This is a genomic window from Flammeovirga aprica JL-4 (genome assembly GCF_012844305.1).
In the GTDB taxonomy this organism is placed as follows: domain Bacteria; phylum Bacteroidota; class Bacteroidia; order Cytophagales; family Flammeovirgaceae; genus Flammeovirga; species Flammeovirga aprica.
This window is the reverse complement of sequence record NZ_JABANE010000053.1, coordinates 1-57,671: the sequence shown is the minus strand read 5'-3', so window position 1 is coordinate 57,671 and position 57,671 is coordinate 1. Positions and strand designations below refer to the sequence as shown.

Genomic DNA, 57,671 nt, shown 5'->3' with positions numbered 1-57,671 from the left:
CACAAAGTCCTTGTTCGGAAAAGAACTGACCGACTTCAAAATGTAGAACAAATTGTGGGCGATTTAACCCATCAACAGAGTATTCAACAGTTTGTGAATAAGGTGGATACAGTTATTCACAGTGCGGCGGTGGTTTATCCCAGGTATGGGGAGAACCAAGATGTATATAATGTGAACTACCTTTGCTCCAAAAACTTATTCGAACAGGCAAAAAAAGCAGGTGTAAATCACTTTATTTTCATCAGTTCTATTCATAGTATGGAGGTGCCCGCATCTGGAATTTTTGATGAGACGGCTGCGTTAGTCATGGATGAAAACAGAAGTTACGACTATTCCAAAGCCCAAATGGAACGTTTTTTAAGTCAGCAGAACGGTATGAAAATTACGATTCTGAATCCCACTTCAATCATAGGTGGAGGTGATTTTTATTTCAATGGTTTTAATCAGCTTTTCCGTTTGATCCATTCTTACAGACTTCCAATGTTAACCCAAGGAGGCTTTGATGTTGTGGATGTTAAGGATGTGGCAAAAAGTTGTATTTTTGCGGTGCGAAACGAAGTGGAGGGAAAATTTATTCTGGGAAATACTTATTATTCAATCCCTGAAATTGCAAAAATGTATGGGAATATTTCACAAAAGTTAATAACTCCTATTAAGTTATCAACATCCATCATGAAAATGTTGGCAACTTTTACTGATTTTGTGGACAAGTTTTCAAAATCTCCACTTCCAATTAACTCATATTCAATTAATACACTTTTAGAGCTTAAAAATCCTATTTCTCATCAAAAAGCAGTGAATAACCTTGGTTTTAATCCGAAAGTTATTCACAATTCTTTGCAAGATATTCACAAATGGATTGAAAATGAGGAGCTTATCCTTGATTAATTTCACCTTTATTCACAATGCTGTGAGTTGTTTGGTGATTAACTTGCTCATTTTCTTTGATTTACCTTCTTTTTGTTAATGCTGTGTTCATCTAACTTTTTGAAATTGAACTATTTAATGTTTTGAATAACAAAGAGGTTTCACTTTTGACACTGCTTTGTAGTGATGACTCAATTTTCTGATACAGAGTCTGATAATTTTCTTCAAACAATTCCTGATCAAAAAGAGAGTGGTTGATCAATGCGATTTGAAAGGCTTCTACGAAGCTTCTTTTTGGTGTTGCCTTTTTCATTGTAGTAGATCGTTATTTAATCAGTAAAAGGAGCCAGATGTCTAGCCCCTTCGTCTGTTTTCCATTAGAATGTATAATTGATACCAAGATTAAATCCTACCCAAACTGCTTGAGTGTTGGTAGCGTTGAATTCTTGATGAATCATTGTCTCAGAAGGAAGTGTAAGCGTACCGAAATTGCTTGCGTCATTGGCTTTCACTTCAGAGTAGTATCCGTTGAGTGAAGGACCACCCACTACTGAAATATTTTTATTGACTTTGAAATGATAGTTGACGTCTAATTTACCGACCATATTGATGTTGTTGTTCGTTTCGTTTTTATCTGCTCCTTGATAAGGGATAAAATGATTGGAAGTGATGTCGATTGCCAATTGATGTCTACCATTTCTTGATAAATTTCTTAATGTACCGAAACCAAAACCGAAGTTGTGATTTGTTGTAGTAGAGACATAATCAGGTGTATAACCGTATTTGAAAATTGTATAGAAATCAGTCGTACCCATTTTATAGCTCACACCTGCCACGTTGATTTCACCCGAAGTTACTTCAATGGCATAGTAACCGTTTTTCACTACGTTGATGATCCCGATCGGTGTTCCTCTTTCTACATTATTGCTGAAGTTGATCACACCAAACTGTACACCTGATAACGTATCTGCGATGTTGATTACACCCACTTGTGCACCATTCACTTTTTCAAGGCCGATGTTTACAGTACCACCTTGTACACCATTTACATTTCCTTTCACATAGTTACTAGCACCTGCTATCGCCACACCTTTCTGATCACCCAAAGTAATGTTTCCGACAGCACCAAACTGCACACCTGTTACATTGTTTTTAGTGGTATTGCCCACACCTGCTATTTGCACACCTTCAGTATTACCATGAGTGGCGTTCAGTACGCCGGCAAATTGCCCACCTTTTACATCTCCTTTTGTTGCGTTGAAAACACCCGCAAATTGTCCGCCTTTGATGTCACCTTTGTTTAAAGCCCCGATACCGCTTAGTTCCGCTCCATTTACGCCAGCATTGGCACCGAAGAGTAAGTTGAATGAAGCATTATTTTCTACATTTGTTGCCGCACCATTGGATGAAATAGGGTAAACAAATGCCACACTTGCTTTCTTCTTCACTACTCCTTCTTCTTGTGCTAAAGTGATGTTGTAAATACCTAATACAGCAATAATTGATAACAGTAATTTTTTCATTTTTATTAAAATTAATTTTTGATCTTCTTTTGATTGATACTCATTTTGTGAGCTTCGGTAGTATGACCTTTCAAGTGAGATTTACCCCTATTGAAAAATGAAAAAAAGTTGATTTTTTTTTAAGAATGTCTGTTTTTATGATCAAAAAGGCTGTTTTATTAATTGTATTAAGAAAGATTTAAAATTGAAAAACTTACTTTTGATACAGTTTTCAATAAATCATTCTATCATGAGCCTTGAATTGCTTTCTGAAGATTATTTCTTAAATAAGCATTAATAAGTCAAGTGTTGGAGTGAATAATTACTCTTTTATAAGAAAACTACATTTTAGATTAGTACTTTGTAACTGTAGTAAGTGTTTTAGTACCCTACTTAACAAAACTATATTTTGGTAGAAGAAGTCATTACAAAAGATAAATTTGAAAAGTTATTCAGAGAACAGTACCCAAAGCTATGTGCTTTTGCCAATACGTTCCTGAAAGATATTCAAGCTTCAGAAGATGTGGTGCATGATATCCTTTTCAAATTATGGGAGAATAGAGAGACGTTGAAGATTGATATTTCTGTGGAAGCTTATTTATATAGAGCCGTCAGAAATAAATCTTTGAATGTGATCAGACATATTGAGGTAAAGGAACAGTATAAATCCTACAATGAAGAGGCAATCAATGAGGCGTCACAAAATGAATCAGACACGATGGAAAGCAGTGAGCTTGATCTGAAAATTCGTGAAAGCATTGACAGTATGCCGGAAAAAAGGAAAGAAATTTTTCAGCTTTCCCGTTTTGATGGATTAAAATATGCGGAAATTTCTAAGAAGCTCAATATTAGTGTGAAAACGGTGGAGAATCAGATGTCTTCTGCTTTAAAATACTTGAGAACCGAGCTGACAGGATTTTTTACAATCTTGATTCTGTTTTTTTTGAAAAATTTCTAATCTCCAATAGGGGTAATAGTAAAGTTACGTGTCATATCAGTGATTATGGAAAAGAATAATAATATAGATGAAGTATTACTTACAAAATACCTTCTCCATGAAACAACAGAAGAGGAGGGGAAAGAAGTAGAACTTTGGATCGATGATTCACCCGAAAATAAGGCGACTTTTGAATCCTTTCAGCAGGTTTGGGAAGCATCGCTTTCGGCATCCATTCCAGAAGTGAATGTAGATGTGGATAAGGCTTGGAACCGTATGAATAATGCGATCGAGGCCGAAGAAAATAAAACGAAGGTGGTACAGTTCACACCTTGGAAAAGGATTGCGTCCTCCATTGCTGCTATTGTTTTGCTGGCAGTTGGAGTCAATTTTTATATGCAGAAAGAAGAAACCAATGGTTTTGTAGCAGTGGAGGTTTACAAAGTAGATCTTCCTGAAACACAAAAATTGAATGATGGTTCTGACATTACAATCAATGGCAATTCTACACTTTCTGTAGCCTCATTTGAGGGCAACAGCAGGGAAGTGACTTTAGACGGAGAAGCTTATTTTGAAATTGCTCATGATGAGGATAAGCCTTTTATTGTGCATACTGCAAAAGGCGATATTACTGTATTGGGAACCAAGTTCAATGTGAAAGCTACTGCCAATGATGTGACGGTAACGGTAACTGAGGGTTTGGTGAAATTGGAAGCTTTAGACACAGAAGAAAATAATTTTGTGTTGCTGGAGAAAAACGCTGAAGGTTCTATTGATGCAAGCAGTAAAGTGCCTTACAAAGAAGAAAATGTTTCGATGAATAATTTATTCTGGAAGACGAAAGCACTGAATTTCCATAATGCATCTTTTGTAAAAGTGATTTCTACTTTAGAAAATGCTTATGGAGTAGATATTAATGTAAATAGAGAAAGTTTGAATAAGAAAAAACTGACGGTAGACTTTAAAGACAACAGCATTGAGGAAGTCTTTGAAATCTTACAGCTCACTCTGAATTTACAAGTTCAAAAAACAGGGGATAAAGCCTATTATATCGATTAATGAAATACCGTTTAAATTTTTTCTTTTTTCTTTTTCTATTCCTAATCAATACTGTTTCTGCCAAAGATGATGACGGAGACCTGTTGCAGCGTATTATTAGTATTGATATTAAAAAACAAACATTAGAAGTGGCCCTGGAGGAAATCAAACGACAAGGCGGCTTCTCTTTTTCGTATAATCCTGCCATTATTGATTTATATAAAGAAGTCAGTTTCAAAGGACAGAATGTTACCGTAAAAGCGGTGTTGACGGATATCATGGGGTATGACTATGAGTTCAAACAGATTGGGACACATATCATTATCCGGGAAACGCTTTCTTTGACGATCAGACCCATCGATCAACGGAAACGAAAAACACGGGAGGAGATACAGCGGCTGAAGGAAAATATTCTGCTGAAAGGTAGAGTGATTGATGCCGCTACAGGCATGGGTCTTCAGAATGTAGTTGTATATGATGAATCTCAAAAAGTATTAACCCTTACGGACAGTATGGGTTATTATGCATTAAAAGTACCGCTGGAAAGAATGCAAAAAGGTGTGTATTTCCGTAACCGAGGTTATTATGATACAATGGTGCAGTTCAACCCTGGAAAAGATGAGGACGAGGTACTTTATAATATAGGTTTGTCACCCTACAATGATAATGCAAGACCTGTTTCATCTGACCTTGCCATATCAACACAAAACCCGCATCAGCTGGATATTGTCAAGCGTTTTGTGCCGAAGAAGGTAGATGTTATTTCCAATAGTATTGAATACGTGGAGCGTAGAGGAGCACAGTTTACATTGGTGCCTTTCTTAAGCAATAACAATTTCCTTGGAGGTTCATACACCAATAGATTTTCATTTAATGTGTTGCTAGGTTATTCTGCTGGAGTTGACCGAGGGCTAGAAATTGGTGGTTTAGTCAATATTAACCGCTTTCATATGAAAGGAGCACAAATTGGCGGTATAAGTAATATTGTGGGCGGAAATGTAACTGGGGCGCAGATTGGTGGTATTGTCAATTTCAATATGGGGGAAATGAACGGCCTTCAGATTGGTGGTATTTCCAATGTTGTGGCAGATTCTGTGATAGGTGTTCAGATAGGCGGTATTTCCAACGTGGTAAGAGAAAATGTGAGAGGATTTCAGTTGGGAGGTATTACAAGCACTACAAGAACTTCAGTGAAAGGATTGCAGCTGAGTGGTATTTACAGTTATTCCAGAGAAATAAGAGGAGCACAGATCAGCGGTATTTTAAATACCAATCATAAGGATATTAAAGGATTTCAATTGGCAGGGATTACTAATCATTCCAGAAACATAACAGGATGGCAAGTTTCGGGTATTTTCAATCATGCCTCAGGAGAAATCAAGGGGCTTCAATTAGCCGGAATTTACAATTATGCAGATACGCTAAAAGGTGTGCAGATTGGTTTGGTGAATACCGCAAAAGATGGTAGAAAAGGAGTGCCAATTGGGCTGTTCAGCTACTATAACAATGGCTATCATTCTGTGAGTTATCATTTGGATGAATTCAGTATGTTGAACTTCTCGTTTCAGACAGGTACCAGAAAGTTCTATAATTATTATAAAGTGGGTGCAAGTGTTTTCGCTTCAAACTACTTAGAGGGCTATGAAGGTTATCATTTCGGAATTGGTTTTGGTGCCTATCTTTTCAAAAGATTATTGACAGAAGTTGGTGTTCATGGCAACTTCAATAATGCAACATCAAAATTTGAGCATCGCTTTGCAAAGTGGAGTTTGATGTATGAACAGCCAATCTGGAAAGGAATTTCTATCACTCTGGGACCAAGTGTAAATTATGATCCTTTCTTAAGAGATAACGAATACGTTGCTCCTCCGTCTTTCTATTCTGAGCAAACAGAGTTTGGACACTTCTGGATCAGCGGAACTGTGGGGGTGAGGTTTTCTTGGTAAATAAGCAAAATTGAGATAAGAGTTAAGACATGGTTTGTGTTGTGGTACGTAAAGATGGTTTTAGAGCAATATTACAATGATTTTCTATTGTTGTTCATCATGTATCACTTTAACTCTTCCTTCTTAATTCTTAACTTAAGAACAAACATTTTAATGCTTTATGATAGATCAAGAATTACTCGAAACCATAGGATGGGGGTGGATTGGAGTGGCAATAATAACCTTTTTAGTTTTTTTTATTTTGAAAGTTGTGGCACCATTCGGGCGTCATACCCGATCAGACTGGGGACCTGTAATTCCTAATTCGTGGGGATGGTTTTTTATGGAGGTGATTTCAATAATGGGTCTATGGACTGGTTTTCTGATGACAGGCGGAATGCAGTCTTCATGGATTGCCAAAGCAGGGATGTTATGCTGGACGTTGCATTACATCAACCGTACTTTTATTTTCCCCTTTCGCATGTCCAACAAAAAGAAAAAAATGCCGGTCGTAATTATGTTTTCCGCCATTTTCTTCAACAGCATTAATGGTACCCTCAACGGCTATTTTTTAGGGCAAGAATGGTTTTATTTTTCCTTTCCCTTATTTACCTTCGGACTGTTGTTGTTTGGTGCAGGTATGTATATCAACATCAAATCTGACAATATACTTTTGAATTTGAGAAAACCTGGAGAAACACATTATGTGATACCAGAAGGCTTTTTGTTCAAATATGTGAGTTCTCCTAATTTGTTTGGTGAAATTATAGAGTGGACAGGCTTCTTTTTAATGGTGCCGAGTGTGGCAAGTTTAAGCTTTTTAGTTTGGACGCTAGCCAATCTGATCCCTAGAGCTAGAGATCATCATGAATGGTATCTGAAAACATTTGAAAACTATCCACCACATAAAAATATTCTTTTCCCAAAAGTTTGGTGAAACCACCTAAAAATTTTGTGACTATTACATTTTAGCAAACACTTCATGAAATACTTATTTCTTTTACCGTTATTATTTGTTTACGCCGTATCATTTGCTCAGGCTCCCTACTATTCCTTTGAAGAACTGACTTTTAAGCACGAAGAAGAAAAGACAGGTTTTGAACTTTATTTAAAAGACTCCACGCAGTCATTATCGCTTCTTCAAAAAAGATTGAGAGCATTGTAGCTGAAAAAAATATATTGGTTGAGCCGTTATTAAATAGGTAACGGCTTTTTTGTGCGTTAAAAATGATAGATTAAAGAATGTTAAGAGAATATAATGGATGTTAAAAGTAGAAAGCGACATTATTGTAGTACTTAATAGAATCAGATTATTTTTTTTGATGATGGTAAATCAACCAGTGAATTACTTTTACACATCATCGTAAAAGTAAAAGAGTATGTGCCTCTAACAAGCTCCGATCGTTTTATTGGCAAAGCAATCAATGATAAACATTTCATTCCTTATAAGGGTTATGATAACGATATTTCATCTGACGGTGTAATTGTATTTTATTTAGACGGTTTTGTAAATCATAAAACCAAAAATAGTGCAATGGTGGGGCATCAAGATCTTGAAATAATCATACAAGGCTTTTATCAAGGATATAAGTAGTCATGGAAGGAGAGTTTTGATGAATATATCATGAATCATTTCGATAAAAAGCGAGTAGATGATGTTACAGCACTGTGTTTTAATATGACTTAAATACAGCTTGTTACATGTGAAAGCATGACATTATCTTCGATTAAGTACTATATGAGAATATTTTCATTTCGTTTTGTCGGTTGTTGCCAAAGTTAATCTTAGCAATATTTTTATTTGTTATGTAATATGCGGAAAATCACAATATTAGCTATTAGTGGTTATTTAATCTGAGTAGATGCGTTAGAAAATCAAAGAAAATTCATTTACATTTGTAAATAACTGTTAATATATCTAACCACAAATACTATTTTTAATTATACGTTTTAAGCATACTGTTTTGAAGTATGTAATTGTACTTTACACTTCTTTCATTATTTCGTCACAAAGTAAGAAGCAACAATTTGTATTAATGATAATTGGAAATTTTGTGTGAATATCGATCCTATTAAACTACTTAGAATATTACTTTTTAACCTATGGAGAATAAAAATAACTTTTTGAAATCAAAGTTAAATCTCATTATGCTCATGCTCGTGGTTTTTATACCTATCGACATTCCGTTGGGGCTGTATAATGAGGCAAAAACACTTGCTTTCCACTCAGTGGTTTACGGGGCATTGCTGTATATTCCCTATGATAAAGGAAAGAAGAACTACATACTACATTTTTATTCCCTTTTTATGGTTTTCTCTCTTTGCTTCGTGCAGGGAGGAGTTTCATCACCTATTATTTATTTCTTCCTGTCTCCGATTATGTCGGCTTACCTTTCTTTCGGATCAAGGGTAGGGAGGCGTTTTGCTTATGCGGTATTAGGTTGTATCACATTGCTTTTCGTGTTAGGTGCGTTTGATTTAATTCCTTTCACGAATTTAGATGACGCTACCCTCAATATTCAGATTTTCACTTATGCTATTATTGTAGGTGTGGGTATTGATGTGGTGATTACCATTGGTGATTATGATGCATTGCGTAATCAGGCAGAAACAACTTTACGGGAGAAGCAAAATGAAATTCTTCAACAGGAAGAAGAGCTAAAACAGCAGCAGGAAGAGATCATTGCCACTCAGGAACAGCTGATCATAGATGAAAAAAGAGAGAAAGAACAAGTTGAGTCTGATAAAATAAAGGCTGAAAATAGTTTAGAAGCGATCAAGACGAGTATTGAATATGCCTCAAAAATACAATTGAATACTTTGCCTAGTGATAAAGTATTGAAGGATTACTTTGCAGAGTACTATATCTATTTCAAGCCTAAGGATACTGTAGGTGGAGATTATTATTATGTAAATAGTTTTAGAGGGACAACGGTAGTGGTATTGATTGACTGTTTTAATCAAGGGATGACCGGTATGCTTTTAGGGTCGGTGATCACGTCTTATTTGGATACTTTGCAGTCGTTACCTGACCGCCCTTCTGAGTTGATTTACGAATTACACCAATATATCAGAGAGAATTTCAACTATTATAATAGTATCAATAATAAAGGAAGTAATCTATCTATTGTGTACGTAGAAGATAATCACATTGTGTATTCTGGTGCCAATGGAATCGGTTATATTGTAAAGAATGAAGAAGTGATAAGAGTTCAAAGTTCTGACAGGTCGGTTGGGGTGACGAACAATGATCCTGATTCTATTCCTTATATGGATAAAGAATACCAAGTGAACTCGGACGATGTTATTGTACTGTCAACAGATGGCTTTGTAAATCATAAAACAAAAGAGGGGCAAGTTGTAGGGCATGAAGCGTTGGAAAGCATAGTAAAAGGTTTCTATCAAGGTTATAAACATTCATGGAAAGAAAGCTTTGATGAATATATTGAAGAGCAATTTGGCAAAGAACAAGAGGATGATATCACTGTCCTTTGTTTTAATTTGACATAACCATAAGGGCGTTTTATTATAATGTTCAGTTGCTTGAAACTGCATCTTTTTATGAAAAAGGGTGCAGTTTTTTTATTTGAAACATGTTATTCAATAAGTTGGTTGTCATTGGTTTAGTTTCTTTGTTTTGATGTGGGGTAAATTTTCTTTCAATTTTTTATTGAAATGAGATGGGGTAAATGGATTCCTATTTCCCTATTAAAAATGAGAGAAAACTTTAGAATACAGAACGATGAAACACTTATTGAAAATAACAGCACTAGGATTATTAATGTTTGCAGGGATTAATGTAAAAGCACAAAAAATTAATAATCAACACGAATAGGATCAATTGACGGAGGTTGTAGTTGGCCGTTGGGGTTCAACATTATATTTACCTAATGTAGACTTCTCATTAAAAGAATTTTTCCCTTATATCACTGACGAGGCAGATGCAATGGGTTTTGAAATTCCAGGACAATGGTATCATGTTGAAAAGCCGGAAAAACATCAAAATTTTATTGAAGAACAAGAAAAATTAGCTTCTACTTTAGAGTCATTAGGCGTGAAAGTAAGAAGACCAAACCACTATGAAGGTAATCAATTAGATGCATTGACAACTTGTTATTCAAGAGACCCAATCATCACTATTGGTGATAAAATGATTGTGGCTAACCTTCGTAATGGTTCAAGAAGAGCTGAAAAAGGTTTATATCTTGAGATCCTTTTAGATTTAGCTAAAAATTACAAAGGAGAAGTAATCATGATGCCGGACAATGCTCCTGGCGATGTTGAAGGCAATGTTTACTTAGAAGGAGGTGACGTATTCGTAAACGGTAATGAAATCTATGTAGGTCACACTGGTAACGCTTCAAATGAGGCAGGTATCAAATGGCTGCAAGAGACTTTGGGTGACGATTACAAAGTTTACAAAGTAGATCTGCACCGTGATGTTTTGCACTTAGACTGTGCAATGATGTTATTAAATGATCATCAAGGTATCATCTGTAAAGGTGATTTAGTAAACCAAGAGTTGCCAGGTAAATTGAAAGATTACGAGTGGGTTGAGGTAACGAAAGAAGAGGCCAATCACATGGCAACAAATGGTGTGGTAGTGAACCCTAAAACAGCAATTATGGCTGACAAATATCCTCATATCATCAAAGAAGTTGAAGATAAATTCGGTATCAAGGTAATTGCTATTCCTTTCGACAAAGCGAATTACATGGGCGGTGACTTACGTTGCTCATACCAACCAATTCATAGAAAATAAATTCTAATTATTAAGAACATCTAGTGGTCAGGCAAAGTATGTATCAATGGCAGGGCTACTAGACTCTTCTATAGTAAAGAAGCGATGTTTTTATAAAGAATTGCACAAAAAACACCCTTTTGTAAGTAGAATGCAGAAGGGTGTTTTCGTGTATTGTGTGTAAAGTGTTCAATGCATAGGCTCTTAATCTCTATTAAGGTTGCTGGTACTATCAGCCTTTTCAAAAAGCAAATGCACCAAAGCGTGAATTTTAAAATCTATATTCTCCATATTTTGCTGTATGATTTGAAGAGATGCTTCCACATCATTCGTTTTATCGAACTCTTGCTTGAGGAGTTCTATCAAACCCAGAGACGTTGTCACTTCCCCGCGTATATCATGAGAAATCATATCCAGCGCTTTATTAAGACGTTGGTTATTGTTTTTCATATCTCTGATATAAGAGTAAGTCTCTGATTCATCATTATAGATATTCAGAATAAGGTCGCTTCCTATTTTCTTCAGCTTATTGGCCCGGTAAAGGATTTCACCGTTGGGCTTTTCATAGGCACGAAAAGGAATGCTCATTTCGATGTTGGTCTGAAAAACGTCTTCCAATTGATCAATCAATCCAAAAGAAATTAATTCAGGATACACTTCATGAAGCGTACCACCTAAATGATTTAAATTAAAATGATCCAAAGCAACACCTACCTTATTGATATAGTAGATCTTGAAATTTTTGGATGAGATTCTTTGATAGGCAGCAACACCTAACGTAAAATCATCATATAGTTTTAATAGGTCATTTTCCATAGTATAAAGGGCTCTGCTCGTTCAGTTTGTAATTATTTTGTAGACTAACTTGGTATTTATTTATGTGGGCAAAATTATGCGGTGATAAATGAATAGTACTATAATTTACAGAAATTATGCAACTAACCCTCTGTCATGTAAGTATTTAGGTGTTTTTGTAAATAAAAACTAATAAAATTAACATAGTGTACATTAATCTTACTTTTTCAGGTAATATTACGATCCGTTGCAGGTGTTTTTGTCAATATACCTAAACCTCAAGAGGTTGGTGATAAAAATTAGAAGTATAGTTTCTTTATAAAAATATTCTTTATACCTTTGCAACTCGAAAATTTTTGTACGATAAATCTTATCACAATGGATTTAATTAAAAAAGTTGAAAAGGATTTCTCATCTAACATGGAGAGACATCCCGCTTTCGGCGCAGGAGATACAATCGAAGTATACGTAAAAATTAAAGAAGGTAACAAGGAGCGTGTTCAAAAGTTCCAAGGTACTGTAATCCAACGCCGTAACAAAGGTAGTTTGGGAGAAACTTTTACTGTACGTAAAATCTCAAGTGGAATTGGTGTAGAGCGTATCTTCCCATTAAACTCTCCAAGCATCGAGAAAATCGAAGTATTGAGAAAAGGTAAAGTAAGAAGAGCAAGATTATTCTACTTACGTGGTCGTTACGGTAAGGCTGCTAAAGTTAGAGAGAAAAGATTCTAATCTTTTATCTTGGCTTTTTACCAAAGAAATACAAAAACCGACTTTCTGTAATGGAGAGTCGGTTTTTTTTATGAGAAGAATGATAAAGGATCAATTATTCTTTTCTACTTAATTCTTAACTTTGAAGCATGGGTAAAGTATATTTCGCTTCTGATTTCCATCTTGGAACACCGTCATTAGAAGAAAGTCAAAAAAGAGAAAAAAAGATATGCCGTTGGCTAGATATGGCAGCCAAAGACGCTGATCATATCTATTTAATTGGAGACCTGTTTGATTTCTGGTTTGAATACCGTTTTGCTATTCCAAAAGGCTTCTTGAGGTTTCAAGGCAAGTTGGCAGAACTAGTAGATAAAGGGGTCAAGATTTCTATTTTCACTGGAAATCATGATATGTGGATGTTTGATTACTTTGAAAAAGAATTAGGTATCAAGGTGATCAGAGAACCTATTGATGTGGAAATCTATGGAAAGAAATTTCATGTAGGTCACGGTGATGGATTGGGGCCTGGTGACTATAGTTACAAGTTTTTGAAGAAGGTGTTTGCCAATAAACTTTGTCAGTGGCTGTTTGGCTTCTTGCACCCTACTATCGGAATTGGCATCGCTTCGACTTGGTCAAGACACAGTAGAGCGTCAGGAGCAAAGAAGGAGCATGGATTTACCACTAAGGAGAAGGAGTTTATCTGGGTGTATTGTCAGGAGCAACAAGCTAAAAAGTACAGAGATTATTATATCTTTGGTCATAGACACTTGCCTCTTGAGTTGGATCTGGACCAAGGAGGGAAGTATATCAACACAGGTGAATGGCTCTCTTATGATACTTATGCAACATTTGACGGTGAAAAAGTGGAATTACTTACTTATAAAGAGTAGTGTGCTTTTTGTAGCATTCTTGCTTTCAATTACAGCCCAAGCACAGCAACTACTTTACGAAATTGAAGTAGGAGAAGTGGCTTCTGTTGATATTGACCGTAAAGGTTATGTATATGTTGCAGATGAGCAGGGCAATGTGAGTCAATGGATTGAGGGGGAGAAGAAACGCTGGTATTCTCCATCATCGCCAGCAGAAGTGCAGATAGATGCCTGGGCGATGCTCAATACAGTATTGTTTTCTGAAGACTGGCAGGGAATACGTATACTGGGGCAACAGCTCACAGAGCAGTCAGAGTATATCTTTGATCCAAGTTTAGTAGAATATGCCTCAGTGGCCACAAATGCAAGCGATGGAGGTATTTGGTTATACGATCAAGGAAGTTTCCGTTTGAAAAAGTATTTCCCTGATGTGAAAACTATTTCTATTGATGTGCCTTTGGAGCAGTTGATCAACAGTGCATCATGGGAGCCGGTATGGATGAGAGAACATCAGAACAATCTTTATGTGCTGGATCGATACAGAGGAATTTTCACTTTTGATCTTTTAGGAAATATTCTTTCAGAACCTTATGCCGTCAAAAAAGCAAAAAAGATCGGCTTGACCTCAGAAGAGGTGTATTGGCTGGAAAAAGATGAATTGCATTTTAAAGCACTTTACAGTTTAGAAACCCGCTACATCAAACTGCCCTTGAAAAAAGTAGAATATGCTTTGTATGATCACACAGCACAGAGGGTATTCTGTTTTAAGCAGAAAATGATGTACGCTTATCAATTATAAAAGAAATGGATTTGTATGCAGATTGGCAGAAAAATGCCAAATCAAAATATAAAGAAAATCAAACCTTTTTAAAACGGCTGAAGAAAGTCAAGAAAGGAAAACAGATTGATCAGATCGTTAATGATACAGACGAGAAAGCATTTCAAAAATTTGATTGCTTGACTTGTGCGAATTGCTGTAAAACGATCAGCCCTGTAGTGACGGCTACTGATGTGAAAAGAATTGCGAAGCACTTCAGAATGAAAGAAACAGAAGTGATTTCTGAATATATGCGTGTGGACAGTGATGGTGATTATGTGATGAACCGTCAGCCTTGTCCTTTCCTGGGAGCAGATAATTACTGTTCCATTTATGAAGCAAGACCAAAAGCATGCAGAGAGTATCCATTGACACAAAATCAAGGCTTTAACCAAAGACCTGCACTGCATGCTCGCAATACATTAACGTGTCCTGTGGTATTTCATGTAGTGAAAGAGCTGAAAGAAAAGCTGTAGTAAGTTGCACGACAAAAAAAAGATAAAAAAATAAAGTGAGTCCATAGGGTTTTTAGCATTCGTTTACCCTTCTAAGGTTGAAACAAAACTTTATGAAAAATGAATACAAAATCTATTATCGCTTTATTTCTAGTTGCTTTAGTCTCTTTCTTTTCTTGTTCAAAAGAAAGTAACATAGAGCCTGTTCAACCAAAAGGACATTATTATCAAAGAACCAATTTGGATGGAGATTTTAAAAGAGAAATTTATATAAAATTAGATGGAACGTTTGAGAGTCGTAACAGTAGGAATGAGTTTCAAGTGGGAAATCACTCCAAGACTACTGACCAATCTGATTATATATTAGAAATAAGACAAATCAGACAAGGATGTGAAAATGATTGGGAGAGTGAAAACATATCTGAGCTAATGGATTTTTCTTATTATGAAGAAATTGGTGGTTTTACGCTGCAGGAATGTAATTAGTACCTGCCAAAAAAACGGGATGAAAATCTGATAGACAGTTTTCATCCCGTTTTGTGTTTTTTGATGATTGATAAAGGTGGTTGTTTTGATTAAAAACCAAATACAACGTCAAAAGTGGCACCGAAGGTAGGTTCTCCAGTCTGTACATCAATACCTGGTGAAAGTGTAAATCCTGTACTCCAGTGACTGTTTAGAGAATAAGCTAAACCTGTTTGTACAATTACCGCACCTCCCCATTCTCTGTGTGTTTCCACATCAGAAGTACTGTAATCATCAGGATGTGGAGCATCATGCAATTCTACTTCCATGTAGTGATCATGATCTGACGGTACTTCATGGTCATGAAAGCCAAATGTTCCTCCAACACCTACAAAAGTACCCCATCTTGAATGTCCGATAGGGATCTCCCTTACCACTACCGAAGCAAAGTGCTGTCCTGTAAACTCAACAGTACCTTGAAACTTAGTCAGGTGAGCAAAATAGATGGACCCCGTAAATTCATAGTTTCCACTATTATTATAAGAGATTTCCAATTCATACCGATTGTGATGTTCCTCTTTATGCTCTTTCGGTTCATTGCCCGATTTCAATTCGGGTTGTGTGTGATGTTTTGAATAAGATGTAAAATCATCTTCGTTGCTTTCAGTATATTGGTAAGCTTCCGTTTCTGTTTGTGCAGAAGCGACAAAGTTAAGACCAACTATGCAAATAGCTGAGGTAACAATGCGAAATAAGATATTATTGTAAATCATATCGATAGTTGATAATATTAATGAGTCGATTAGGTTATCATTTCTACTTATGTGTAACAATGTGTAGATGTGATAATTAACGCAATATTATCAATTATGTTTGTGATTAAACAATAAATATATCTTAATTAAGAATTGTTGTCAATGCGGTTTTAACTGCCCAATAGCTTAAAAGCCAAATACTAGGTCCAGTGTCATCCCGAAGTTAGGTTTGCGGGTTACAACGTCAATGCCTGGTGAAAGCGTAAAACCGGTACTCCAGTGCTTATCTAATGAGTAAGCTAAGCCTGATTGTACAATCACATTACCACTCCAATCTTTGTGGTTGGTATTTTCTTTAGGTTGAGGTTGTTGAGGGATGTCATTATCTTCGTCATGTTCAGTTTCAAAGCCAAAAGTTGAGCCTAAACCGACGAAAGTACCCCATTTTGAATGTCCTAGAGGGATTTCACGAACAAAACAACCCGCGAAATGATGTCCAGTCAATTCAACCGTTCCCTGAAATTTGGTAAGGTGGGCAAAGTAAACAGAACTTGTGAATTCCAGATGATTACCATTGTTATATGATAATTCTAGTTCAAAATGATTTTCATGATGTTCCCCTTCCACTAGAGCTTTATCATGTTCTTCTCCTTCTTTTTGCTTTTTCTTCTTATTAGGATTTTCTTCAGCAAATAGGTCAATAGGAGAACTCATCAAACAAATAGTCGCTATTAAAACAGCGTAAAAATATTGAGTAGACACGTTGAAGTTATTTAACTTATGATAGTTTATTTTTCAAAGCATAAGTAAAAAGTATTTACTGAAAAACAAAATGATAATCGTCTCAATTAACATAAATTACAATTTATGGAATGTTTTGATTCACATCCCATAATTGTGCGCTCTTTGTTACGGTTTGACTTACGTTAATACTATTTTTTACAGAAGCATAAGGGTAGCTCTCTTTATTTTCATAAGGTTCTATAGTGCAGGTGCCTCTGTATTCAAATTCTTCTAAACTGACCTTTACAGTGTCGCTTGCTCTTGTAAAAACTCTGGTTCTTCCATAAACCGGAGGCTCAAGAGGATAGCGGTCCAATACAATGACCTTAGCGGTAAGCGCAGTTGAACTATCCCATTTAAATTCCACCGTACCTGTCTTGAGAGGGTACACTGTTACGGGCTGGCATGAATGCAACAGAAACGGGATGGAAAAGTAAACAATAAGAAACGTAAGTATTTTCATGATTAATTTTTATAAGTATCAGGGTCCAATGCTTTAGGAGTCCATCCTTTTAAGAACTGCATCACTTTTTGCTTGTCGTACCCGTTACCGCTTTCAAGGTAAGCAGAGTTTTGTGTATGTATGATTTTACCGTTTCCATCTATGATTACGAATACAGGATAACCAAAGCGTTGTGGGAAATGAAGGTATTCCATTGCTTCAGGATTCTTATTTTCTTTACTCCAGTTCACGAGGACCTTCACATAGTTATCATTCATCATTTTAGTGATATCTTCGTTATTATGTGTGAATTTTGCATAGAGTTTACACCAACTACACCAATTTCCTCCTACTTTTACAAAAACATGTTTATTTGATTTTTTAGCCACCTGAACTGCTGCTTTTATGTCTGCAATCGCATCTGCATTAGGATCGTATTTTTCCGTTTGACAAAAGGCAAAATTGGCTAATAGAGAGAGTAAAGTGATAAATAAGACTGCCGTGCTTTTTTTCATTTTAAATAAATTATTACGTTCGTAAATATGGAATTTTCACCAGAATATGTAGGTTACTTGGCCTCACTTTTATTAATGATATCTTTTGCCCTCAAAAATGTAAAACTCCTCAGAATGGTCAACACCGTTGGTTGCATAGTGTTTGTGATATACGGTATAATGTTAAGTGCTTGGCCTATTGTAATCACTAATGGTTTTATTGCCGCTATAAATATATTCTATCTCGTAAAGGATAAAAAATAATTGAGGTTGAGATGGGGTGAGTTTAATTTTTAACTATAAATATTAACCAATATTAAAAGTTTATTACAATAGAAGTCGTAGAGTAGTAGCCGTTTATATTTTTTTGAGTTAAGAGTTAAGGTGGATTGTGCTGTGGTCGTGAAGTCTACAGCACAATCCATTTTTTATGAATTCTTCATTAAGTACTAGGACAAAAGAAATGGATCAATAATTACGTGCACCATGACTGAAGTCATGGGCAGGTGATACAGACTCCACCAACACTAAAGTGTTGCTTACGTTATCAATCTTCAAGACTTTAGTCTTGATTAGATTGTTGTATCACCTGCCCATAGTTTTAACTATGGTGCACGAAACACTCGTTTTCATTTGTCCTAGTACTTATATATAATCCCTTTTCAGAGGCATAGACATACAGTGCGATCCTCCTCTTGCTCTTGAAAGTTCAGCAGAAGGAAGTAAGATCAATGTGTCTTTGATGTCTTCAGGGAAAAGTTTCTCCTGAGCAAAATCTTGAAGAAGGTCAGCGGCTTTTACCACTTTCATGCCGTGTTTTTCAAAACCTTCAGAAGTCTTGTCATTTCGGTCATAACCAATAACTACCCCCTCTTTGAGTGCAAGCACATTGCAGGAGTCGGTCCATTGTTCCCTTCTTCCATGCGGGAATTTATTGTTGCCTGAGTAAATAAATTGAGTAGGTTCGGTAGAGTGAAGGTCATTTAAACTAATGTCATTCAGCAGGTCTTCAAGGTAGTTGAAGCGTATAGGATGATCATAGTTTTCTCCTTTTACATATTGAAGAATTTCAAGTTCATTTTCACTTTTGAAATTTCCCAGTGAAGGAATGAAATCGCCCTGTTCCTTTTTAAGCCCTTCTTTAGAGAAAGAACCAAACATTACCCAAAGGTTTCTTTTCACTTGTGTGAACGTAGTGTCAATATGCATATAAGCCCTTTTAGCCGGTATTTTCACTACTGTTACTTTCTCCACAATATTTCTTTTGTGCATTTCATGAACCACCTTGCTTGCTGCATGAATTGAAGTTCTTTCACTTACACCCACTAGCAGGTGATTAGGAGCCACCATCATCACATCACCACCTTCAATGGTAACGCTCTTCTGTTCCTGTTCCTCGTCATCTAGCAAGAAGAAATCTTCAGGGTCCGTAATTTCAATGACCTTATCCGTATAATCAGCAAACATAGGGTGGTTGAAGAAGATATACTTCATAATGATAGATTCCCTAGTTCTTGCTTTTTTCTTAGGCTTGTTGAGCAAGATGTGATCATTGACGGTGATACCAAGATCTCTTGTAAAGATAAAGTTTGGAATAGGAGGGAAGATCATTCTTTTGTCAGGAAGAATGCCGGAAATCATAGTTCTAGCTAAAATAGAAGATTCTAGTTCCATCAATTCATCCTGAAGAGAGTACGAGGTGCCTTCGTGAGCGCATATCGAAGCGATCATTCGGCTTCTGATATCATTTTTCTCTAAAATATGAGAGAGCAAAGCCTGAGGCTCAATCACCTTGTCGCTATTGAAATAATCTTCTTTGTCAGGCTTGTAAAAATGTCTTTGTGATTCAGGTAAATCAATAGTGTGAATACGAGAGTGTATGTTCTGATAATCTAGAAAGTAGAGTAAGATTTTTAAATAGAGGTCATATTCTTTCTTTCTCATAGTGTCCAGGTGAATGATGTCCTCAAAAAGCCAGTCTTGTGCTTTTGTAGGAATGACCTTGCCTATGCCTTCGTCAGGGCTGTGGATCATTAATCGTCTTAAAGTTCCTACTTCAGAACTCACATGAATGTCTTGGTTAGTATGCATATCGTGCTAATAATTTTCTTTAAAGAATCAAAGATGCGTTAATCTATTAATCCAATCAAACAAATTACTTCTAAATTATTAAACGTAAAATTTACGTGTAAAATCATCTTTCATTGATGATAAATATTAGTGTATATATTCTAAAATTGAATATTTTAAAGAAAATGACTGAATTATATATTCTTTTCTTTTGTTATATTAAACGTAATATCTACATTTGAAAAATAATTCAATTATTAAGTAATGATTTGTAAGAAAATAAAAGGTATTTATTACAAATAATTTAAAGGTTTAAAATTTAACTATTTGTTAATAATCTGTTAATCAGTTTATTAAGGTCCGTAAATTAAATATCACCCTAGAATAGTAATAAAGTCTCTAAATGTTGTTGATCAAGGTCACTGTATTTTGATAATTTACATTGTAGTATAGTATAGTAATCCATTCACAAATAAAGCATTAATTCACTCATAACGGTTACTATCTAATCTTGAAAACCAACACATAAAGTACTCTTTATTTATTGTACTATTCTAATATTTAATTACAAATTAAAACTTACCAATATGACAGCAACACACAAATTAGCCAGTAAACTTTTAGCAGAGTCTAAACAAGTAAATTGCGATCTATCTGTAGCCCAATTGGTCGCTGAAGCAGTTAAAAATGGAGAAGGCGTTCTTAGCTCCACTGGTGCTATTATGTGCGATACCGGTAGATATACTGGTAGATCTCCTCAAGATCGCTTTATCGTAGAAGATGATTACACTAAAGACCGCGTGTGGTGGGGAAGCATCAACAAGCCCTTTCCACAAGACAAATTTGACGGTTTGGCAAGTAAAATGGTGGATTACCTTCTCAATAATCAGAAGTTGTATGTCAATAATGTGTATGCAGGTGCTGATCCAGCATACCGTATTAAGGTAAGGGTAGTTACTCCTCTCGCTTCTGTGTCACATTTTGTCAGCAACATGTTTATCGTTCCTAGTGACGAAGAGTTAAGATCTTTCGGAGAGCCGGATTATGTTGTTTTGCAAGCTCCTGATTTTTATGCTAATCCTCAGATTGACGGTACACGTCAAGGCAACTTCTCTATTTTGAATTTTGGAGAGAAAGCGGCGCTTGTAGCGGGTTCTCGTTACACTGGTGAAATCAAGAAAGGTATTTTCTCAGTATTGAATGCTTTGCTTATTGATGAGAATGTACTTCCTATGCACTGTTCAGCAAATGAAGGACTGAAAGGTGATTCAGCTGTTTTCTTCGGGCTGTCAGGCACCGGAAAAACAACTTTATCAGCCGATACTAACAGAAACCTCATTGGAGATGATGAGCATGGATGGTCAGATAGAGGAATTTATAATTTCGAAGGTGGATGCTATGCCAAAACCATCGATCTTACAAGAGAAAATGAACCAGAGATCTGGGATGCTATTAAATTTGGTGCAACTTTAGAAAACACCCGTTTCTTCCCTGGAACATCGGTAGTGGATTATACCAATGTAACAGTGACAGAAAATACAAGAGTATCTTATCCTATTGATCACATAGATAACGCTAAGATCCCGTCAGTATCAGAAACACACCCTAAAAATATATTTTTCCTTACTTGTGATGCGTATGGTGTTCTGCCAGCTATTTCTAAGCTGACAAAAGAACAGGCCATGTATCACTTCATGTTGGGGTATACTGCAAAGGTAGCCGGTACGGAAGCTGGCGTTACAGAACCAACTCCAACTTTCTCAGCTTGTTTCGGAGCTCCGTTTATGCCACTACATCCTTCTGTATATGCTATGAAGTTAGGCGAAAAAATGACAGCTCATAAAACAAACATCTGGCTGATCAATACAGGTTGGTCAAATGGTCCTTCTGATAAAGTGGGTCGTACTAAGCTGAAATATACAAGAGCTATGATCACAGCTGCTTTGGAGGGACAGTTGGACAATGTGGAATTTGTAGAGCACCCGATATTTGGAGTACAGGTGCCAAAAGAAGTTGAAGGAGTGCCTAGTGAAGCACTTGACGCTAAAGCCTCTTGGAAAGCAAATGGATTTAAGAATTATGATGCAATCGCTATGAAGCTGGCCGCTAAATTTGTTGAGAACTTCAAGCAGTTCGAAGAAGGATTAGAAGATCAGTCTATTCTGGAAGGAGCTCCTAATGTATCTCAAAAAGTGTAGTATCATATTATATTAATAGTAGCATAAGTTTACATTTACAGAAGGCTGTCGCGAAAGCGATGGCCTTTTTTGTGTATTTGAATATGTAAGTACAAATTCAAAATTATCTATGATTTATTTTTGACTTATTGCTTAGAACCCAAAACATTTGTTTTAACCTCACCACTACGTAATGACAGTGATTAGTATTCTGGTCTATAAAGAAAAGTTCTTTGTGAAGGTTTTGGAGACACAAGGCATTATGGGTATGCTTTTCAATTTAAGCGTTGTTACGTTGATTGTGATAGATCCTTATAAACGCAATCTCTTACGTCTCACAAACCACAACAAGTACCATCTTTTCGCTTCTATTTTATAAATGACTGATGAGATTGTTTAGCATTTCATTGAAGATATTACAACTTTTTGGGACCGGTTGAGTGAAAAAACAACCTTTATTCAATTCATTAAAGTACATTTTTCCTTACATGAGAGATTGAAACAACATATTATGTACTTAGATTTGTTATTAGATAATAAATTAATTAACGATAAATAAGATAAATTAGTAATCGTAAATTAATAGACGTTAAACCTGTAACATATTTTTTAAGCATGGATTCTTTATTAATTCCCTTTTTTTCTAGTGATATTTCATCCTATTTTATTAAAATTTTGTGTTAAAAACGATTTTTTTTAAATGATTATAAAAATGGATGTATTTGCTACACTTATTCTGTAATAATCACAATATCAGTGTTTTATGTTATTTTATTTAAATTATACATTAAAAAATATTCACTAATTTTGAATTTGCATATATATACATCAACCTAGTATGTTTGAATTGACAGAAAAACAAAAAGCGCAAGTTCAACTGTTCACTTTATAGAAAGAGTTATATAACACACACTGAAAAATTTTAACTCTTCTTTATTCTATCGCAAAACTTAATGGAATGAAAAATTTTTTACAATCTAAAAATGTTCTTTCGTTACTTGTGTGCGTGTGCTTAATGTTAACAGCATACGTTTCAAATGCACAAGACCGAATGATTACAGGACAGGTTACTGCCGCAGGAGATGGTAGTTTATTACCTGGTGTAAATGTAAAAGTAAAAGGTACTTCAACTGGTACAATCACAGATTTTGATGGTAACTACAAATTATCAGTTCCCGCAGGAGCTTCAGAGTTAATTTTCTCTTTTATTGGTTATACGCAACAATCGGTTGTGATTGGTACGCAAACTACCATCAACATCTCTTTAGCAGAAGATGTAGAACAATTAGAAGAAGTAGTAGTAGTAGGTTATCAAGTACAGAAGAAATCAGTAGTAACAGGTGCTATTGCTTCAGTAAAATCAGATGATATTACACAAACACCTGTTCAAAACGCAGCACAATCATTACAAGGTAAAACAGCAGGTGTAATTGTAACGCCGGTATCTGGTCAGCCAGGTTCAAATATTGATATCCGTGTTCGTGGTACTGGTTCAAACAGAAACAACACTCCTTTATATGTAGTTGATGGTGTACAAATGGATAACATCAACTTCTTAAACCCTAACGATATCGAATCAATTGAGGTATTAAAAGATGCGGCATCTGCAGCAATCTACGGTTCAAGAGGTGCAAACGGTGTAGTATTAGTTTCTACAAAGAAAGGTAAAGCAGGTAGAACAATCGTATCTTACGATGGTTACATTGGTATTCAGGAAGCATGGAGAAAAACACCATTGCTTGACGCTAATCAATATATGATGTTCCACAATGAAGGTTCATTAAACGCTGGCGGAGGTTTAAAGTACTCTCCGGAAGATATGGCGAACAACACTACGAATACAAACTGGCAAGATCAAATTTTCCAACAAGCACCTATTCAAAGTCATACAGTACAAATGTCAGGTGGTAGCGAAACATCTACTTTCTTAGCTTCAGTTGGTTATTTCGGTCAGCAAGGTATTGTAGCTCCTGAAAAGTCAAACTTTGACAGATACACAATTCGTTTGAACTCTTCTCACAAGATTTCAGAGTATTTCAGATCTGGTTCTAATATCACTTTCTCAAGAGAAGAAAAGAAAGGTATCAACGAGCAAAACCAATTTGGTGGCGTTTTACAAAACGCATTATTACACGATCCTTTAACAACAGTTTGGGAAGATCGTCCTGACAAAATCCAAGAGTATGATACTTACGCAGTAAAACCTGCAAACAAAAACGGTAGATACTACGGTATTTCAGAGCAAGGATTGAGAGAGATAGTTAACCCAATGGCAAGAATCAACAACACTTACAGCGAAGATGCTAGCAATAAATTCTTAGGTAATGTATTCGTTGAGGCAACTCCAGGAATCAAAGGTTTGAAATTCAGAACTGACTTTGGTGTAGATATTGGAAACTGGGGCAACAGAGGTTACAACCCTGAAGCATACTACAACAACGTAAACCAAGTTTCAGTATCAGGTGTTAATCAATCAGCAGGTTCATATGTAGTGTACCAATGGGAGAATGTATTGTCATACAACAAGAAATTCGGTGATCACTCTTTCGATGCCTTATTAGGTACTACGTTAAGAGACGGTTCAGGTGTTCAAGTAGGTTCATCAAGAAACAACTTACAGATTCCAGGATGGGATTATGCATGGGTAAACAACGGTGCTGACGATGAGACACAAAAAGGTAATGGTCAATTAGATTGGCAACATAGATTAGTATCATTCTTTGGTAAAGTTGGTTATAACTACAAAGAGAAATACTTGCTTTCAGCAACAGCACGTTACGATGGATCGTCAAACTTTGGTCCGAACAATAAATTTGGTTTCTTCCCATCAGTACAAGCAGGTTGGATCATTTCACAAGAAGAATTCTTAAAATCTAATGACGTTGTAAACTTCTTAAAGTTAAGAGCATCATGGGGTAGAGTAGGTAACGAAAACATCGGTGCATTTGGTTACTTAGAATTATTCGGCAACACACCTTCATACCCAATCGGTACGGATCAGACAATGGTTCCTGGTTATGGTATCACAAGAATGTCTAACCCTGATTTGAAATGGGAAGCGGCATCAGAAGTTGATTTAGGTATTGATGTTGGATTCTTGGATGACAAAATCTCAGCAACATTCGACTTTTACTCTAGAGAGCGTCAAGACTTATTAGGTACACTTCCAGTTCCAGGTTTCACAGGTGTTACAGGTCCTAACTACAACTTAGGTACAGTAAGAAACCAAGGTATTGAAGCTTCATTAACTTACTCGAAAAGAGACGGTGATTTCCACTTCGACATCACAGCAAACGCTTCTTACAATGACAACAAAGTATTGAAAGTAGCAAACGGTGACGGCAGAATCTACGGTCCTTCATTATTCCAGACAGAAGGTCAGTTGATGATGGAAGAAGGTCAGCCACTACCATACTTCTTCGGATTTAAAACAAACGGTATTTTCCAGAACCAAGGAGAAATCGATGCTCATAACAAAGAGGGACAATTAATTCAGCCTAATGCTCAGCCTGGTGATATCCGCTATGTAGATGTAAACGGTGATGGTAAAATTGACAACGAAGACAGAGTAAATATCGGAGCTCCAGTCCACTCATGGATGTACGGTTTGAATGTAAGAATGGATTACAAAGGATTTGATTTATCAATGTTCTGGCAAGGTCAAGCAGGTGCTAAAATGGTAAACGGTACATTGCGTCATGACTTGAGACAAGGACAAAACTACCCTACTCGCTGGTTAAACCGCTGGACAGGAGAAGGTACTACTAATGAATTCCCAAGATTCACTTACGATGACAAGAACAATAACTACACGAAGATGAATGATATGGTTCACATCGAAGATGCTTCTTACTTAAGATTGAAAAACTTACAGATCGGTTACACACTTCCTACCCACATCAGTAAGAAAGCTGGAATGAGCAAATTAAGAATCTATGTGTCAGGTAACAACTTACTAACATTCACAGAGTATTCTGGAATGGATCCGGAAGCAGCACATAGTGGTGACGACGATGCTTGGACTGGTTATGACAACGGTTCATATCCACAAGCTAGATCATACTTATTGGGATTAAATGTTACATTCTAAGAGGAAAATCAAAATGAAAATTAAAGATATATTAGTCGCAGGAGGTCTTGTTATTGGTGCAATGTCAATGACTTCATGTTCAGATTTTTTGGAACTTAAACCAACCGATTCACAAACAGCAGATACATTTTTCAGAACATCAAAAGAAGCAAGACAAGCTTTGATAGGTGTCTATGAAAAACTCCGCTCAGATTATAAAGACGGTAATCCTAATGAAGTAAGAATGTTTGATATGGCAATGGGTGATGACGCTATGACTGGCGGTGATCCTTCAGGCCAAGACATGATGTACTATCAGGAGATGAGTAAGTTCCAATCACAGACCAACAACATTGCTGGTAAAGCAGCTTGGGATAAGTGTTTTGGAGGTATTCAAAGAGCGAATACATTGTTAGCAAACTACGACAAGATCGAGTTTACTACTGCTGAAGAAACAATCAAAAGCAATTACAAAGGTGAGGCATTATTCTTAAGAGCGCACTACTACTTTGAATTGGCAAGACTGTTTGAAAATGTACCAATGTACACTGAGCCTCTAGAAGGTACTGCTTGGCAGGAAATTACACAAGCTACTCCAGAAGTGCTTTATGCTCAGATTGCAACGGACATGGTAGAGGCGATTTCTTTAATGGCTGAAACTATTCCGGAAGGAGAAGAAGGTCGTTTGACAAAATATGCAGCTGAAGCAGAATTAGTAAAAGTATTTTTGTTCTATACAGGATACTACAACAAGAGTGAATTGCCAGTAAACGGCGATGGAGCTCCTATTACAAATTCTTCAGCAATTACAATGGCTGACGATGTAATCAATAACTCAGGAGCTGTATTAGCTAGTAATTATGCTGATTTATTTAACGAAAACGGTAATTACAACAAAGAGGTAATTTTTGAAGTTCCTTTTGCCAATACAGGTTCTGGTGACTGGGGTGACTGGTCTTACGGTTCTATTTTATGTCAGATGTCAGGACCACGTGGTCATAACTCAGATGTCTTAGCACAAGGATGGGGTTTTATGGCTCCAACACGTGAATTAGAGCAATCATTTGAAGCAGGTGACTTAAGAAAGCCAGCAACAATTATTTATGCTAAAGATCTAATTGATCAGGCGGGCTCTACTTACCAGGCACATTATAATTTCACATCGATGCATACTAAAAAGTATACAACTCATGGTTGGAACAAGACAGATGTGAACACTGAATTGAACTGGGCTCAGAATTACCACTACATTCGTTTAGCAGATGTTTTATTAATGGCTGCTGAATTAAACGTAACAGCAAGTCCTGCTAAAGCTTCATCTTATGTAAACCAAGTGCGTCAGAGAGCAGGTTTAGGAGCGAAGTCTGTGGTTACTTTGGAGGATATCCAAAAGGAAAGAAGAGTAGAGTTAGCAATGGAAGGACACCGTTACTTCGATGTATTAAGAAGAGGTGTAGATGCTGCTGCTGATGAAATTAATGTATCAGGATATGTTTTAACGGCACCAACAGACGAAGGAGCACAATATGTAGATGCTAATGGAGACAACATGACAGGTGATATCGGAGTTGCTGAAACTTACAATGTAACTTTTGATAAATCGAAGAAAGGTTTCTTACCAATTCCTCAAGTTGAAGTGGATTTACATCCATTGTTAAAACAAAACGACGGTTATTAATCACATACTAAAAGATTCTAATACAATGAAACAATATATATATTCATTCTTAAGCTTTGTCATCCTTTTAGGGATGGCGGGTTGTACTTCAAGTGATCCAGACGTAGGTCCAGCACCAACAGAATCAAATTTATCTTTTACAGTAACTCCAACTGCAGATAATCCTAACATCGTTGAATTCGCCAATACAACTAACGGTTCAATTGCATTCTGGGAATTTGGAACAGGAGCTACAGCAAAAGGAGATAAAGTAACAGCAGAGTATGCTGTGGAAGGTGACTATGAAGTGACAATGACAGTGATCATGAGCGGTGGTCAGGCTTCAAAAACACAGACGATCAATATCGCTCAAACAGATTTTACTTTATTAGATCGTGACGACTACAACTTCTTGACAGGTGGCGGTTCTAACACAGAAGGTAAAAACTGGGTATTTGATAAAGCAACAGCAGGTCACATGGGTATTGGTGATCCTGCAGGAGAAGATCCTAACTGGTGGGCAGCTGAGGCTAATCAAAAAGAAGGAAGAGGTGCTTATGATGATGTGATGAACTTCAACTTAAATGGTTTTAAGTATACACTTACAAATAACGGTGACTCATATGCTAAAGACTATATGGCTGATTGGTTTACATCAAAAGGCGGTACTCTTTTAGCAGATGATGATGACCATACTTATGCAATCGAATTTAATGATCAGTCAGCTTGGACGTGGGCAATTTCTGATAAAGAAGATGGTAAATATTTAACTTTCGGCGGTGACGGTTTCCCATCATGGCACACAGGTGGTTCAGAGTATAAAATCATGAAATTAACGGAAGATGAGATGTACTTAAGAACTATTGGTGGTGACGGTAACGCTTGGTACTATGGTTTTGTTCGTGAAGGTTTTGAAAGACCAGTTGCTCCTCCAGTAGAAAAGCCATTCGAAGCAAATGATCTATATGATGATTTCGGTGGTAATACAAATACAACTTTTGTAACTGATGCTGACTTAATTGTTGAAACAGGTATTGAGAATTTTGATCAACTTGGAAATCCAATGGAATTAGTTGGTAAGTATGAAAGAACTGCAACTGCAGGTGAAGACGGATGGTGGCAGAACTACCAAACAGAATTACCTTACAGATTAGATTTGAGCACAAGAAATAAGTTCTCAATGAAAGTTTACTTCTTACGTGGTAACGATTTCACAACACCATCATCTGCTGCTGAAACTCCAGATTGGTTAGGTGAAGTGGCAATGAGCCCAACAGTAGCCTTACGTTTAGAAAACACGCTAGACGGTGGTAATGCTTGGCAAACAAGAGCTGAAGCGTTGTACACAATGGGTGAAGATGACATGGGACACTGGGTTGAAATTACTTTTGATTTCTCAGATCATAGTGAGAAAACAATTTATGACAAAGTGATCATCCAAATCGGAGGTGAAGGACATACTAGACCAGGTACTTTCTACATTTCAGATTTTAAACTTCTATAATACAACAAAAGTACTTTAGGTTACTTAATAAATAAAGGGGAGCCTACTTTGGGCTCCCTTCTACAAAATGTCTTGCTGGCTAGGGACTTAAGGGAATATTGATATTTAGCTTTTTTAATGAATTAATTAATAATTGAAAAAATCAGAGAGGAAGAAGAAGAATATTCTATCTTTGATCAGCTAAAAATTATAAATGAATATTACTTAATTCTATCACTTAAGTACTTAACTATCTAAATTTATTGATAAGAAAATGAAACATAATTGGACTAAGGGTATTGCATCTCTTGCTTTGTGTGCGGTACTGTATGGTTTTAATACCCCGGATATCTCAAATCCCGAAAAAAATACAGAGGAAATTGAGATGATTGTAAATAGTAACCTAACTATCGATGAGAAAGTAGAGAAGATACTTCACCAATTATCGCTAGAGGAGAAAGTAGGGCAAATGACACAGGTTACCCTTGATGTGATTACAAAGGGAGAAAGTCGATTTGCAAGTGATGAACCTCTTAAGCTAGACAAAAAACTACTGGAAGAAGCAATTGTTAAGTACAAAATCGGTTCTGTACTCAATACAGCTAATAATAGAGCAAGAACTACTGATAAATGGAATGAGGTAATTTCTCAGATCCAGAAAGTAGCGATGAAAGAAATTGGTGTCCCAGTATTGTATGGAGTAGATGCAATTCATGGAACCACTTATACTGCTGGAGCAACGTTTTTCCCACAACAAATCGGGATGGCGGCCACTTGGAACACAGAACTAAACCGTCAGGGTGCGTCAGTAACTGCTTACGAAACAAGAGCAAGTTCTATTCCTTGGGATTTCTCTCCAGTATTGGACATGGGACGTAATCCTGCATGGCCACGTATTTGGGAAACGTACGGTGAAGATGTTTACCTGACTTCTCAAATGGGTATTGCAGCTATAGATGGATACGAAGGTGAAAACAACGACCTGTCTGACAAAACAAAAGTAGCGTCTTGTATCAAGCACTTCCTAGGATATGGTAGTGAAAGATCAGGTAAAGATAGAACACCTTCTTACCTTCCTGAAATTGAGTTAAGAGAGCATTATTTGCCATCATATAAAGCCGCTATTGACGCTGGAGCTCATACTATTATGATCAACTCTGGTATTATTAATGGCACTCCAGTACATGCTAGTTATAAGTATTTGACGAAGTTGTTGAAAGAAGAACTAGGCTTCAAAGGACTTGTAGTAACAGACTGGGCGGATATTGAAAACCTTCACAACAGAGACAAAGTAGCGGATACGCACAAAGAGGCCGTTAAAAAATCAATCAATGCAGGTATTGATATGTCAATGGTTCCTTACAACTTTAAGTTTGCCGAAATGCTGGTAGAACTTGTGAACGAAGGTGAGGTGCCAATGTCAAGAATTGATGATGCAGTACGCAGAGTCTTGAAGGTGAAAATGGAATTAGGGTTATTCGAAACTCCTTATCCATCAAAAGGTGATTATCCTAAGTTTGGAAGTAAAGAACATGAGCAAATCGCTTATAATGCTGCTTCTGAATCAATCACTTTATTAAAGAACAACGAAAACATTCTTCCTCTTAAAAAAGGAACAAAAGTATTTGTAGCAGGTCCAAACGCAAACTCAATGCGTACACTAAACGGTGGATGGACTTACTCTTGGCAAGGTGAAAAAGTAGAAGAATTTGCACAAGATTACAATACCATCCTAGAGGCAGTACAAAATAAATTAGGGAAAGAAAATGTAGCTTTTGCTTCGGGCGTAGAATACAACCATGAAGGTTTGTATCACGAAGAGAAAAACATTGACATCGACGCGGCTGTAAAAGCTTCAGAAGGTTCAGATGTGATTCTTTTATGCTTGGGTGAAAACACTTACACTGAGACTCCTGGTAACTTGCATGATTTATACATTTCACAAAATCAAAGAAAGTTAGCAGAGGCTTTAGCTAAAACAGGCAAGCCAGTAGTGTTGATCTTGAATGAAGGTCGTCCTCGTTTGATTTCTCAGTTTGAAGAAGATATGGCAGCGGTAGTACATACTTACTTGCCAGGTAACTTCGGTGGCGATGCATTAGCAGATATTTTGGTAGGTGAAGTAAACCCTAGTGGTAAACTTCCATACTCTTACCCAATGTATCCAAATGCTTTAGGTACATATGACCACAAGCCATCAGAGGCGTCAGAAAAAATGGAAGGTATGTATGATTACAACTCTTCATTACCATTCCAGTATCCATTTGGTTTTGGTTTGAGTTATACAACTTTCGATTATTCTGATATTAAGATTTCGAGAAATGAAATTACTCCTTACCATGATTTCACGGTTTCAGTCACTGTAAAAAACACAGGAGACGTAGAAGGTAAAGAAGTAGTTCAGTTATATACAAAAGACCTTTACGCTTCAATCACACCGGACAACAAGCGTTTGAGAAGATTTGAAAAAGTCAACTTGAAGCCAGGTGAGTCTAAAGTGGTTGAGTTTACATTAAACGGAAAGGATTTAGCTTTTGTAGCAGAAAACCTTAAGTGGACAGTAGAAGCAGGTGAGTTTAAAATCATGATTGGTGATCAATCAGCTTCATTAAATGTCACAAAGACTGTTGAATTTGAGAAGATTTACTTCGAAAATTAAACAATAGATGAATAGGTAAAAGGGAGTTTGATTCGTTGAGCTCCCTTTTTATTTTTTACTTCCAGCTCTGATCAATAATAATCTTCTTATTCTGTTTTTGAATATAGTGTTTATGTGATACATAAAGTATATCAGACCTTTTGATTCAAGGGGTGAAAAGATATTAAAAATCTGTTTTTGAAATGAAAAACTTAATAATAATTCTACTGCTTTCTTCTTTATTTTCTTGTGAATCAACAAAAGAAAATCTGACAAACAAGAATGAAATTCAAGACTATCAATTGGTGTGGTCTGATGAGTTTGATTACAACGGACTTCCTGATTCTACAAAATGGGGATATGATGTAGAAGGAAATAAAGAAAAGTGGGGAAACGAAGAACTACAAGCTTACACTGCAAAGCGTAAAGAAAATGCAGTAGTCAAAGATGGTCATTTGTTCATTACAGCTCTAAAGGAAGAGTATGTAGATACTGTTCATAAAGAGATGTTTGATTACACCTCTGCACGCCTTAATTCCAAAGGAAAAGGGGAGTGGAAATACGGGAAATTTGTAATAAAAGCCAAACTCCCTTCAGGAAATGGAACATGGCCAGCATTTTGGATGCTCCCGCAAGATTGGAAATACGGTGACTGGCCCAATTCAGGTTCTATTAATATTATGGAACATGTAGGGCATGATAAAGATAATGTTTATGGTGCCGCTAATACAGAAGCTTACAATCATAACAAGGGTACCGAAAAGATGGTGGGTATTTATATTGCAAATGCAGAAGAAGCCTTCCATGAATATATGCTAGAATGGGACCCGGAAGGGTATTCTGTTTATGTAGACAACGAAAAATATTTTCATTTTAGAAATGAGAATAAAACGTATAAAGAGTGGCCTTTCGATGAGGAATTTTATTTGTTGCTCAACCTAGCTGTAGGAGGAACTTGGGGAGCACAGAAAGGAGTGGATGATGATATATGGCCACAACAACTCGTGATTGATTATGTGCGAGTGTATCAGAAACCAGAACCAAAAATGACGACAGCCGGTATGTAAAGATATAAACTACAATATAAATAGGGTCGAAGTACTGTACTTCGACCCTTGTTTTTTATAAAAGCATTTGAATGTCAGTCAGCCTATTAAAGGATAAAATAAACTAATGATAGTAGGACATATTGAAACTAAATAGTTGCCTGTTAGTAGCTTATAAGTATTTTTAATCCAGCACCTGACATTTGTGAAAAAGCACTTTCAGATAGGATTTAAACAAGCTCTTCTTCAAGCACATCAGCCCAAGTTTCCATATAAGTTATGGCGTCTTCTCTATTACCTTTTTGTAAGTACCTAAAGCCACCCGGAAGTGCGCTGAGTACTCTAGTATTGGAAAGATATTCTAGATGAGGAATATCCTGTACTTCTAAACCTGCATCAAGAAGTGTATCAATCATATCGTCTACAGGCATACCGCTTGCAGGGCAATAATCGTGAGCAAATTCGCTCCACTCATCCAATTTCTGACGTTGTGCTGTATAATAAATATCTTTAGAATCCATAGGTGTAATGGCCTGTACTAAATGCCCGCAATTACATTTTCCTACATGTCCCCAATTATAATCTTTTCCGGAAGCTATATTGGAGGCGGCTTCTCTTAATTTATTGATCAGTAGTAGGTTGGGTTTTGCCATGTTTTTTAAAGTAAATAAGATGTGAAACATAAGCACTCGAAACTCCTTCTAATCTTGAAGGTCATTTAAAGTACTTGCAATAAGAATAAAGTGTTGAATAGTATGGTTTTGATAATCTAATTTTTTTTGGGAGAATTCCTTATTATTCTCACTTTCATGTAATATTCTATAAAAAAAGGGATTGTTATAACTATAAATTATAACAATCCCTTGATGAGAGTTATTGATGATCAATTACTTATTGGGCACGTAATAAATGGTTTGAGTAGGAGTGTAAATACCAAAAGTGACACCGCTTACCAAGCCATTCACAAAACTAGTATTTGTTTTAATGACATAGTTTGTCTGACCATCAGGAATATAATCAGAGGCATTTTGACGGGCATTGTCCAATGGAACTAACCCAAATAGCAGGTGATTGGTCCATACTTTGTTCACTTCTTTCAGAGAGTCTGAAGGTTTTACGTCTCCAACAAAGAGTCTAGTGTTGTAGCATGACGACAATAATGTCATGACAATTAAGCTTGCAAAGATTTTTTTCATTTTTGAGTTATTTGATTAATTAGTCTTTTCATCTAAATCTATAGATCCTAGCTGAACGAAAAAAATATTATGTTTTTCAAGGTTCATGAAAGTTTAAAATATAATACTTTTTCTTTGTATAATTAAACATCCAGAGAGTAGCTTAAAGTAATGATAATCAGTCGATATTTGTGGCTTTTGGTCATATCATTTTATTTGGGTTATAGTAGGGTCGAAAGTTTTAGATCATAACATAGCATAGATTGCCGGTGAGTTTAGAGCATATAAATAATTACATTGCGAATAATATGAAAATGTAGAGATTTAATTTATCCAACTAAATGAAAATGAAATTAGCACAACTATTTATTATCCTGATAAGTATTTTCAGTATGAATGCAAATGCTCAAGAAAACAAGGCCCCTTTGAAAGTTGGAGTGATCGGTTTGACTCACACACATGTACACTGGATTTTTGGTAGTGAACCTAGAGGGGAGATAGAAATTGTGGGTATTGTAGAGCCCAATACAGAATTGGCAAAGCAATATGCTGAGCAGTATAAGTTTTCGCTCCAAAAAGTTTATCCTACTATGCAAGAGATGTTTGATGCTGTTAAGCCGGAAGCAGTGACAGCTTTTGGGACTATTTATGAACACCTGGAAGTTGTAGAAGCAGCAGCGCCTTTAGGGATACATGTAATGGTTGAAAAACCTCTTGCTGTAAGTAGAAAGCACGCTTTAAGAATGCAGGAGTTGGCAGAAAAACACAAAATCCATTTACTGACCAATTATGAAACCACTTGGTATCCGACTACTCACAAAGCTTACGAACTAGCAAAAGAAGAAAATACAATCGGAGGAATTCGTAAAATAATGGTGCATGATGGGCACAAAGGGCCTAAGAGGATAGGTGTAAACGAAGAGTTTTTAGAATGGCTCACAGATCCGGTTCAGAATGGTGGAGGAGCTGAGATAGATTTTGGTTGTTATGGAGTGAATATATTGACTTGGTTTATGGATGGAAAACGTCCTAATAGTGTAACGGCAATTACACAGCAGCTACAACCCGATAACAATCCAAAAGTGAACGATGAATCCATTATTCTTTTACAATATGATAGCACTGTGGCGGTGATTCAGGGTTCTTGGAATTGGCCGATAGGACGAAAGGATATGGAAATCTATGGTACTGAAGGTGTGGTTTATGCTGATAATAGAAATACGCTTCGTGTACGAATATCAAAAGGTTACGATGGATTTGATGAGCAAGTAATGAAGCTAGAGGAGAGAACTACACCATATGATGATCCCTTTGCACTTTTTGCCGCCGTTGTGAAAAATGAAGTCGTTTTGGAGGAATACGACTTAAATGCATTGGGTAATAATATGATTGTAGTAGAAATTCTGGACGCTGTCAAAAAAAGCGCAGAACAGAATAAAACTATTTTCCTAAAATAGGAAGGAAGGGATCAATATTCATTTCCTAATATAATGCAATAATGTCGCAAATAAAGAGCCAGTACCTTGCACACTCTTGAAGATTAATTTATCTTTTCGAAAAATAAGCTACCCCACTTTTAAGGGGATATTTAATCAAATAAGAATACTTTTCTACAGTTATAAATGAATAAGTCTAATAGAATTCCAGTCGTTGTGCTTAATGGGTTTCTCGGATCGGGAAAAACTACTCTTTTTAGACATTTACTTGCTCAATCCGTCAAAAAGGACATACCGGTATGTGCGATTGTCAATGATATGAGTGAATTGGATGTAGATGGAGAATTATTAGGAACAACGGATGCTGTTGAAGATAATACTAGCATATTGGAGTCTATCCATAACTGTTTAATCAGCAGTGATAAGGGAATAAAAAAACTAGATCAGGCCATCGAGAAATTACTTTCTACTCAAACTCCTGAATTGATTATTGTGGAAACTTCGGGAAGTAGTCATCCTATGCCTTTGGTAGAATATTTCAAAGATCATTCTACGGTAAAATTGATAGGTATGTTTGTACTTGTAGACAGTTTGATGTTAAGCCATGATTTTAATTATGGTGAACAGCTTATCCCAAGGTTACAAAATAATTTGAGTGAAGGAAAACGAGATACAGTGAACTTATTGGTAGAACAGATCATGTTTTGCAGTCATGTATTTCTTACGAAAAGTGATAGAATAGGGGATGATAAGTTACCGCATATCGCTTCATTTATTAAAAATATAAATCCATTTGCCTCTACACATTCTTTACGTTTTGGGAAATTAGATATTGAGGCCATTCAAGAACTGGAAGAGTACGATTATTTTAAAGTAGCACAGCTAATTGAGGAGCTAAAACCAGTTCTTGTGCAAGAAAAACAAGAAGATAGACCTTATAATTTAGCGACAAGAGTTTTAAATGATGACCGTCCATTTCACCCCCAACGTTTATGGAACGTGTGTCATGAATACTTAGATCAAAGAATCTATAGAAGTAAAGGGTTCTTTTGGCTTGCTACCAGAGATCAGCATTCTTTGTTGTGGAATCAAGCGGCAGGTGGTATTAATTTAGAAATCATTGGAACTTGGCGTGCAGGAATTTTAGAAGATGAAGAGAATGGCCTTCTTCCTGAAGAAATTGAGCATTTAGAAAAGATGATAGCAAGGGATCCAAGAAGGTTTGGTGATCGTCATTGCGACCTTACTGTAATAGGTGATGCATCTCAGGTAGATCGTTTTACAGCGGCATTAGAGGCAAGTTTTCTTACTGAAGAGGAAATTAAACTATGGAAATCAGGTTTCAAATTTGAAGATCCATGGCCAAAGAATATTGTCAAAATTGTCGGTTAACTTTAGAATAAAAAATAGGACGCTGTGTTGCAACGTCCTATTTTTTTGTAAATGCTAATGGTGATGTTTTTTCAAAATGTTTCAATCAACATTAACGAACCATTTTATTTTGAGGTGACATTAAAACTCTTCAATTTCAGATCTCCCTTAATGATATAAAACACAATTTCATTTTTCCCTTTTTCTAAAGAAATTGCTTTCGTAGTGATGGTATTCCATTTTTTTGAAGCAATAGGAAGTGGCACGATCAAGCTTTCAGCTCCATTATTGATTCTTATTTTACCTTCTTCACTGTCGTTTTGATAGGTAATGTTGAATTGAAATTGTCCCTTCTTATCACTCTTAAGGGTGTATTTCATCCATTCACCTTCTTCCGTCTCAAAGACAATTGGAGTGTCATCCATCAATTCAATATCCACACCATCATTTCTATACTTAAAACCAGTATTCCACATTGTTCTTTCAGCTTGCATATCAATATGGTAGTTTGCTGAAATCTTGTCGTAATAGGCAAAATGATTCTTGCCCATATCATAATCTGCAAAAAGAATATCCTGATTGGTTTTGTGCTCTTTGAATGGTTTTGTATTGTCATTATTGATTTGACCAATCATAGCATAAATTACATCATTTGCCACTTCACAGTTTTCAATTTTATGGCTTTCAGCATAGTCCATAACTGCTTGGAAAGTTTCATTTGCTGATAAGTTTTTGCCTTTTTCCCATGCATCAAGAAGCTTATAATAAGAATCAGGTGTTTTTACTTTCAAGACGTTATTGACACGTTGCTTTTTGACTGGCCACCATGACCATCCAATATTATTTTTCTCAAAAAGTGAAATACAATCAGAGAACCATGTATTGGAATTTTCACCTGCTTCACTCATCCATAATGGCATTTGATATTTTTCTCTCATATCAATCCATCCTTGAACAGAAGCGTCAGTATTAAAAGTCCAGTACTTATGGAATGTGATCACCATATTGTCATCCACGTTTTTCAAATCGTGCTGTTCAAAGCTTTCATAATTATTGCCCCAGCAGTTGCCAGAAATATAGACAATATGGTTTTTATCTACAGTTCTGATTGCTTTCGTTAGCCTAGCATGTAAATCCCATATTTCGTCATTATTGTTACAGCCACATCCATTATCCGATCCAGTGTTTTTGAATTTCCAGTTGGGTTCATTGATAAGATCATAACCTCCCACCCATTTTTCATCTTTATAGCGTTTAGCAATTTTTATCCATAGCTGTTCTAATTTCTCTTTGTTAAATTCACTATCCCATAAAGAGGGGAGGGATTCATCATAATCAGAAATATTGGCATCCTTACCTTGACCACCTGGCGCTCCATGCATATCAAAAATCAGGTACATTTCATTTTCAGTACACCATTCCATTAATTTGTCTGTGTATTCAAATCCTTCCTTTAACCAAGTATGCTTAATTTTCCCATTTTTCACTTTTTCCTCTTCAATCGGTAATGTAAACCATTTGTAGTGAAGGGCAACTCTTACCGCATTAAACCCCCAAGCTTTCATAGAGTCGAGGTCGGTTTTTGTAAAATGGTTTTCCAGCCAAACATCATAAAACTCAGCAGTTTTCTCCTTACCGATATTTTCTTCGAGTTTAGTTCTGAATTGTGTATGCGTATTGATTTTTGCATCGGTGGACTGCATCATATACCCTTCTTGAATCATCCAGTTGCCAGTACCGATACTTCTTATGATTACAGGTCCGTTGTCATTGACAATCTTGGTGCCTTCAGTTCTTAAAAAGCCTTGAGCAAAACTCTGAAGGCCTATGATTGATAGTGTGATAGTAATAAAATAACGTAACATTTCATTTATTTATTTAGATCAAAAAATACTTTGTATTCTGTAGTAATATCCACTTTTTAAAGCACAATTCCTTGTTAAACTATATCAATATTAATGATCTTTTTTAAGGTTAGATGATACAAAAAAAGAGGCTGATTTAAATGAATAAATCAGCCTCTCAATATGTATAAGTTTAATTGCTTAAACTATGATTTCAACGTACGTTTAGTCTCAGTGATTTCGAATGCTTCAACAACGTCACCCACTTTGATATCGTTGTAGTTGGCAATACTTAAACCACACTCGTAACCGAACTTCACTTCGTTTACATCGTCTTTGAAACGCTTCAATGCTCCAATTTCTCCACCGTCAGTACCACCGTAGATTACAACACCTTCACGGATCAAGCGGATTTTAGAGTTACGCTTGATGTAACCATCTGTAACGTAACAACCTGCAACTGTACCCACTTTAGAGATTTTGAATACTTCACGAACTTCAACGTTACCCACGATTTTCTCTTCCATATCTGGCTCAAGAAGACCTTCCATAGCCGCTTTCACATCGTCGATAGCGTTATAGATTACTGAGTAATGACGAACTTCGATACCTTCGTTTTCAGCAAGCTTTCTTGCGTTTGGCGTAGGACGAACTTGGAAACCGATGATCATTGTAGGGTTCTCCTTGTCAGCAGCTGCTAATAGGATATCCGATTCAGTAAGGGCACCCACACCTTTGTGGATAATTCTTACTTCTACTTCATCGTTAGAAAGTTTCAGTAATGAATCTGATAATGCTTCCACTGAACCATCCACGTCACCTTTGATGATCAAGTTCAATTGTTGTAACTCACCTTGAGCAAGACGCTTGAATAGGTCTAGGTTAGGACGTTGAGAAGCTCTTAAGCTTTGCTCACGTGCTAATTGCTCACGCTTGTTAGCAATCTCTCTTGCTTCACGTTCTGTATCTAGTACATTCAGTTTATCACCTGCTTGAGGAGCACCAGAAAGACCTAATACCTGGACTGGTGTAGAAGGGCCAGCTTCTGCTACTCTATGACCTCTATGGTCAAGCATTGCTTTCACTTTACCATAGTAACCACCAGCAAGCATTACATCACCAACTTTCATTGTACCTGCTTGAACAAGAACTGTCGCTAAGTAACCACGTCCTTTATCAAGAGATGCTTCAACTACTGTACCTACAGCGTTTTTGTTAGGATTAGCTTTTAATTCTAATACTTCTGCTTCAAGAAGTACACCTTCTAATAATTCGTCAATACCTTGACCGAATTTTGCAGAGATTTCGAAAGCTTGGTATTTACCACCCCAATCTTCAACAAGGATATTCAATGCTGAAAGTTGAGTTTTAATATTATCTACGTTCGCATTTGGCTTATCAACCTTGTTGATCGCGATTACGATCGGTACTTCAGCTGACAATGCGTGGTTGATTGCTTCTTTTGTTTGAGGCATTACCTGATCATCGGCTGCTACTACGATAATAGCAACGTCAGTCACCTTAGCACCACGAGCACGCATGGCCGTAAAGGCTTCGTGACCTGGTGTATCAAGGAAGGCGATTTTCTTACCAGCTTTAGTAGTCACATCATATGCACCAATGTGCTGCGTGATACCACCTGCTTCACCATCAGCTACGTTTGCATCACGGATGTAGTCAAGTAATGACGTTTTACCGTGGTCAACGTGACCCATGATTGTAACGATAGGCGCTCTTTCTTGTAAATCTTCTGGCTTATCTTCTTTCTCCAATGGAGCATCAACTTCTTCTTCTGCTGAAGCGAATTTAGCCTCGAAGTTATATTCAGTTGTAATCAACTCGATTGTCTCTTTGTCAAGACGTTGGTTGATTGAGATGAACATACCATTATTCATACATGTCATGATGATATCACTTACAGGGATATCCATCATTGTTGCTAGCTCACTTGTAGAAATGAACTCAGTAACTGTAATGATATGCGATTCTGCTGCCTCTCTTTGTAAACGTGCTTCGTTTTCCGCTTCACGCTTATTCTTTTTGGCTTGTTTATGTTTACCACGAGTAGATTTGAATCCAGACTGATTAAGCTGTTGGTTCGCTTTCTTCATTCCAGATTGGATATCCTTCTCTGATAATTTACCTTTTTTCTTCTTGTTGTTTCCGCCTTTTCCGCCTTGTCCTCTTTGTGAAGTAGCGTCCGCATTACGGAAAGTTTTTTCTCCTGGCTTGTTACCACCTTGGCCTTGACCTTGGTTTCTGTTACCACCTTGTCCGCCTGGTCTGTTACCACCTTGGCCTCCTTGGTTTCTGTTGCCACCTTGTCCGCCTTGTCTGTTACCGCCTTGGCCTCCTTGGTTTCTGTTACCACCTTGTCCGCCTTGCCTGTTACCGCCTTGGCCTCCTTGGTTTCTGTTGCCACCTTGTCCGCCTTGTCTGTTACCGCCTTGGCCTTGACCTTGGTTTCTGTTACCACCTTGACCGCCTTGTCTGTTGCCGCCTTGGCCACCTTGACCTTGCTGTCTACCTTGAGGGTTTTCAGAATTTCCTACAGGAACGCGTTTTCTCTTACGTTTTTTCTGAGGAGCACCCTTATCATCAGAAGAAGCAACTGGCTTCGGCTTTTTCTTACGACGGTTTTCAAAGGATGAAAGATCTACTTTACCGACTACAGTAAGACCTTTCAATTCGTCGGCCTTAGCATTAATTGTTGAGTCAGTTGCACCTGTTGCACTATCAGATGATTGATCTTGATTTTCGCTTGCCGTTGCAGGCTTATTCGCTTTCTCAACTTTCGGAGTCTGCGGAGGATTTTGTTCTTTTTTCTTCACTTCTTGCGTTGGTTGCTCAGATTTCTTCTCTGGAGCTTTATTTGCTTCTTTTGAGGCTTCTTTTTTCGGCTCGTTTTTCACCGGCTGTTTTGCCTCAGGTTTTACTTCCTTCTTCTCTTCTATTGGCTTTTCAGCTTTAGGAGGAGTAGGAGTGCTGGCTACTTTCTTTTCCTCAGCCTTTGGAGCAGGAGCAGGAGTTTCCTTTTTCGGAGCTTCTTGCTTTTTCTGTTCAGGCTTTGGCATTTCTTGTTTTTGTTTTGGAGCCTCAGCTTTCTTTTTGTTTTCGTTGAGATCAATTTTCCCAACTACTTTAAGACCTGGGCGTCCACTATATGTTTCTGGCTCCGCCTTTTTTGGCTGAGCTTCTTTTTCACTTTTCGTATTTTCGGATGTCGCAGAATTCTTGATGATCAGATGATCGTCTTCTTTCTCTTCTGTTTTTGGTCCTTTTTTCTTTTTAGACTCAATTACAGTATTTCCAACCTGTGACGATATAGAGATTTGAGATGCTTCTTCTTTTTCCTGCATTGACTTTGCATTCATTTTTTTAAGCATTTCAAACTGCTCAAGCGTAATCTTCCCGTTTGGAGAAGGAGAATCAATTTCAATGTTCTTCTTCTTCAGCTGTTCGATTATCGTTGAGTGCCCAACGTTTAATTTTTTGGCCGCCTGGCCGATTCTGATCATCTTTTGATCTGCCATATATTCCTTTTCGTAATACTAATTCAAATTATTGCTTCACAGCAATTCAAGTTAAAGCCGAAGCTTTATATCCTTTAAACTTAAAAGTTTAAATGAAAGGAGTGATTTTCATGACAACCCGAAATACATGAATGCTCCTAAAGTGCAAAGATATAAGTTTGTTTTTTAAATCTTAAATTAAATTGCATGTGAGTGCTACCTTTTTGCACTTATTATTGGATTTCATTACAAAAACCGCCAAAAACACAGTGGTGTTCACAATTATTTGTAGAGATAAAAAACAATAAACATAATAAAGAGGAGCCCATAGAATTGTAAGCTCCTCTCTTTATGCTCTAAATAGAGATCCTAAAATAGGATATTGAATTATTTAGAAATTGCTGCAATTACTTCATCAACAGTTTCTTCCTCCAAGTCTGTTTTTTCAATTACATCTTGTTTTGGAAGAGACAAAACATCTTCTTTTGTGATAAGTCCTACTTTCTTAAACTCATCAATGATCCATTCTTCAATGTCATTTTTGAATTCATCAAGACTTGGGCTCTCACTAGCTTCTGCTTTATTTTGAGCGGCAGCATTTGTTACTTCTGCAATATCTTCATCAAGAACATCGTCGCTGTAATCTACTTCAAAGTCATCATCATCATCCATCATGTCATTGCTTGGCTGATTTTGAGGAGCCTGTTGTTGTTGATCATCTTCAAACTCTTTTCTTAATGTATGCATGATAGCAAGAATCATTTCCTCTTCAAGATCAGTTCTTCTTACTAATTCATCCACTTCGTGATCCAATACCGCTTTTGCAGTATCCAATCCAATATTTTTAAGCTCAAGAAGCATCCAATCATCAAATACATCATTGAATTCCATCAAATCAATATCGAAGTCTTCTACTTCATGCTCTTGTAATTCTCTGAATACGTCGATTTCATATCCAACTAACATTGAAGCTAATTTGATATTCTGACCACCTTTACCGATCGCTAAAGAAACTTGATCTTTTGGTAATACTACCTCCACACGTTTCTCTTCCTCATTTACTTTTACAGTATTGATATGAGCAGGGCTCAATGAACGTCTGATCATCAAGTCCAAGTTGTCAGTGTAGTTGATAACGTCGATGTTCTCGTTTTGTAATTCACGAACGATGGAGTGAATACGTGAACCTCTCATACCTACACATGCACCTACTGGATCAACACGGTCGTCAAATGATTCCACTGAAACTTTTGCTCTTTCACCTGGCTCACGAACGATGTTTCTGATCGCGATCAAGCCGTCAAAGATTTCAGGAACTTCTTGTTCGAATAAAAGACGTAAGAATAAAGGTGAAGTACGTGAAAGAACAATCTTCGGGTTGTTGTTGTTCATTTCTACACGGTCGATTACCGCACGAACGTGATCGCCTTTTCTATAACGATCTTTAGAAATCATTTCGTTTCTTGGTAAAGAAAGCTCATTGTTGTCTTGGTCAATGATAATTAACTCTCTACCTAACGTTTGATAAACCTCACCCATGATCAGTTCACCAACACGCTCTTTATATTGATCAAAAAGAACCTTTTTCTCAAGGTCTTTTACTTTCTGAATTAATGTCTGACGAGCAGTTTGTACCATTCTTCTACCAAAGAAATCAATCTCAACTGCTTCTGCTACTTCCTCGTCTACCTCAAAGTCTTCCTCGATTTTCTTTGCGTCAGTCAAGTGAATTTGAGTTTGAGCATCAAATTCTTCAGCGTCATCAGCAACGATTTGACGGTAACGCCAAATTTCCAAATCACCTGCATCTACGTTGATAATTACATCAAATGTAGCGTCATCACCATATTGCTTACGAATCATTGTTTTGAAAACATCCTCCAAGATTTTGATCATTGTAGGACGGTCAATGCCTTTCATTTTGGCAAATTCCTTAAACGATTCGATTAGTTCCATGCTATTCATATCTGCAACTGTTTATTTTTTCGATTATGGTTGATTTTATTTAAAATGATACTTCTACAACTGTACTTTTGATGTCGCTGAAAGGAATAATCATTTCTTTAATCTCAACTTTCTTTTTTCCTTTTTCTTTAATTTCAGCATCAATAGTGACCTCTTCTTCTGTAACAGCTTTCAATTCACCAGTAAACTTGGTTTCGTTGCCTCTAGTGACCGTTACTTTTCTACCAATATTTTTGTTGTATTGTCTGTGTAGTTCTAAAGGTTCGCCAACACCTGCTGATGTAACTTCAAAATTGTATTCATCTTTGATAAGATCTCTCTCATCAATTTCATGACCTACACTTCTTGAAATTTTTGTTACAGCTTCAATTGTTACTCCCTTATCGCCGTCCAAGATAATTAAAACTTTCATACGGCGGCCAGCTTTCACTTCCACTTTAACAACATATAAAGAATCATCTTCTAAATGTGCTTCAACGATCTCTTTTATTTGTCCACTTAAATCCATACAACTTTACTGTATAAAATTTTAAAAATTTAGTTTGTCCTGAAATAGTCATCTATTTCGAAACTTTATTTAGTTAGAATTAACTATTCACTAAAGCGTTAAAATCCAGCTCAATATAAATAAAATTCTAAAGGTCATCTAAAAAAAAGCAAACAAAAAAGGGAGCTAAATTCGCTCCCTTCTAGATGCTTTTTCGTGATGTTGTCACAAAGATACTTAATCGAAATTAAATTGCAATAGAATTTCTAATTTCTTAGTGACTTCGCATATTTTGTAATCGCTTCAAGCTCTTCGTTAGAGATATCTTTCTCACTGAATGAGAACATAATTCCTTTACCGTTTCTTACAAGATGCTTGATTTCAGCGTCGCCAAGCTTACTTTCTGATAATTTTGGAGCATTACTTCTCTGTGCATCTCCATCAATACCATGACATTGTGAACATTTCTTAGTGAATAAGTCCTTTCCTGATAATACTGTTCCATCAGCCGTTTCTACGGTGTCAGTTCCACCAGTTAATTGTTTCTTTGCTGAAGCTCTGTGCATTTCGGCCATACCGTATGCCATGATCAAGCAGAACAATGAAAGCACCATCAAGATTTTGTTGAATTTTTTAGTAGCAATGACCGCTAATGGAATGGAAGCGACTACTAATCCAAATTTGATGGTTAAAGCTTTAGTATATAATGGAATAACATATAATAAATACCCTCCAGTTGCTAAGAACAAGAACGAAATGATCATTTCAGGTACTTTCACAACTTTGGCAAACTTTTCAAATTTATCTTTTCCTAAGAACATCAAAACAGCCTTAACAAGATAAATTAATAAGAATAGTGATACGATTATTCGGTGCGTAAGAAGTAAACTCATGATTTAGTTATATGTTTTTTGAAGTTTAGTAACCTATAATTTTTATGCGATGCAATATGCATCTATTTTTTGAAATATGCTCTTATTTTTGATGATGAATGTCACCTTTTTTTAGTAAAGACCCTATTTCTAATGCTTTAATAACAGTGAATGAATCCTTTTGTTTCTAAATCAATCAAAAAGATTGTTGATTTCTTTCCCTACTTCAGAGCCTATGGCAACTCCCATTCCTCCCATTCTTACACCAATGCCTATTCTATCTGAAAGTAATTTGATGATGGGTGCTTTCTGATCGCCGAAGGCCATAATACCTGCCCATTTCATATCTATATAATGTGGAGTCTGTGGTAGAATAACCTCTTTCAACAGGAGTTGTAAATGATGAATAATATTGGAAGTCGTTTTTATTTCAGTGGTCGTTTCACCTTCATAATCTAAGTTTCTTCCCCCACCTAATAATATTCTGTTGCCTACATTTCTAAAATAATAATAGCCTCTGTCCATATGGAAAGTACCTTTTATGGGTAAGTCTTGAATAGGATTTGTAATGACCACTTGCCCTCGGCCTGGATGCACCTCTAATTGAGGCAACAGTTTCTGAGCGAAAGCATTGACACAAATTGAAATCTTTTCAGCATAAAAATCTACTTTCTGTGTCTGATTCCTACAATTGACAATGACTTTGTCACCATCATCCACAAAATCTGTGACTTCAGTACCTGTAATAATTTCAATGTCAATTGACCTTGCTAAATCGATCAAACCCTTCATCATTTTACCTGTATGGATTTGCCCTTCAAATTGATTAAAAAGAAGGTGCTTCACAGTTTTGTGATGAAAACCAAAGGACTTGATTTTATCATTAGCAACAGAAAATACTTTTTCTTTAAAAATAGGATAGAGGAGTGTATTGATTTCTTCTGTTCTTTCTAAATACTTTTTCTGTTCTTCCGTGATTAGTTCATATCCTCCAAGTTGTTGAAATCCAAAATTAGAGTCGCCGAGCCTCTTTCTGAGTTTTTGAAGCCCAATATATCTTTTTTCAACTGTTTCAATTACTTTGTCGGCAGGCATATTTTCTAAATCATCACAGATTTCTGTCAGACTTCCAAAACAAGCAAATCCAGCATTTTTTGTACTTGCACCCAATGGAAGAATTCCTTTTTCTATAATCAGAACTTTTTCTTTTGGATGTGATTCCTTGTATTCGATGGCAGTAGTTAGTCCTACAATCCCACTGCCTATTATAATGAAGTCATATTGAATAAAAGAGTCTTTTTCCCAGAAGCTTATCATGTGTTTGTTGTCTTTGTGAGAATTGGTTATTATGATTGTATATTTAAGCTCCTACTTAGCATTTGAAGCTCAAAATATCTCTATTGCAAAATAATAAACAGTAAGCATCAAGGCAAAAACATATGGCAACTAAAATTGTAAGGAAAGGGAAAGGAATTCGTTTAAAGGAAGCGGCCGAACAAAAACTAAGTAAAATCAAAATTGGTTTGGGTTGGGAAGTGAGAAGAGGTGGACAATTGGATTTGGACGCATCAGTCTTTATGTTAGGAGAGGATGGAAAACTTCCTGGTGATGAATTTTTTGTCTTTTATAATAATTTAGAGTCACCGGATGGAATGGTAAAGCACAGAGGTGATAATAGGATAGGAGATAGTGAAGGAGATGATGAAGAGATTCTATTGAATTTACCTTTTATTTCTCCAGTAGTGAAAGAGTTGGTGTTTATAGTAAGTATTTATGATGCCAAAAACAGAAGGCATAATTTTGGTAATCTTGATGAGGCTTATATCAGAGTACTCAATCTTGAAAATCAATACGAAGTATTACATTATGACTTGGACGCCGATTTTGGGGATGATACTGAGGTAGAATTTGCCCGACTTGTACGTGAAGATGACGGTTGGCGCTTTATACCAACAGGCTATGGCTCTAAAATAGGCCTTCAGGGGTATGTGGATAAATATATTCCTGAATTGTAATTACTGTTACTTTTTGTACATCATGATTTTTTTCTCATCTTCGCGGATGATTTGAAGTGCTTGGATATTATAAAACGTGACATTCCATGTTCTTCGTTTATGAACTTAAAAGAAAGGTGTTTTTGTAACTATTGACTTTCTTTTTTAGAAACTGATTATTTACATACAGCCAAAACTTAATACATAAATCAAAAAAATTAGCATGAAAGTAGGAATCATTAAAGAAGGAAAAGTACCTGAAGATAAAAGAGTAGCACTTACTCCAACTCAATGTGAGGAAGTATTGGAAAAATATCCTGACGTAGAAATCTATGTTCAGAAAAGTCCAATTAGATGCTATACTGACCAAGAATACCAAGAGGCAGGTATTGCTGTTGTAGACAATGTAGACGACTGCGATATTCTATTGGGTATTAAAGAAGTACCTATTCCAGAATTGGTTCCTGATAAAAAGTATTTCTTCTTTTCTCATACCATCAAAAAACAACCTTATAATAGAGAGTTACTAAGAGCAATCCTTAATAATAATATTGATATTGTTGATTATGAAGTGTTAGTAAGAGAAGACGGTTCAAGAGTGATTGCCTTTGGACGTTTTGCTGGACTTGTAGGTGCTTATAATGGTTTATTGGCATACGGTAAACGTCACAATATTTATGATTTAAAACCTGCTCATCTATGTCATGATCTGAATGAGTTATGGATTGAATGTAAAAAAGTAAAGTTACCTAGTGATTTCAAAATTGCTTTAACAGGTAGTGGAAGAGTATCAAATGGTGCTGTTGAAACTTTATTGGCGGCAGGAGTAAAGAAAGTGAGCAAGCAAGATTACTTGAATGAGAATTTCGATCGCCCTGTTTTTGTACAATTGAGATCAAAAGATTATCACGAGAAGAAAGACGGCAGTGCATTTGAAATTAAAGACTTCTTTGCTAATCCATCAGATTATAAATCAACTTTCGGCGACTTCCTTCCTGTAACAAATATGTTAGTAGCAGGAGCATTCTGGCATCCTGCAGCGCCGGTATTGTTCACGAAAGAAGATGCTCAGAAAGAAGACTTCAAAATAGAAGTGATTGCAGATGTAACTTGTGATATTGAAGGTTCAATTCCAAGTACAAAAAGGCCATCGACTATCGCTGATCCGCTTTATGATTACAATCCTTCTACAGGAAATGATGAAAAAGCATTTACAAGCAAGGACAATATCACAGTAATGGCAGTAGATAATTTGCCAAATGAATTGCCAAGAGATGCTTCAGAAGCATTTGGTCGTCAGATGATTGATAATGTGTTGGAAGATCTTTTTGTTACACCGAAAGGAGTTGTATCAGGAGCAACCATCACACATGGTAAAAAACTGACAGAGAAGTTTTCGTATCTTCAAGATTACGTAGACGGAAAAGAATAAATCGTTGTAGGGGCAGACCTATGTGTCTGCCCACTGTATATATAAAAAGAGGTTGTTCAAAGAGGATTGAACAACCTCTTTTTATATATGAAAATTCATTATTTCTATACAAATGTGAAAAAAGTTAAAAAAAATACTGATGTAAGATAATGGTGTGAATCTTCATTTTTTAAACTTATAAATCCATTTTTTAATATTGATAGGGTAGTTTGCTGTTTTTCCTTGATGTAAAGTATAAGGTTTGTATTCATTGTTAAGTGTAACCTTTTTAGTGGTAATTAAGTAATATTAATCAACATTACAAAAACCTAATTTTACCAAAATAATGAAAAATACCAATCTATTACTCTGTGTGTTAATCACCTTATTATCAGTTCAATTATATGCCCAAACACCTACAAAAATAAATATCCAAGAAATTAGAGTTATAGAAGAAGAGGAAACTCCAATATTGATGGCTTCCAATAATACTCCTCAACGATTAGAACATCAAAAAAGTGTATATGTAGATAACTCTGGAACGTATGTCAATAAATCATTACCCTTATTTTTAAGTTTTTCAACATCAAAAGATAGTAACGCAGAACATTTTCAGCTGAATGAGTCAGAAGAGGTAAAATCCAATGAAGCTCTTTATCTTGATACTGAAGGACCCAATTATATTCGATCAAAATGGGCCGTTGACCCTGAAACGAAAGAATATATTTTACCTAAAAGAGAGGTGAAATATGAGGTGATTGCAGATAGTAAAGCACCTGTTTCTAAAATTTCTTTTGACGGAACAAAACTACATGATAATGGTGTAGAGGCTTTTTATGGCAAAAATTTAATGATGCATTTAATGGCTAATGATACTTATTCAGGAGTAAAAAACATCTATTATTCATTGGATGGTGAAAACTTTCATGAGTATGAGTACTCTGTTTCTTTGACAGCAGAAGGACAGCACATCATTTATTATTATGCGGCAGATAATGTGGGGAACCCGGAAGAAGTCCGTACTTCTACTTTTAAAATCGATTTGACTTCACCTGAGTCAGTAGCCAATTGGAAAGGTCTAGTATATAATGAAAATATTGTATCACCTTATGCTACAGTGAGACTTCAAAGTGAAGATGAAATGTCTGGAGTAGATCATATTGAATTTAGTTATGATAATAGTGCTTTTCAGGAATATACTTATCAGCCCATCAACTTAAAAGACTTAAAAGATGGAGAGCACGAAATCCATTACAAGGGGTTTGATTTAGTAGATAATGAAGAAGTAGAAAAAACATTGACTTTTTATGTTGATAAAATTGCTCCAGAAATCTCTCATACCATCATTGGAGATCAGTATATGAACGAAAATATCCGTTATATCTCACCAAGAACCACTTTTAGTATTGCTTCTTCAGATAATAAAGCAGGAGTGAAGCAAGTGTTATACAGCCCAAATGGAGGTGCTAATTATACACCTTACACAGGTACAGCCTTTACATTGAAAAATGAATTAGGGGAGCATCATATCAGTTATAAAGCATCTGACAATGTCAACAATATGGCAGCAGTGAAAACCATAGAAGGAACTGAAACGCTGTTTATGGATAACGTTCCGCCTTCATCTTCTTATGAGTTTATTGGTGAGCAGTTTTCACATAGAGATACATTGTTTATTACATCAAAGACACAGATAAAGTTGGCTTCATTGGACTCTCATTCTAAAGTAAAAGATACTTTCTTCGCTATCAATGGTGAGGCAGATAAAAATTACAGTGGTGCATTTACAGCCAACACAGAAGGAGATCAAACATTGACTTTCTATGCCGTTGACAATGTGAATAATGAAGAATCCGAAAATGAAGTGAAATTTTTTGTTGATAATGAAGGTCCTGAAGTGCATGCCAATATGAGTATTGAGCCGATTGGTAAGCATGGAGAATTTGATATTTATCCTGCTTTTACGAAGGTTTATTTAGGAGCAACAGATACGCATGTAGGTACCAAGGAAATTAAATATTCCATCAATGGAGGTCCCATGAATCTGTATTCTAGTGGTTCCAATTTAGATATCTCTGAGAAAGAGCACCTGAAAAAGGAACAGCATTATGAGATAAAAGTAGTGGCCTATGATAATTTAGGAAATGAGTCTAAAAAGACTATCGAGTTTTATGTAGGACAGCATTAAAAAATAAGGGAAGAAGTTTACTAGACTTCTTCCCTTATTCTCAGTTTGTAGGTGTTAGTATTTAATTAATAATAAAACCCATTCTTCTGTAATATCTGATAATTCAAGAGGATTGCCTTCGGCATTTGTTACCTCAGTACTTATTTTTTTGTTGATATTATCTTTATCATATTCATAGTTAATGATATAGAGAAGTGTATCTTCCTTAGAGTATATTTTTTCTTCTTCAACAGCAGAAGTACCAACTACGTAAGAGATAATTTCTGTTTTACCTTCTAAAACTAAGTTTTCTGGATCGCCACCGTATAGCTCTATATATTTTGTTTTATTATTTTCACCATGAATAAATTTTTTAGCATATTCTAATGCTGTTTTATCATCGTTGTAAGTGAAAAGGATTCTAGCTACTTCGTTAGCAAATACATTATGGTATTCCTCAGTTAGACTAATTTGCCCTTTGAAATAGGATGAGTAAAGCATAACAGTGTTATCATAAGAGTATCTGTATTCGTAGTCACTTTCACTATCATGATTATCAATAATTACTGAAGTTAACCTATTCTCATTATCAAAATTGTAGGTTGTTGTTTGATCTTCCTTATTTTGTTTATAAATGAGGTTGTTAATGTATTCATAAGTGATGATTTCTGTTCTTTCGTTACCATTGAAGTTTGAAACCATTTTATATTCAATAATATTATTTTGGTCATCATATTTCAAGTTGTATACTTCAGCAGCATCTTCTAAACCTTCTGTGTGGTGGAATTTTACAGAAACTAATTGCCCTTTCTCATTGTATTCATGAACATGACGATCTCTAAATACTCCATCAATTTTTCGTGTAATTGATTTTATATATCCTACTTCATCATATGTATAGTAAAGAGTTAATAGAAAATCTTCATTTTCGACATCTGATTTTTCTGAAGAGATGATTACTCCATTTTCATCATAGCTATGGTTATAGTTAACTAAATTTTCTCCGAACTTCCCATGTAACTTTTTGTTTTGAGCTGAATTAGTGATTTTTCCATCTTTTACAGTATGCTTGTAGTTAAAAGCAAATTGCTCTCTAAGTTCAAAACTTTGCTCAAAAGATTTCTGGAATTGTACTTGATTGAAAATTTCATTTTCAGAAATGACAATGTCTTCATCGTTTAGCTCATTAGGGTCAACAACTTCTTCGTTGTCGTCTTTGATATTAGGATCGTCAGGCAAAATTTCACTTTCGGAGCCACAAGAGTAAAATACACTAGCTAGGAATGTAATAATTAATAGTTTGCTTGCTAAGTATGATAGATGTTTCATTTGCTATTTTAAATAGATTAAATTTAAAGAATTGCAAATAATATTAAATGTAAATCGAAATACAAATATCATTATCAAACATGTGTTAATGTAATTGTGTTGGTAAATACATAAACTTGCATTTTTTTTCATCTATAGATTGAGGTTCAACTATTTAAGGTTTTTTTGATTAAATGAGTGGTGAGTTTCTCACATTAAACTATTTTTCCCAATCCACTAAATTCCTTTCACTACTCACTACACCATCTTCATCAACATAAATATAGTTGCCGTCCACTAGTTCCAAACCTCCTACATTTGCATGCAGATAAATCTCTATGCTTTCTTCTTCTTTCAAAGCTTTCATGGGGTAGCACCTCTGGGCCATAATACCAATTCTCATTTTATTCAATGCTTCAGTATGTCTATAATTGGCATCCGTAATCAAACCTTCCCATTCTTGGTGCAGAAGAGCATAGGCGATTTCTTCATCAATTAAAGCGTCCATCGATTCACTTTCCCATTCTACTACTAAAACTTTTCCCTTACCATTTTCTTCTTCCAAACGCTCCAGTACAAGTTGTGGATTATTGGTTTTCAGACATACTGCTTGACCATGAAAATCTATTTTCTTTCCTACTTTTTCAAATGTTCCAGAAGCTACTTTTACGTCATTTCTGAATTGATCGCAGAGGTAACTTGTTTGGATTTTTACACCGCTGTCAAAAGTTGTGTTTTCAAGAAATGAAATAGTATCTTGAACGGATTTCTCAGGGATTTCCTCCATAGGTACATGCCCGACACCCTCGTAAATGATCAGTTGTGAATTTGGTAAGCTGAATTGAAATTTATAAGCGTTGGCAAGTGGTATCCATCGGTCTTTTTCACCCCAAATAATTAAAGTTGGAGTATCGAGTTGTTTGATCAGGTCTGAATGATCTTCTATTGTGCTGTTAGCGATATTAAGGAACGCTTCTTTATTTCCTTTTCTAGAGAAAATTTCATGGTACCTAGTGATTGTTGCTCTGTCAACCCTTTTAGCATCACCATAAGCGTTTTTCAAAAAGAATTCAATGAAGCCTTTGGGCGCTTTAAGGTATTCAGCAAAACCATGAAACATCTTGAATTCCTTGATGATCGGATTCTGAACTAATTTGAAAAGTAAAGGAATGGAGTCTTTATCATTAAAACCAGCAGCATTCAATAATATCAATCTTCTTACCTGTTCTTTATAGCGATGAGTGTATTCCCATGCTATCCATCCGCCTAAAGATGATCCAGCAAGGTAAAACTTTTTTACTTCAAGCTTTTTAAGAAATGTATGTACAAAATTAAGGTAGATATCAATAGAATAAGTTCTGTCAGGCCTTGGTCCCGTTATGCCGAAACCGGGGAGGTCTAAACGTATTACTTTATATTTTTCTTTTAATGTTGTCGTCCATTTGTCCCAAGTATGTAATGAGGCAAAGGTGCCATGCAAAAAAACTATTGGAAAACCCTCTCCTTCAACTTTGTAATGTACTTTCATGCCTTCCAGCTCCATGAAGCTAGATTGCTCATCTGTATATTTTTGTATTATATCTATAGCCATTTTTTATTGTTTTATTGATTGTGAATATACATTCAAAAAAATGATTTTTCTAGTATAAAATGCCTGTCCAATAGGTTGATATTTTTCTAAGTTTATCAAAAAGCGTTGTAAGCTAAAGGGAAGTCAATATTTATGTCTTTTTTCTTAAAACCTATTTTGAGGAATGTTCACTATGTTAAAATTTTTTATTAATGAGAATGCAATCATAAAAAGTCTTTTTAATTATAACCCCAGGCCCAGGTTCTCCGTCAAAAGTTTAAGCTAGAACAAAATCAGTAACAACATTCTAATTCACATATTTAACTACGATTATATTGCTATGAAAAGTATTTTATTAAACCTTTTTACTTTCGGAACAGGAGCTGCGTTTTCATCATGGAATTCTTTTACAAATAAAAAACAATTGAAGGCCGGTTTTTATAGGCTCGAACATGATGATCTTATTTTTGAGATGTCAGTAACACCTTCAGGCCAGATTGAGGAAAGGTGGAAATCTACCTTAAATTCAGATAAGAAGTTTGTTTTTATAGGTGTAAATCAATTGAAGGAAACTCAAACGCCAGCTTATTGTTTGGATGGAGAGATGGCAGTAATTGAAAATGATCAAATGAAATTCAGAAATGACTTTATTAAGCTGAAAGTCTCAAAGGAAAATCAACCATTGAATATTCATAATTTGCCTTACGTATTGGTAGGTCAAACTCCTGAGTGGACTGTCTAAATGCAGTTATTCGAACTTTATGAAGCTAGGTTTGGTAGGTTTAAAGTCCCTTAATGGAAGGTCGATTACTGTCGTTAGTAGTACTTGAAAAGCACTATTATTGAAGTTTGCATTGGGGTAATATTTAAGGTCTAGTGTTAGAGTATTAAAGACTAGGTTTTCATTTCTTGTTCTGATACCCGCACCAAAAGAGGAGAATACATCATCATTTGAAATGGAAACTCTGTCAGGGTCAGATAGAAAGCCCACTTCAAAACTCTGATAAACAGCAAATTTAAATCCATAGAAAAACAGAGGTGTAAACCATATGTTTTCTTGCTTGATTTGTAATCTTCGAACACCTTTTTTAGAAAAGCGATTGATTTGGAAATCACTAAACACATCGTTGTCAATAAAGTAGAGATAATCTCCAGGTATCCGGTCGTTGCCGTCCATTAAATCTATATCAAGTAGTAAACGAAAGAAGTTGTCTCTTACTGCTATAAGATTGGTGAAATAGTTGAAATTCAGATGGAAAGTCTCCTGACGGTACTGGTCTGTCAAAAAGGAACCTACTTCTCCTCTTAGCTTAAAAAAACCATAGGGGGTAAATTGGCCAATATCCATAGCCATTCCTATATACGGACGCCGGCCTAGAAATTCATTACTTTCCCATCCGCTTGTAACAGAAATGAGCCAGCCATGCGGAACGTCCTCGGTTCTACCAAAGCCTTGTAAATAGCTTAACTTTCTATAGTTACGCTGGTTGATAGTAGCACTAAAAGCATATTGAGTTCTATTATGAAATTGATATAATGTATCAGTGTCCACCTCATGAGGCCTTTTAAAGAATTGAATATTGTCTACCCCCATACTAAAGGTAATATTTTCATTTCTTGATTGATTGATGTGGAAAGACCGCCCAACCCATCCACTTAAAAAAGTGTATTCTAAAGGTTCCCAAAACCTTTCAGTGCTGTCGATAGGTATAAATGCACTGTCAGAAATTGTATAACCATACAGCTTATTAAGATTTCGAGCTTCAAAACCTCCTGCTGTTTTAGTATTAGAAGTGATGAAATCTTTGTAGGCACTAACACCCCATGTTGATTCCAGATAATTGTCATAAGAAACAATATCAAGATCTATAAAACTACCGTTTATGTTCTGAAAACGGTATTCAAAATTATACCCGAATGGTTCTGGTTCGTCATTTTTTACTACAGCTCCAATGTAGGCGTATTGACCAGTACCTAAAAAGTTGTTGTTGTATAACCCTAGTTCAAAATTATTGATATTCTGATAGTTTCCCCTCACACCAATCGTCCACTGATCCTGCGTGATAATATAGACATCTATATTAGAATCATCGACTTCACAGGCATATATCAAGGCATCTTTGATAAATTGTAAAGCACGAAGTAGACGTTCTGAATCATAGAAATCATCATCATTTATGACGTCGCCAACGTTGAAAACAATGTTTTTATCAATTACTCTTTCTCTTGTTTTAGCATGAAGACCGTTTGCGGTTCTAGTCACTCTAGTAGTGATAATAGGGTCAGGTTTTTTTACATCAGCCCCGAATGGAGGTAAGCGAACGTACGTAATACTTCTTACAATTTTCCCTTCAAAACACATCCCCGTACTCAATATCTCAGGAGCTTCAGAAAGAGAATCACTATTTTGATATTGCTTTACTAATAATAAGTTTGAAAGTTCTTTAGTAAGTCTGTTTTTGCCTAGAAGCTGATGCAGTTTATTGTAAAACTGCTCACTTTGAAGTACTGCAGAGGAATCTTGATTGATAAGTTCAGGAGGTAAAAATAAAGTGGTGTCATGAGTGAATTTATACACAGAATCACCTAGCACAATAGGGACATAGGCCTTTACTTTAACTTTCTGTAAAGTAGAGTCTTGTTCTTGTGCTTTTACATTTATAATAAATAGTTTGGAAAGGATAAAAGCTAAAAAAAATGCTATAAATAGATAGCGATTTGGCCTCATTGATTAAGTTTAAAATAAAAACAGTAATGCAATTTAATAAAATTAAACTCTATTAGAGCATGTTTGAAATATATATTTTAGAAGTGAAAATTCTCCATTTTAGGTTGTGAGGAAATTAATTTCAGAGAAAATAGTGGTACTATAGTTGATGAAATTAATAAACTCACGTTCTGAAAGGGTGGATTTTTACTAAAAGAGATGTTTCAAACATGCTCTTATATAATGAGCATTCTTAACTTTGTATATATTTTGAGTTAAGCATACACCATAAAGCAGGGTAATATATAGTGAAAAGTCTTTGTGACTTACCTTGAGTGTATATTTGGAGAGTTGTATTGAAAAGGTTGCTTTATATAAAGCATGACATCTTCTGTACTTAATTTAAAATATTTTTAATAAATGATTACAGTAGTTCTATCTTAAAAAAAAGAATGATTAGATATTTTTCCTTGGGAGTATTATCCGTTTTATTATTGTTTGCAGGAGGTGCAATGTTATTGCCTTCTGAATATGAAGTAAAGGAACATGTGTATATCAAAGCTTCCCGCAAAGCGATTTTCCCTTATATTGACAACTTAAGGAAATGGAATGAATGGGCTTTCAAACTGGAAGAGGAAGGAAGCCGTTTAAGTCCGGAGTATCATGGGCCCGATGAAGGGGCAGGGGCTATTCATACCTGGAAATCTTACGATGGTTCAAGTGCAGAGTTAAGAGTGCTGGAGTCCGAACCTTATGAGAAAGTTATACTTCAGATGTCAACAAATGAAGGTGTCTTTATCTCTGAAATGGTTTTCACTTTAGAAGAAAGCGATGGAGGAACGGTGGTAACATGGGGTGAAAAGGGTGACTTTGGTTTTCAGCTAGTCACAAGAGTAGTCGCTTTTATGGCTGATTATGAATCGCAAGTAAAAACACAATATCAAGCAGCGTTAGAGGAATTGAAAAAAGCAACAGAATAGCTTTTACAATAAAAAAGGCTTCAGATTTTAAGATGATCTGAAGCCTTTTAATTTATATAATTAAGTACTGAGACAAATTAAAATATAAGCTATATTTATACCCTAATTATGGGTCGTAAAACAAAAGTTATAG

Annotated in this window: 45 protein-coding genes and 1 pseudogene (1 of these 46 running past the window's edge); 27 read left to right on the top strand and 19 right to left on the bottom strand. The window is 35.9% G+C overall.

Going from position 1 to position 57,671, the window contains the following annotated elements:
• On the top strand, positions 1-888 hold the 3' portion of the coding sequence (locus tag HHU12_RS18810) for an NAD-dependent epimerase/dehydratase family protein (RefSeq protein ID WP_169658283.1). It extends 75 nt beyond the left edge of the window; 888 of the gene's 963 nt are visible here — the last part of the coding sequence; its start codon lies off the left edge, out of view; the stop codon is at positions 886-888.
• A gap of 91 nt (positions 889-979) precedes the next feature.
• Here HHU12_RS18810 and HHU12_RS18805 read toward each other — a convergent pair whose 3' ends face one another.
• Together HHU12_RS18805 and HHU12_RS18800 are read right to left on the bottom strand one after the other, a co-directional pair.
• A complete protein-coding gene (locus HHU12_RS18805) occupies positions 980-1,180 on the bottom strand; it encodes a hypothetical protein (protein ID WP_169658282.1) in 201 nt (66 codons plus the stop codon).
• A gap of 64 nt (positions 1,181-1,244) precedes the next feature.
• Positions 1,245-2,390: an LA_2272 family surface repeat-containing protein gene (locus HHU12_RS18800; protein ID WP_169658281.1), complete on the bottom strand. Its 1,146-nt coding sequence runs from the start codon at positions 2,388-2,390 to the stop codon at positions 1,245-1,247.
• A gap of 388 nt (positions 2,391-2,778) precedes the next feature.
• Here HHU12_RS18800 and HHU12_RS18795 point away from each other — a divergent pair, with 388 nt between their 5' ends.
• The 8 genes from HHU12_RS18795 (at position 2,779) to HHU12_RS18760 (ending at position 11,031) form a co-directional block, all read left to right on the top strand.
• Positions 2,779-3,327 carry an RNA polymerase sigma-70 factor gene (locus HHU12_RS18795; RefSeq protein WP_169658280.1) on the top strand — a complete coding sequence of 183 codons (549 nt, stop codon included), beginning with the start codon at positions 2,779-2,781 and terminating at the stop codon, positions 3,325-3,327.
• A 45-nt stretch (positions 3,328-3,372) separates the two neighbouring features.
• The gene (locus HHU12_RS18790) at positions 3,373-4,365 is read left to right on the top strand and encodes a FecR domain-containing protein (RefSeq protein WP_169658279.1); all 993 of its coding nucleotides are present in this window, start codon (positions 3,373-3,375) and stop codon (positions 4,363-4,365) included.
• Positions 4,365-6,290 (top strand): STN domain-containing protein, encoded by a 1,926-nt coding sequence (locus HHU12_RS18785; RefSeq protein ID WP_169658278.1) that lies wholly within the window; start codon positions 4,365-4,367, stop codon positions 6,288-6,290. The genes HHU12_RS18790 and HHU12_RS18785 overlap by 1 nt, the downstream gene beginning before the upstream one ends.
• A 160-nt stretch (positions 6,291-6,450) precedes the next feature.
• Positions 6,451-7,206 carry a 3-oxo-5-alpha-steroid 4-dehydrogenase gene (locus tag HHU12_RS18780; RefSeq protein WP_169658277.1) on the top strand — a complete coding sequence of 252 codons (756 nt, stop codon included), beginning with the start codon at positions 6,451-6,453 and terminating at the stop codon, positions 7,204-7,206.
• A 45-nt stretch (positions 7,207-7,251) separates the two neighbouring features.
• A complete protein-coding gene (locus HHU12_RS18775; RefSeq protein WP_169658276.1) occupies positions 7,252-7,434 on the top strand; it encodes a hypothetical protein in 183 nt (60 codons plus the stop codon).
• A gap of 216 nt (positions 7,435-7,650) precedes the next feature.
• Positions 7,651-7,863 carry a hypothetical protein gene (locus HHU12_RS18770; RefSeq protein ID WP_169658275.1) on the top strand — a complete coding sequence of 71 codons (213 nt, stop codon included), beginning with the start codon at positions 7,651-7,653 and terminating at the stop codon, positions 7,861-7,863.
• Between the two features lie 554 nt (positions 7,864-8,417).
• A complete protein-coding gene (locus HHU12_RS18765; protein ID WP_205959926.1) occupies positions 8,418-9,779 on the top strand; it encodes a PP2C family protein-serine/threonine phosphatase in 1,362 nt (453 codons plus the stop codon).
• A gap of 331 nt (positions 9,780-10,110) precedes the next feature.
• The gene (locus HHU12_RS18760; RefSeq protein ID WP_169658273.1) at positions 10,111-11,031 is read left to right on the top strand and encodes a dimethylarginine dimethylaminohydrolase family protein; all 921 of its coding nucleotides are present in this window, start codon (positions 10,111-10,113) and stop codon (positions 11,029-11,031) included.
• 183 nt (positions 11,032-11,214) lie between these two features.
• Here the strand turns inward: HHU12_RS18760 and HHU12_RS18755 are convergent, their stop codons facing one another.
• Positions 11,215-11,826 (bottom strand): ATP-binding protein, encoded by a 612-nt coding sequence (locus HHU12_RS18755; protein WP_169658272.1) that lies wholly within the window; start codon positions 11,824-11,826, stop codon positions 11,215-11,217.
• 357 nt (positions 11,827-12,183) lie between these two features.
• On the opposite strand from HHU12_RS18755, the gene rplS reads away from it, so the two are divergent.
• The 5 genes from rplS to HHU12_RS18730 all read left to right on the top strand — a co-directional run bounded on the left by rplS (position 12,184) and on the right by HHU12_RS18730 (position 15,146).
• Positions 12,184-12,537, top strand: a complete 354-nt coding sequence (gene rplS, locus HHU12_RS18750) for a 50S ribosomal protein L19 (protein ID WP_169658271.1) — start codon at positions 12,184-12,186, stop codon at positions 12,535-12,537.
• Between the two features lie 128 nt (positions 12,538-12,665).
• Complete coding sequence (locus HHU12_RS18745) at positions 12,666-13,409, top strand: UDP-2,3-diacylglucosamine diphosphatase (protein WP_169658270.1); 744 nt, start codon at positions 12,666-12,668, stop codon at positions 13,407-13,409.
• Positions 13,360-14,187, top strand: a complete 828-nt coding sequence (locus HHU12_RS18740; protein WP_205959925.1) for a hypothetical protein — start codon at positions 13,360-13,362, stop codon at positions 14,185-14,187. Before HHU12_RS18745 ends, HHU12_RS18740 begins: the two co-directional genes overlap by 50 nt.
• Positions 14,188-14,192: 5 nt before the next feature.
• Entirely contained in the window at positions 14,193-14,681 is a 489-nt protein-coding gene (locus tag HHU12_RS18735) for a YkgJ family cysteine cluster protein (RefSeq protein WP_169658268.1), read from the top strand.
• Between the two features lie 99 nt (positions 14,682-14,780).
• Complete coding sequence (locus tag HHU12_RS18730; protein WP_169658267.1) at positions 14,781-15,146, top strand: hypothetical protein; 366 nt, start codon at positions 14,781-14,783, stop codon at positions 15,144-15,146.
• Positions 15,147-15,235: 89 nt separating this feature from the next.
• Here HHU12_RS18730 and HHU12_RS18725 read toward each other — a convergent pair whose 3' ends face one another.
• From HHU12_RS18725 to HHU12_RS18700, 5 genes are all read right to left on the bottom strand, one after another.
• Positions 15,236-15,898, bottom strand: coding sequence for a hypothetical protein (locus tag HHU12_RS18725; protein WP_169658266.1), 663 nt, complete (start codon positions 15,896-15,898; stop codon positions 15,236-15,238).
• Positions 15,899-16,066: 168 nt separating this feature from the next.
• Positions 16,067-16,642 (bottom strand): hypothetical protein, encoded by a 576-nt coding sequence (locus HHU12_RS18720; protein WP_169658265.1) that lies wholly within the window; start codon positions 16,640-16,642, stop codon positions 16,067-16,069.
• 103 nt (positions 16,643-16,745) lie between these two features.
• Positions 16,746-17,126: a hypothetical protein gene (locus HHU12_RS18715; RefSeq protein ID WP_169658264.1), complete on the bottom strand. Its 381-nt coding sequence runs from the start codon at positions 17,124-17,126 to the stop codon at positions 16,746-16,748.
• A gap of 2 nt (positions 17,127-17,128) precedes the next feature.
• Complete coding sequence (locus HHU12_RS18710; protein ID WP_169658263.1) at positions 17,129-17,620, bottom strand: thioredoxin family protein; 492 nt, start codon at positions 17,618-17,620, stop codon at positions 17,129-17,131.
• A 624-nt stretch (positions 17,621-18,244) separates the two neighbouring features.
• Positions 18,245-19,690 (bottom strand): arginine deiminase family protein, encoded by a 1,446-nt coding sequence (locus tag HHU12_RS18700; protein ID WP_169658261.1) that lies wholly within the window; start codon positions 19,688-19,690, stop codon positions 18,245-18,247.
• A gap of 566 nt (positions 19,691-20,256) precedes the next feature.
• On the opposite strand from HHU12_RS18700, the gene pckA reads away from it, so the two are divergent.
• The 6 genes from pckA (at position 20,257) to HHU12_RS18670 (ending at position 32,760) form a co-directional block, all read left to right on the top strand.
• Positions 20,257-21,867 carry a phosphoenolpyruvate carboxykinase (ATP) gene (gene pckA / locus HHU12_RS18695; RefSeq protein WP_169658260.1) on the top strand — a complete coding sequence of 537 codons (1,611 nt, stop codon included), beginning with the start codon at positions 20,257-20,259 and terminating at the stop codon, positions 21,865-21,867.
• A gap of 994 nt (positions 21,868-22,861) precedes the next feature.
• Entirely contained in the window at positions 22,862-25,936 is a 3,075-nt protein-coding gene (locus HHU12_RS18690) for a SusC/RagA family TonB-linked outer membrane protein (RefSeq protein WP_169658259.1), read from the top strand.
• Between the two features lie 13 nt (positions 25,937-25,949).
• On the top strand, positions 25,950-27,593 hold the full coding sequence (locus tag HHU12_RS18685; RefSeq protein ID WP_169658258.1) for a RagB/SusD family nutrient uptake outer membrane protein: 1,644 nt from the start codon (positions 25,950-25,952) through the stop codon (positions 27,591-27,593).
• Positions 27,594-27,618: 25 nt separating this feature from the next.
• A complete protein-coding gene (locus HHU12_RS18680) occupies positions 27,619-29,076 on the top strand; it encodes a PKD domain-containing protein (RefSeq protein ID WP_169658257.1) in 1,458 nt (485 codons plus the stop codon).
• Between the two features lie 253 nt (positions 29,077-29,329).
• Positions 29,330-31,714, top strand: a complete 2,385-nt coding sequence (locus HHU12_RS18675; protein WP_169658256.1) for a glycoside hydrolase family 3 N-terminal domain-containing protein — start codon at positions 29,330-29,332, stop codon at positions 31,712-31,714.
• A 182-nt stretch (positions 31,715-31,896) separates the two neighbouring features.
• Entirely contained in the window at positions 31,897-32,760 is an 864-nt protein-coding gene (locus HHU12_RS18670) for a glycoside hydrolase family 16 protein (protein ID WP_169658255.1), read from the top strand.
• A gap of 209 nt (positions 32,761-32,969) precedes the next feature.
• Here the strand turns inward: HHU12_RS18670 and HHU12_RS18665 are convergent, their stop codons facing one another.
• Together HHU12_RS18665 and HHU12_RS18660 are read right to left on the bottom strand one after the other, a co-directional pair.
• Complete coding sequence (locus HHU12_RS18665; RefSeq protein ID WP_169658254.1) at positions 32,970-33,392, bottom strand: hypothetical protein; 423 nt, start codon at positions 33,390-33,392, stop codon at positions 32,970-32,972.
• 234 nt (positions 33,393-33,626) lie between these two features.
• Positions 33,627-33,935, bottom strand: a complete 309-nt coding sequence (locus HHU12_RS18660) for a Bor/Iss family lipoprotein (protein ID WP_169658253.1) — start codon at positions 33,933-33,935, stop codon at positions 33,627-33,629.
• 326 nt (positions 33,936-34,261) lie between these two features.
• Between HHU12_RS18660 and HHU12_RS18655 the strand changes: the two genes are divergently transcribed.
• Together HHU12_RS18655 and HHU12_RS18650 are read left to right on the top strand one after the other, a co-directional pair.
• Positions 34,262-35,371: a Gfo/Idh/MocA family protein gene (locus HHU12_RS18655; RefSeq protein ID WP_317170504.1), complete on the top strand. Its 1,110-nt coding sequence runs from the start codon at positions 34,262-34,264 to the stop codon at positions 35,369-35,371.
• Between the two features lie 165 nt (positions 35,372-35,536).
• Complete coding sequence (locus HHU12_RS18650) at positions 35,537-36,742, top strand: CobW family GTP-binding protein (RefSeq protein WP_169658251.1); 1,206 nt, start codon at positions 35,537-35,539, stop codon at positions 36,740-36,742.
• Positions 36,743-36,846: 104 nt separating this feature from the next.
• Here HHU12_RS18650 and HHU12_RS18645 read toward each other — a convergent pair whose 3' ends face one another.
• From HHU12_RS18645 to HHU12_RS18620, 6 genes and pseudogenes are all read right to left on the bottom strand, one after another.
• Positions 36,847-38,586 (bottom strand): cellulase family glycosylhydrolase, encoded by a 1,740-nt coding sequence (locus HHU12_RS18645; RefSeq protein ID WP_169658250.1) that lies wholly within the window; start codon positions 38,584-38,586, stop codon positions 36,847-36,849.
• A gap of 185 nt (positions 38,587-38,771) precedes the next feature.
• Complete coding sequence (gene infB / locus HHU12_RS18640) at positions 38,772-42,098, bottom strand: translation initiation factor IF-2 (protein ID WP_169658249.1); 3,327 nt, start codon at positions 42,096-42,098, stop codon at positions 38,772-38,774.
• Positions 42,099-42,797: 699 nt separating this feature from the next.
• Positions 42,798-44,042: pseudogene (gene nusA / locus HHU12_RS18635) on the bottom strand (transcription termination factor NusA); the annotation flags it as partial.
• Positions 44,043-44,082: 40 nt separating this feature from the next.
• On the bottom strand, positions 44,083-44,550 hold the full coding sequence (locus tag HHU12_RS18630) for a ribosome maturation factor RimP (RefSeq protein WP_169658247.1): 468 nt from the start codon (positions 44,548-44,550) through the stop codon (positions 44,083-44,085).
• A gap of 245 nt (positions 44,551-44,795) precedes the next feature.
• On the bottom strand, positions 44,796-45,422 hold the full coding sequence (locus HHU12_RS18625) for a c-type cytochrome (RefSeq protein ID WP_082795812.1): 627 nt from the start codon (positions 45,420-45,422) through the stop codon (positions 44,796-44,798).
• Positions 45,423-45,593: 171 nt separating this feature from the next.
• Positions 45,594-46,718 carry an NAD(P)/FAD-dependent oxidoreductase gene (locus tag HHU12_RS18620; protein ID WP_169658246.1) on the bottom strand — a complete coding sequence of 375 codons (1,125 nt, stop codon included), beginning with the start codon at positions 46,716-46,718 and terminating at the stop codon, positions 45,594-45,596.
• A 122-nt stretch (positions 46,719-46,840) separates the two neighbouring features.
• Here HHU12_RS18620 and HHU12_RS18615 point away from each other — a divergent pair, with 122 nt between their 5' ends.
• The 3 genes from HHU12_RS18615 to HHU12_RS18605 all read left to right on the top strand — a co-directional run bounded on the left by HHU12_RS18615 (position 46,841) and on the right by HHU12_RS18605 (position 50,994).
• A complete protein-coding gene (locus HHU12_RS18615) occupies positions 46,841-47,416 on the top strand; it encodes a TerD family protein (protein WP_169658245.1) in 576 nt (191 codons plus the stop codon).
• Positions 47,417-47,618: 202 nt separating this feature from the next.
• The gene (locus HHU12_RS18610; protein WP_169658244.1) at positions 47,619-48,827 is read left to right on the top strand and encodes an NAD(P)-dependent oxidoreductase; all 1,209 of its coding nucleotides are present in this window, start codon (positions 47,619-47,621) and stop codon (positions 48,825-48,827) included.
• Positions 48,828-49,152: 325 nt separating this feature from the next.
• Complete coding sequence (locus HHU12_RS18605; protein ID WP_169658243.1) at positions 49,153-50,994, top strand: OmpL47-type beta-barrel domain-containing protein; 1,842 nt, start codon at positions 49,153-49,155, stop codon at positions 50,992-50,994.
• 54 nt (positions 50,995-51,048) lie between these two features.
• Here HHU12_RS18605 and HHU12_RS18600 read toward each other — a convergent pair whose 3' ends face one another.
• Together HHU12_RS18600 and HHU12_RS18595 are read right to left on the bottom strand one after the other, a co-directional pair.
• Positions 51,049-52,302, bottom strand: coding sequence for a hypothetical protein (locus HHU12_RS18600; RefSeq protein ID WP_169658242.1), 1,254 nt, complete (start codon positions 52,300-52,302; stop codon positions 51,049-51,051).
• A gap of 199 nt (positions 52,303-52,501) precedes the next feature.
• Entirely contained in the window at positions 52,502-53,872 is a 1,371-nt protein-coding gene (locus tag HHU12_RS18595) for an alpha/beta fold hydrolase (RefSeq protein WP_169658241.1), read from the bottom strand.
• A 319-nt stretch (positions 53,873-54,191) separates the two neighbouring features.
• Between HHU12_RS18595 and HHU12_RS18590 the strand changes: the two genes are divergently transcribed.
• Positions 54,192-54,593, top strand: coding sequence for a hypothetical protein (locus HHU12_RS18590; protein ID WP_169658240.1), 402 nt, complete (start codon positions 54,192-54,194; stop codon positions 54,591-54,593).
• Positions 54,594-54,599: 6 nt separating this feature from the next.
• On the opposite strand, the gene HHU12_RS18585 is transcribed toward HHU12_RS18590, so the two are convergent.
• Positions 54,600-56,579: a hypothetical protein gene (locus tag HHU12_RS18585; RefSeq protein WP_169658239.1), complete on the bottom strand. Its 1,980-nt coding sequence runs from the start codon at positions 56,577-56,579 to the stop codon at positions 54,600-54,602.
• A gap of 431 nt (positions 56,580-57,010) precedes the next feature.
• Here HHU12_RS18585 and HHU12_RS18580 point away from each other — a divergent pair, with 431 nt between their 5' ends.
• Positions 57,011-57,538 (top strand): SRPBCC family protein, encoded by a 528-nt coding sequence (locus HHU12_RS18580; protein WP_169658238.1) that lies wholly within the window; start codon positions 57,011-57,013, stop codon positions 57,536-57,538.
• Positions 57,539-57,671 lie beyond the last annotated feature (133 nt).

Excerpts from the sequence above, each read along its gene's own strand:
- HHU12_RS18805 (WP_169658282.1), bottom strand. The coding sequence starts at position 1,180 with ATGAAAAAGGCAACACCAAAAAGAAGCTTCGTAGAAGCCTTTCAAATC.
- HHU12_RS18800 (WP_169658281.1), bottom strand. The coding sequence starts at position 2,390 with ATGAAAAAATTACTGTTATCAATTATTGCTGTATTAGGTATTTACAAC.
- HHU12_RS18790 (WP_169658279.1), top strand. The coding sequence starts at position 3,373 with ATGGAAAAGAATAATAATATAGATGAAGTATTACTTACAAAATACCTT.
- HHU12_RS18785 (WP_169658278.1), top strand. The coding sequence starts at position 4,365 with ATGAAATACCGTTTAAATTTTTTCTTTTTTCTTTTTCTATTCCTAATC.
- HHU12_RS18780 (WP_169658277.1), top strand. The coding sequence starts at position 6,451 with ATGATAGATCAAGAATTACTCGAAACCATAGGATGGGGGTGGATTGGA.
- HHU12_RS18775 (WP_169658276.1), top strand. The coding sequence starts at position 7,252 with ATGAAATACTTATTTCTTTTACCGTTATTATTTGTTTACGCCGTATCA.
- HHU12_RS18765 (WP_205959926.1), top strand. The coding sequence starts at position 8,418 with ATGCTCATGCTCGTGGTTTTTATACCTATCGACATTCCGTTGGGGCTG.
- HHU12_RS18755 (WP_169658272.1), bottom strand. The coding sequence starts at position 11,826 with ATGGAAAATGACCTATTAAAACTATATGATGATTTTACGTTAGGTGTT.
- rplS (WP_169658271.1), top strand. The coding sequence starts at position 12,184 with ATGGATTTAATTAAAAAAGTTGAAAAGGATTTCTCATCTAACATGGAG.
- HHU12_RS18745 (WP_169658270.1), top strand. The coding sequence starts at position 12,666 with ATGGGTAAAGTATATTTCGCTTCTGATTTCCATCTTGGAACACCGTCA.
- HHU12_RS18740 (WP_205959925.1), top strand. The coding sequence starts at position 13,360 with ATGCAACATTTGACGGTGAAAAAGTGGAATTACTTACTTATAAAGAGT.
- HHU12_RS18735 (WP_169658268.1), top strand. The coding sequence starts at position 14,193 with ATGGATTTGTATGCAGATTGGCAGAAAAATGCCAAATCAAAATATAAA.
- HHU12_RS18730 (WP_169658267.1), top strand. The coding sequence starts at position 14,781 with ATGAATACAAAATCTATTATCGCTTTATTTCTAGTTGCTTTAGTCTCT.
- HHU12_RS18725 (WP_169658266.1), bottom strand. The coding sequence starts at position 15,898 with ATGATTTACAATAATATCTTATTTCGCATTGTTACCTCAGCTATTTGC.
- HHU12_RS18715 (WP_169658264.1), bottom strand. The coding sequence starts at position 17,126 with ATGAAAATACTTACGTTTCTTATTGTTTACTTTTCCATCCCGTTTCTG.
- HHU12_RS18710 (WP_169658263.1), bottom strand. The coding sequence starts at position 17,620 with ATGAAAAAAAGCACGGCAGTCTTATTTATCACTTTACTCTCTCTATTA.
- HHU12_RS18700 (WP_169658261.1), bottom strand. The coding sequence starts at position 19,690 with ATGCATACTAACCAAGACATTCATGTGAGTTCTGAAGTAGGAACTTTA.
- pckA (WP_169658260.1), top strand. The coding sequence starts at position 20,257 with ATGACAGCAACACACAAATTAGCCAGTAAACTTTTAGCAGAGTCTAAA.
- HHU12_RS18690 (WP_169658259.1), top strand. The coding sequence starts at position 22,862 with ATGTTAACAGCATACGTTTCAAATGCACAAGACCGAATGATTACAGGA.
- HHU12_RS18685 (WP_169658258.1), top strand. The coding sequence starts at position 25,950 with ATGAAAATTAAAGATATATTAGTCGCAGGAGGTCTTGTTATTGGTGCA.
- HHU12_RS18680 (WP_169658257.1), top strand. The coding sequence starts at position 27,619 with ATGAAACAATATATATATTCATTCTTAAGCTTTGTCATCCTTTTAGGG.
- HHU12_RS18675 (WP_169658256.1), top strand. The coding sequence starts at position 29,330 with ATGAAACATAATTGGACTAAGGGTATTGCATCTCTTGCTTTGTGTGCG.
- HHU12_RS18670 (WP_169658255.1), top strand. The coding sequence starts at position 31,897 with ATGAAAAACTTAATAATAATTCTACTGCTTTCTTCTTTATTTTCTTGT.
- HHU12_RS18665 (WP_169658254.1), bottom strand. The coding sequence starts at position 33,392 with ATGGCAAAACCCAACCTACTACTGATCAATAAATTAAGAGAAGCCGCC.
- HHU12_RS18660 (WP_169658253.1), bottom strand. The coding sequence starts at position 33,935 with ATGAAAAAAATCTTTGCAAGCTTAATTGTCATGACATTATTGTCGTCA.
- HHU12_RS18655 (WP_317170504.1), top strand. The coding sequence starts at position 34,262 with ATGAAATTAGCACAACTATTTATTATCCTGATAAGTATTTTCAGTATG.
- HHU12_RS18650 (WP_169658251.1), top strand. The coding sequence starts at position 35,537 with ATGAATAAGTCTAATAGAATTCCAGTCGTTGTGCTTAATGGGTTTCTC.
- HHU12_RS18645 (WP_169658250.1), bottom strand. The coding sequence starts at position 38,586 with ATGTTACGTTATTTTATTACTATCACACTATCAATCATAGGCCTTCAG.
- infB (WP_169658249.1), bottom strand. The coding sequence starts at position 42,098 with ATGGCAGATCAAAAGATGATCAGAATCGGCCAGGCGGCCAAAAAATTA.
- HHU12_RS18630 (WP_169658247.1), bottom strand. The coding sequence starts at position 44,550 with ATGGATTTAAGTGGACAAATAAAAGAGATCGTTGAAGCACATTTAGAA.
- HHU12_RS18625 (WP_082795812.1), bottom strand. The coding sequence starts at position 45,422 with ATGAGTTTACTTCTTACGCACCGAATAATCGTATCACTATTCTTATTA.
- HHU12_RS18620 (WP_169658246.1), bottom strand. The coding sequence starts at position 46,718 with ATGATAAGCTTCTGGGAAAAAGACTCTTTTATTCAATATGACTTCATT.
- HHU12_RS18615 (WP_169658245.1), top strand. The coding sequence starts at position 46,841 with ATGGCAACTAAAATTGTAAGGAAAGGGAAAGGAATTCGTTTAAAGGAA.
- HHU12_RS18610 (WP_169658244.1), top strand. The coding sequence starts at position 47,619 with ATGAAAGTAGGAATCATTAAAGAAGGAAAAGTACCTGAAGATAAAAGA.
- HHU12_RS18605 (WP_169658243.1), top strand. The coding sequence starts at position 49,153 with ATGAAAAATACCAATCTATTACTCTGTGTGTTAATCACCTTATTATCA.
- HHU12_RS18600 (WP_169658242.1), bottom strand. The coding sequence starts at position 52,302 with ATGAAACATCTATCATACTTAGCAAGCAAACTATTAATTATTACATTC.
- HHU12_RS18595 (WP_169658241.1), bottom strand. The coding sequence starts at position 53,872 with ATGGCTATAGATATAATACAAAAATATACAGATGAGCAATCTAGCTTC.
- HHU12_RS18590 (WP_169658240.1), top strand. The coding sequence starts at position 54,192 with ATGAAAAGTATTTTATTAAACCTTTTTACTTTCGGAACAGGAGCTGCG.
- HHU12_RS18585 (WP_169658239.1), bottom strand. The coding sequence starts at position 56,579 with ATGAGGCCAAATCGCTATCTATTTATAGCATTTTTTTTAGCTTTTATC.
- HHU12_RS18580 (WP_169658238.1), top strand. The coding sequence starts at position 57,011 with ATGATTAGATATTTTTCCTTGGGAGTATTATCCGTTTTATTATTGTTT.